A 56,033-nucleotide genomic window follows, 5' to 3' on the forward strand; every position below is an offset into this window, starting at 1 on the left:
GCGTGCACGCCACCAAGGACCGCGCCGTGGTGGAGAACGGCCAGATCGTGGTGCGCCCGATGAACTACCTGGCGATGAGCTATGACCACCGCATCATCGACGGCCGCGAAGCCGTGCTGGGCCTGGTGACGATGAAGGAAGCGCTGGAAGATCCGGCGCGCCTGCTGTTCGACATCTGAGCCTGAACGCCGCCACCGGCCCCTGTCGTTGAAAGGAAGCCGCCATGTCGATCGCCGATGACCTTGCCAAGCTCGAAGACCTGCGCGCCCGCGGCGTGCTGACGGACGACGAGTTCCAGCGGGCCAAGCAGCGGCTGATCGACGGTGGCCCGGGTGCCGCGGCTGCGGCGCCCGGCCTGGCGGCGGTGAACGCCTTTCGCCGTTCGCTCACCGACAAGTGGCTGGGCGGCGTGTGCGGTGGACTGGCCCGTGTCACGGGCCTGGAGAGCTGGGCCTGGCGCCTGATCTTCGCGGTGCTGTTCCTGTGGGGCGGCGCCGGTCTGCTCGTCTATCTCCTGCTGTGGATCTTCGTGCCGGCCGAGTGAGGCCGCTCATCCTCAGCGCAACCTACCTCCCATCATGTCCAAGCAATTCGATGTCGTCGTGATCGGTGCCGGTCCCGGCGGCTACATCGGCGCGATCCGCGCCGCGCAACTGGGCTTCAACGTCGCCTGCATCGACGATTCCCAGAACGACAAGGGCGGCCCCGCGCCCGGCGGCACCTGCACCAACGTCGGCTGCATCCCCAGCAAGGCGCTGCTGCAGAGCAGTGAGCACTACGAGCACGCGCTGCACCACTTCGGCGACCACGGCATCAGCGTGGGCGAGGTGAAGATGGACGTGGCCAAGATGGTGGCCCGCAAGGCCGCCGTCGTGAAGCAGAACAACGACGGCATCCTTTATCTCTTCAAGAAGAACAAGGTGTCGTTCTTCCATGGCCGCGGCAGCTTCGCCAAGGCGGTGGACGGCGGCTACGAGATCACCGTCACCGGCGCCGCCAACGAGACGCTGACCGCCAAGCACGTGATCATCGCCACCGGTTCCAGCGCCCGCGCGCTGCCCGGCGTGCCCTTCGACGAAGAGAAGATCCTCAGCAACGACGGCGCGCTGCGCATCCCCACCGCGCCCAAGAGCCTGGGCGTGATCGGCTCGGGCGTCATCGGCCTGGAGATGGGCTCGGTGTGGCGCCGCCTGGGCGCCGACGTGACCATCCTCGAAGCCATGCCCGGCTTCCTGGGCGCGGCGGATGAAGCCGTGGCCAAGGAGGCGCTGAAGGCCTTCACCAAGCAGGGCCTGAAGTTCCAGTTCGGCGTGAAGGTTGGCGAGATCAAGAGCGGCAAGAAGGGCGTGTCGATCGCCTACACCGACGCCAAGGGCGCCGAGCAGACGCTGGAGGTCGAGAAGCTCATCGTCTCGATCGGCCGCGTGCCGCACACCGCCGGCCTGAACCCCGAGGCCGTGGGCCTGAAGCTCGACGAGCGCGGCTGCATCGTGGTGGACGGCGACTGCAAGACCAACCTGCCCAATGTGTGGGCCGTGGGTGACGTGGTGCGCGGCCCGATGCTGGCGCACAAGGCCGAGGAAGAGGGCGTGGCGGTCGCTGAGCGCATCGCCGGCCAGCATGGCCATGTGGATTTCGGCCTGGTGCCGTGGGTGATCTACACCTCGCCCGAGATCGCCTGGGTGGGCCGCACCGAGCAGCAGCTCAAGGCCGACGGCGTGGCCTACAAGGCTGGCCAGTTCCCGTTCCTGGCCAACGGCCGGGCCCGTGCGCTGGGCGACACCACCGGCTTCGTCAAGTTCATCGCCGATGCCAAGACCGACGAGATCCTGGGCGTGCACATCGTGGGCCCCTACGCCAGCGAGCTGATCGCCGAGGCCTGTGTGGCCATGGCCTTCAAGGCCAGCGCCGAAGACATCGCGCGCATCTGCCACGCCCACCCGTCGTTGAGTGAGTCGACGAAGGAAGCCGCGCTGGCGGTCGACAAGCGCACGCTGAACTTCTGAGCCTGACACCGGAGCGACGCCTTCGTCGCCCGGTGCGCCAGACAATCCGCAGGGGCGGCCAGCAGGTCGCCCCTTCGTCCATCCGAGACAGGGCACACGCAAGCACCGGCATGAGCAACGTCACCGAGCTCTACCACCAGACCCTGGCCGAACGCGGCTACACGGCCGATCCGGCGCAACTGCGCGCGGTGGCCGCGCTGCAGCGCTGCCAGGACGAATGGGCCGCCTACAAGGCGCGGCGTGGCAACGCCATCACCAAGATGCTGGTCAAGCCGCCGATCCCGCGCGGCGTGTACATGTTCGGCGGGGTGGGGCGCGGCAAGAGCTTCCTGATGGATTGCTTCTTCCAGGCCGTGCCGCTGCAGCGCAAGACGCGGCTGCACTTCCACGAGTTCATGCGCGAGGTGCACCGCCAGCTGCAGGAGCTCAAGGGCACGGTCAACCCGCTGGACGAGCTGGGCCGGCGCATCGCGCGGCGCTTCCGGCTGATCTGCTTCGACGAGTTCCACGTCGCCGACGTCACCGATGCGATGATCCTGCATCGGCTGCTAGACGCGCTGTTCGCCAACCGCGTCAGCATCGTCACCACCAGCAACTTCCATCCCGACGGGCTGTACCCCAACGGACTGCACCGCGACCGCATCCTGCCGGCCATCGAGTTGCTGAAGGCGCAGCTGGAGGTCATCAATGTCGACAACGGCACCGACTACCGCCGTCGCACGCTGGAGCATGTCGAGCTCTACCACCAGCCGCTGGGCCCCGAGGCCGATGCCGCGCTGACCGAGGCCTTCAACGGGCTGGCCGAGGCGCAGGACGAGCCGCCCACGCTGCACATCGAGCACCGTGAGCTGCAGGCCGTGCGCCGCGCGGGTGGCGTGGTGTGGTTCGACTTCAAGACGCTGTGCGGCGGCCCACGCTCGCAGAACGACTACCTCGAGATCGCGCAGCAGTTCCACACCGTGGTGCTGTCCAACGTGCCCGCCATGCCGCCGCGCATGGCCAGCGAGGCGCGCCGCTTCACGCTGCTGGTGGATGTGCTGTACGACCGCCGCGTCAAGCTGATCATCAGCGCCGCCGTGCCGCCCGAACAGCTCTACACCGAAGGCCCGCTGTCGCACGAGTTCCCGCGCACCATCTCGCGGCTGCAGGAAATGCAGTCGGCCGAATACCTCGCGCTGGAGCGGCGCGCGGTGGACACGCGGCTGACATGACGCACGCCATGCCGTCCTGGCGCGCGGGGGTGGCGCTGCTGCTGGCGTGTCTGAGCGCCGCGGCGCAGGCGCAGCCGGTGGTGGCCGACGATGCGGCCGAGCGTGCGCGCATCGAGCGTGATCGCCAGGCGGTGGTGGCGCGCCATGCGCAGGCCGAACGGCAGTGCGCGCAGCGCTTCCAGGTCACCGACTGCCTGGACAGTGCGCGTGCCGAGCGCCGTCAGGCGCTGGACCAACTGCGCCGCGAGCAGGCCGTGCTGGACGACGCCCGGCGTCGCGCCCGGGCCGCCGAGCGGCTGCAGGGCCAGCAGCGCCGACAGCGCGAGCGCGAGGCCCAGGCGCTGCTGAGCTCGCCGCGCGAAGCGGCGCGTGCCGCCTCCGCAGCGCCGGCTGCGGGCAGCGAGCCGGCGGCTGGGGTGGCAGGCAGGCCCGGGCACCGGCCGGCTGCGGCTGCGGCCGCGTCAGCGGCATCGGCCAGCCATGCTGCCCAGGCCGCCGCGCATGCGCGCCGCGAACACCGGGCCGAGCAGCACGCCATCGCCGTGCGTCAGCGCAACGCTGCGCGCGATGCGAAGAAGCCGCCCGCGGCCGGCCTGCCGTTGCCCGGCGCCAGCGGTCCGGCCGCTCCGCGCTGAACGCCGCGCAGCCTCTCAGCCGAGCGCTTCCACGCGCACCAGGGCCAGCGACAGGTTGTCGCCCTGGCCATGGGCACGCTGGCGGGCGCGCGATACCAGCATCTCGGCCGCCTCGCGCGGCGGCAGCTGGCTGATCACGGCGCCCAGCTCACGCGGGTTGAAGTAGTGCCACAGGCCATCGCTGCAGGCCAGCAGCGCATCGCCCGGCTGCAGGCGGGGGATGTGGTGCAGCGTCACCGGCGGATCGGCCGGGCTGCCCAGGCAGCCGGTCAGCAGGTTGCCCTGCGGATGGTTCAGCGCCTGTTCCTCGGTGATCTTGCCCTCGTCGATCAGGCGCTGCACGTAGGAATGGTCCATCGTGCGGCTGACCATCTCGCCACCGCGGAAGTGGTAGATCCGCGAATCGCCGGCGTGCACCACATCGCACTCGAGCGAGGGGCCGAGCAGAAAGCCCACGGCGGTGCTGTGGGGCTCTTCCTCGGCGGTGATGGCGGTCAGCTTGATCATCAGATGCGCTTCCATCACCATCTGGCGCAGCAGTTCACCGCCATCGTCCTTGGCCGGCACATGGCGCTCGAACAGCTGCCGCGCGGTGAGGATGACCTGGTCGGCCGCCTTGCGCCCACCGCTCTTGCCGCCCATGCCGTCGGCCAGCACGGCCAGCAGGCAGCCGGGCACGCGCCCATGCCGCAGGATCTCGACCTGGTCCTGCTGGTAGGCGCGATCGCCGCGGTGCAGCGCGGTGGCGGCGGTCAGGCGGTAGGCCTGGGGCAGTACGGCACTCATGGTCTCGGACTATAAGCGCCGGACCCGGTCGTCGCGCGCGCGGCACCCGGGGCGCCGGGTGGCCTTGGCCTACACTGGCCGGGCGATGACCGACGACGCGCCGCTCGACCTGAACCTGCACTCGCCGCAGCGGCGCCTGATCGAATTGCGCATGGCCCACGCCGACCTGGATGCCTTGATCGACCGCACGCTGGCCGATACAGCCACCCCCACGCCGCTGGACGAGCTGACGCTGCGCCGGCTGAAGAAGCGCCGCCTGCTGCTGCGCGACCAGATCGCGCAGCTCGAGGCCGATCTCGATCCGCCGGAACCGGCGTGAGCGTGCCGTCCGACAACGCGCTGCCGCCGGCCGAGGTGCCCGCGGTGGCTGCCACCGCGGTCGAGGCGCCCGCCGGGCCGTACCGGATCGACCGCACCGAGCGTGTCGACCGCGATCCTGCCGCGTTGGTCGAGGCCACGCTGGCCGCGCTGTCCGACGGCGGCGCGCTGGCCCAGGTGGACGCCGGCTTCATGGAGCGCGAGCCGCAGCGCCAGCTGGCCACTGCCGTGGCCGAGGCCGTGGCGCGGCGCGAGACCCTGGTGGCCGAGGCCGGCACCGGCGTGGGCAAGACCTTCGCGTACCTGGTGCCGCTGCTGCTGTCGGGCGGGCGGGCGCTGGTGTCCACCGCCACCAAGAGCCTGCAGGACCAGCTCTACCTGCGCGACCTGCCGCGCCTGCGCGATGCGCTGGCCGTGCCGGTGCGCATCGCGCTGCTCAAAGGGCGCAGCAGCTACCTGTGCCTGCACCGGCTGCAGCAGGCACGCGAGACCGCCACGCTGCCCGACCGCTTCGCCGTGCGTGCGCTGGCGCGCGTGGAGACCTGGGCGCCGGCCACGCGCACCGGCGACCTGGCCGAGATCGAGGGCCTGGACGACCGTTCGCCGGTGATCCCGCTGGTCACCTCCACGCGCGACAACTGCCTGGGTAGCGACTGCCCGCAGTTCGTGCAGTGCCATGTGGTGCGCGCGCGCCGCGAGGCCATGGCCGCCGACCTGGTGGTGGTCAACCACCACCTGTTCTTCGCCGACCTGTCGCTGCGCGACAGCGGCGTGGCCGAACTGCTGCCCACGGTGGATGCCGCGGTGTTCGACGAGGCGCACCAACTGGTGGAGACCGGCCTGCAGTTCCTGGGCACCACGCTGTCGGCCTACCAGGCCATCGACTTCGCGCGCGACCTGCTGGCGGCCGGCCTGACCCATGCCCGCGGCCAGCAGGACTGGCAGCTGCTGGCCGGTGGCCTGGAGCGCGCTGCACGCGACCTGCGCCTGGCCTGCGCCGGCCCGCTGCGCGAGGTCAAGGGCATCCTGAAGCTGCGCTGGGACGAGCGCGCCACCGCATCAGCCTCGGCCGAGGCCTTTGCCGCCGCGCTGGCCGGCATCAGCGAGGCGGCGGACGCGGCCTGCGAGGCTGCGGTGGCCGCCGAGGCCACCTCGCCCGACTTCACGCGCCTGATCGAACGCGCGCGCCGCCTGGCCCAGCTGGCGCATGGCTTCGAGAAGCCGGCGGCGGTGGACCGGGTGCGCTGGATCGACCTGTCGCCACGCGATGCGCGGCTGGTGGAGTCGCCGCTGCACATCCGCGACCTGTTCACCGAGCAGCGCGCGGCGGCGCCGCGGGCCTGGATCTTCACCTCGGCCACGCTGGGCAGCGACGACGAGCTGCGCTGGTTCAGCGAATCGGCGGCGCTAGAGGATGCGCGCAAGCTCAAGGTCGACAGCCCGTTCGACTACGCGGCCCATGCCCGCACCTGGGTGCCGCGGCAGTTTCCGCTGCCCAACCAGGCCGATCACCCGGTGGCGGTGGGCGCGCTGGCGGCGCGCCTGGCCGGCCGTTTGGGTGGACGCACTTTCGTGCTCACCACCACGCTGCGCGTGCTGCCGGTGATCGCCGACGCGCTGGAGGCCACCGCGCGCGCGGCCGGCACGCCGCTCACCGTGCTGGTGCAGGGCAGCCATCCCAAGCGCTCGCTGCTGCGCAAGTTCCTCGACACGCCGCGCAGCGTGCTGGTGGGCTCGGCCAGCTTCTGGGAGGGCATCGACGTGCCCGGCGCCGCGCTGCAGTGCGTGATCATCGACAAGCTGCCGTTCCCGCCGCCGCACGATCCGCTGGTGCAGGCGCGCGCCAAGGCGCTGCAGGCGGACGGGCGCGATCCCTTCGACGACTACCACGTGCCCGAGGCGGCCATCTCGCTGAAGCAGGGCGCCGGCCGCCTGATCCGCAGCGAGACCGACCGCGGTCTGCTGGTCATCACCGACCCGCGCCTGCGCCGCATGGCCTATGGCCGCACGCTGCGCGCCGCGCTGCCGCCGATGGGCGCGCTGGACACCGAGGACGATGCGCTGGCTTGGCTGGATGAGCTGGCGGCGCACAACGCCGCAAGCGAATGAGCACCCGCCCGGCGGGTGGCGTCGCGTGCCCGCGACGCCGGGTGCATCAGTTCACCAGAACTGCCACCACGCCTGTTCCGGCAGGCGGATGCCGTCCTTGTAGTGGCGGCTGTTGGGGTAGTTCTTCTTCATCACGCGCTCGGCGTCGTCGCGCAGCGCGGTCAGCCCCAGCTTGTCGTAGCTGGCGACCAGGATGAACAGCGCCTCCTCGATGGCCGGCGCGCCCTGGTATTCCTTGACCGCCAGCTGCGCCCGGTTGGCCGCGGCCAGGAAGGCCGAGCGGCGGTAGTAGTAGCGCGCCACATGCACCTCGTACTCGGCCAGCGAGTTCACGATGTAGTCCATGCGCTGGCGCGCGTCGGGCGCGTACTTCGACTCGGGGAACTGCTCCACCAGCTGCGAGAAGGCCTGGTACGAGTCACGCGAGGCCTGCTGGTCGCGCTCGGACACGTTCTGCCGCGAGATGCTGCTCAGGAAGCCCATGTTGTCGTTGAAGTTCACCAAGCCCTTCAGGTACAGGCCGTAGTCGAACGCGGGGCTCGAGGGGTGCAGCTTGATGAACCGGTCCAGCGTGGCGATGGCCTGCACGCGCTCGCCGCTCTTCCACTGCGCATAGGCCATGTCCAGCAGCGCCTGCTGGGCCAGCAGCGTGCCGGCGGCGCGGCCTTCCACCTTCTCGAAGCCCTTGATCGCCGCGTCGTAGCTGCCGGCGCGCAGGTCGTCCTTGGCGTCTGCATACAATTTCTCGGCCGAGCCGCGGTCTTCCTTGGGCGTGCTGCTGCAGCCCACCAGACCGCCCGTCACCACCAGCGCCGATGCCAGCACCAGGGTTCCGGCGCGACGGCCCAGGCCCCGCGCCGCAGGGTGCAGCATCCCGATCAGGTTCAACAGGCTCATCGTCGTCTTCCAGTCCGCGCCAGCGCGGGGCTGCCTTCCATGCAACTCGAAAAATCGGCGCGATTCTAATGGCCGCCCCATCCCCAGACCGGCCTGCACCCGCCGCCGTGGCCGACCCGCTCGATGCGGTCGATGCACTCGACGCCGCCGACACGCCCGACGAGGCCCAGGCCGAGTGGCGCGAGAGCGTCGTCGCACGCGACCAGCACGGCCTGCGTCTGGACAAGGCCCTGGTGGCGCTGGCGCCCGAGTTCTCGCGCAGCCATCTGCAGGGTCTGGTCGAGCGCGGCCATGTGCTGCTGGACGGCCAGGTGCAGGCCACCGCCTCGCGCAAGCTGCGCGCCGGCCAGCACTTGCGCGTCGAATTGGTGCCCACGGCCGAGAGCCTGGCCTTCCGGCCCGAGGCCATGGTGCTGGACATCGTGCATGAGGACGCGCACCTGCTGGTGGTACACAAGCCGGCCGGGCTGGTGGTGCATCCGGCGGCGGGCAACTGGTCGGGCACGCTGCTCAACGGCCTGCTGGCCCACCACACGGCAGCCGCCGGCCTGCCGCGTGCGGGCATCGTGCACCGGCTCGACAAGGACACCAGCGGCCTGATGGTGGTGGCCAAGACGCTGCCGGCCATGACCGCCCTGGTGCGGCGCATCGCGGCGCGCGAGGTGCGCCGGGTGTACCTGGCACTGGCCCATGGCGCCGTGCCCTGGGCCGAGGCCCGCATCGATGCGCCGGTCGGTCGCGACCCGGCCTCGCGGCTGCGCATGGCGGTGGTGGCCTCGGGCAAGCCGGCGCGCACGGATGTGCAGCGCCTGGGCGTGGCGCGGGTCGACGGGGCCGCCGTCACCGCCGTGCGCTGCAGGCTGCACACCGGCCGCACGCACCAGATCCGCGTGCACCTGGCCTCGCGCGGCCACCCGCTGCTGGCCGATGCGCTGTACGGCGGCCGGCCGTTGCTGGGGCTGCAGCGCCAGGCGCTGCACGCGGCCGAACTGGCCTTCGCCCACCCGCACGACGAGCGGCCGATGGCCTTTCGCGCCGCACTGCCGGCCGACCTGGCCGCGGCCTGGGCGCAGGTGCTGCCCGATGGCGTGGCCGATGCCGGTCCCGAGGTGCCGCCCAATTCCACGCCCTGAGGTCCGGCGTGCACGCTATACTGCGGCCTCAAGCCGGCATGACGCAGGCGTGGGGATCGGATCCCTCCGCAGCTCTCCGCCGCCGGTGAAGCCCTCCGGCCCAGCCTCACGGCCGCCGGACGAGCCGCCCGGACGCCGATGGATCGTGCGACGGGCCCTGCGGGTTCTGCGGCAACGGGCCGCCCCCAAGTCGACAACCGAAGACGCGTGGCACCGCCCTCCGACGGCGCCGCCCCCGAGCCGGCTCGCCGGACTTTCGCCACGATGCGATTCGACATTGCCGCCGCCTCGGCGGTGGACCACGTGAACAAGGGTTCATGAACACTCTGGAGGCCAAGCGCATCCTCGAGACTGCGCTGATCTGCGCCCAGCAGCCGCTGCCGCTGCGCGACATGCGCCTGCTGTTCGACGAACAGGTGGGCGCCGACACCTTGCGCAGCCTGCTCGACGAGCTGGTGCGCGACTGGGACGGCCGTGGCGTCGAGCTGGTGGCGCTGTCCAGCGGCTGGCGGTTCCAGAGCCGGCCCGAGTTGCGCGAGTACCTCGACCGGCTGCATCCCGAGAAGCCGCCGCGCTACTCGCGCGCCACGATGGAGACGCTGGCCATCATTGCCTACCGGCAGCCGGTGACCCGCGGCGACATCGAGGACATCCGTGGCGTCACGGTGTCCAGCCAGATCATCAAGTCGCTCGAAGACCGTGGCTGGATCGAGAGCATCGGCTACCGCGAGGCGCCCGGTCGCCCGGCGCTGTATGCCACCACGCGGCAGTTCCTCGACGACCTGGGCCTGGCCAGCCTTGACCAGTTGCCGCCGCTGGAAGGCCCGCCCACCGCCGAGGTGTTCGACCCCGGCCGGGCCGAGCTGCCGCCGCCCGAGGGCGATCCCGGCCAGGGCGACTTGCCGCTGGACGGCGAGGCCGCGACGGTGGCACCCGAGGCTGCGACCCCGCCCCCCGAAGACGTACCGGCCGCTCCCGCGGCCACCGATTCCGCCCCGGCCCCGGCCGGTGGCGATGCACCCAACGACACCCCCCCTGCTGCGCACGCATGAACCCGCAAGACAACGATTCCAAGCCCTCCGACCTGTCGGGTGCGCCTGGCGCAGCCGAGGCCGAAGGCGCCGCACCCAAGCCGCGCCGCAAGCGCGCCGTGAAGGCGGCCGACACGGCCACCGAAACGGCGGTGGCTTCGGTCGCAGAGGCCGCCGAGGCCGCCGCGTCGACCGACGCGCCGGCGCCTGCCGCCAAGCGCACCCGTCGCAAGGCGGCTGCGCCAGCGGCCGAAGCGAGTTCGGCGGATGCCGCCGTGCCCGCCGACATGCCTGTGGCCACCCCGGCCACCGAGCCGTCAGCCGACGCTGACGTGGTGGCCGCACCGGCTGCGCGTCCGGCACGCAGCCGCAAGCGCGTCGCGCCCACCGTGGCGGACGCGGTGGCCGACGCATCGGTGCCCGACGCCGCGGTGTCGGCCGCTCCGTCGGCCGTGGCGGTGGCGCCTGAGGCGGCGCCCGACGTGTCGCCGGCAGCCGCCGCACAAGCCGGTCGCACCGCCGCGTCGGCCGACGAAGGCGTGACTGGCGAAGGTGGTGACGGTGGCGAAGATGGCGCCGGCCCGGACGCCGATGGCGAGGCCGGCGACCGCGAAGGCCGTCGCGGCCGTAACCGCAACCGCCGCCGCGGTCGCCGTGGTGAAGGCCGTGGCGAGGAGGGCGGCGACGCCTCCGCGGCCCCAGGTGGCCAGGGCGCGGCCTCGAACGAGGAATACACCGTCGTCACCGTGCAGCCCGGCGCCAGCGACGACGACGGCGATGACGACGACGCGCCGATGGTGGTGCCGCCCGAGGCCGCCGTGGTCGGCGACGAGGGCTCGCGCACCGTGGGCCTGGACGTGGGCGAGGCTTTTGCCGACGTGCTGTCGGGCGCCTACGACGAAGCCGCGGGCGAGGCCCCGCCGCCGCCCGACGCCGACAAGCGCGTGCTGGCCGCTGACCCTGATGCGCCCAAGCTGCACAAGGTGCTGGCCCAGGCCGGCATCGGCTCGCGCCGTGACATGGAGCAGCTGATCGCCGACGGCAAGGTGCAGGTCAATGGCCAGGTGGCGCACACCGGCCAGCGCATCTCGTTCGGCGACCGCATCAGCGTGGCCGGCCGGCAGATCAAGGTGCGCATCGCGCCGCTGCCCGCCCGCGTGCTGGCCTATCACAAGCCGGTGGGCGAGGTCGTCACGCACGACGACCCGCAACACCGCCCCACCGTGTTCCGCCGCCTGCCGCGCCTGCCGCAGGGCAAGTGGCAGTCGGTGGGCCGGCTGGACATCAACACCGAGGGTCTGCTGCTGTTCACCAACAGCGGCGAGCTGGCCAACCAGCTGATGCACCCGCGCTTCGGCGTGGAGCGTGAGTACGCCGTGCGCGTGCTGGGCTCGCTGGATGCCGAGGGGCGCCAGAAGCTGCTGGACGGCGTGGAGATCGACGGCCAGCGCGCGCAGTTCAAGTCCATCGAGGACGGCGGCGGCGAGGGTGTGAACCACTGGTACCGCGTGGTCATCAACGAGGGCCGCAACCGCGAGGTGCGCAAGCTCTTCGACAAGGTGGGCCTGGCGGTCAGCCGCCTGATCCGCATCCGCTACGGCTGCGTGGTGCTGCCGCGCGGCTTGAAGCGTGGCGTGCACGTGGCGCTGAACCCGGCCGAGGTGGCCGAACTGCGCCGCGCCGCCGGTGGCCGTGAGCAGCCGCGCGGTGAGCGTGGCGAGCGCGGTGAACGTGGCGAGCGTGCCGAGCGCGACGGCGGTGGCCAGCGCGGCAAGCAGCGTGGCAACGGGCGTGGCCAGAACCGGGCTGAGCGTGGCGAGCGCGGTGAGCGCGACGAGCGCAACGACCGTCCGCCGCAGGAGCGCGGGCCGAAGGAGGGCCGCGGTCCGAAGCAGGGCGGCTCGAACGAGCGCCGTGACCGTGGCGAGCGCGCCGAACGGGGCGACCGTGGTGAGCGTGCCGAGCGCCCGCCGCGCGACCGCGACGACGAGTTCGCGCGCATCCCGAACCCGCTGATCCAGACCTTCGACAAGCGCGCCATCCGCGAGGCCAACCGGCAGCCGCGCCGCGAGTACTCGGACGACGGCCCGATCCCGAACCCGCTGGAGCAGACCTACGACAAGCGTGGGGTGCAGAAGCAGAACCCGTTCGGCCGCAAGGGCAAGGGCGGTGGCAGCGGCGGCGGTGGCGGCGGCGGTGGCCAGCCCGATCCGATGAAGACCTCGGTGGGCTACATCGGTGCCGACGCCTTCGTGCGCAAGTTCCAGAACGACAACCGCGGTGGTGGCGGCGGCGGTGGTGGCAACCGCAAGCGCGGCCGCCGCTGACCCGGATTCATCACGCACTCGCGCTAGAATGCGCGGTTAACCCTTAAGTCCTTGATTCAGGAGCAATTTATGGCCATCGAACGCACCCTCTCGATCATCAAGCCCGACGCCGTGGCCAAGAACGTCATCGGCCAGATCTACGCCCGCTTCGAAGCCGCCGGCCTGAAGGTCGTGGCCGCCAAGATGGTGCACCTGTCGCGCGGCGAAGCCGAGCAGTTCTACGCCGTGCACAAGGCCCGTCCGTTCTTCAAGGACCTGGTCGACTTCATGGTCTCCGGCCCGGTGATGATCCAGGCCCTGGAAGGCGAGAACGCCATCGCCAAGAACCGTGAACTGATGGGCGCCACCGACCCGAAGAAGGCCGACAAGGGCACCATCCGCGCCGACTTCGCCGACTCGATCGACGCCAACGCCGTGCACGGCTCGGACGCCCCGGAAACCGCCGCCGTCGAAGTGGCGTTCTTCTTCCCCGGCATGAACGTGTACGCCGGCCGCTGATCTTTTTCTGCGGTCTATCCAGCTGAACGGCGGCCCGCCGTGGTGAACCTTCTCGACTTCGATCTCGACGCGCTGACGGCGTGGTGCGAGACGCTGGGCGAGAAGCGCTTCCGCGCGGTGCAACTGTTCCGCTGGATCCATCAGAAGGGCGCGCGCGATTTCGACCAGATGAGTGATCTGGCCAAGTCGCTGCGCGCCAAGCTGCAGGGCGTGGCCGAGATCCGGCCGTTGCCCATTGCCAGCGAGCAGGCGTCGGCCGACGGCACGATCAAGTGGCTGTTCGACGTCGGCGCCGGCAACGCCGTCGAGGCGGTGTTCATCCCCGAGGACGACCGCGGCACGCTGTGCATCAGCTCGCAGGCCGGTTGTGCCGTGGGCTGCCGCTTCTGCTCCACCGGCCACCAGGGCTTCAGTCGCAATCTCACCACCGGTGAGATCCTGGCCCAGCTGTGGCAGGCGGAACATCATTTGCGCCAGCGGCTGAGCGTGCCCGCCGGCGAGCGCGTCATCACCAATGTGGTGATGATGGGCATGGGCGAGCCGCTGCAGAACTACGCGGCGCTGGTGCCCGCGCTGAAGGTCATGCTCGACGACCACGGCTACGGCCTGTCGCGTCGCCGGGTCACCGTGTCCACCTCGGGCGTGGTGCCGATGATCGAGCGCCTGAAGGCCGATGTGCCGGTGGCGCTGGCCGTCTCGCTGCACGCGCCCGACGACGCGCTGCGCGACCAACTGGTGCCGCTGAACCGCAAGTACCCGCTGCGCGAGCTGTTCGAGGCCTGCGCCAGCTACCTCGAGGCCGCGCCGCGCGACTTCATCACCTTCGAGTACTGCATGCTCGACGGCGTGAACGATTCGCCCGAGCAGGCGCGCCAGCTGATCGCGCTGGTTCAAGGCAAGGCGGGCGCGCCGCGCGTGCCGTGCAAGCTCAACCTCATTCCGTTCAATCCCTTCCCGGCCTCGGGGCTGCACCGCTCGCCGCGTGAGCGCGTGCTGGCCTTCGCCCAGGTGCTGCAGGACGCCGGCATCGTGACCACCATCCGCAAGACCCGGGGCGACGACATTGCCGCCGCCTGTGGCCAGCTGGCCGGCGAGGTGCAGGACCGCACCCGTGCTGCCGAGCGCCTGACCCGGCCCGAGGTGAAGGTGGTGCGCGTGCATCCGGCCGGGCCCTCGGCCGCATGATGCGCCGCTTGATGCGTTGCCTGACGCGCCGCGGATCGCCGCTTGCCGTGCTGGCGGCCCTGCTGCTGGGCGGCTGCGCTGGCGGGCCGCAGAGCCTGCCGGCCGACGAGCCGCGCGCCATCGCCACCGCCTCCGACCAGACTGACCTGGATCGCCGCGCCCGCGTGCGCCTGGAACTGGCCGGCGCGTACTTCTCGCGCGGCCAGCTCGACACGGCGCTCGACGAGGTCAAGCAGGCGCTGGCGATCAACCCGCAGTCGGCCGACGCCTATGGCCTGCGCGCGCTGATCTACGCCGCGATGGCCGAGGACCGCCTGGCCGAGGACAGCTACCGCCGCGCGCTGCAGATCAGCCCGCGCGACGGCAACCTGCTGCACAACCAGGGCTGGTTCTACTGCGAGCGCAAGCGCTTCGGCGAGGCCCAGGTGCGCTTTGCCGAGGCGCTGGCCCAGCCGCAGTACCGCGATCCCGGCCGCACCCAGCTGGCACGTGGCATCTGCTACGGCCGCGAGGCCAAATGGCTGGAGGCCGAAGGCGCGCTGATGCGTGCCTACGAGCTCGACCCCGCCAACCCCGGCGTGGGCATCAACCTGGCCGAGGTGCTGTACCGCCGTGGCGACCTGGAGCGCGCGCGCTTCTACATCGGCCGGCTCAACGACAACCCGGCCACGGCCAATGCGCAGACGCTGTGGCTGGCCGCGCGCATCGAGCACAAGGCTGGCCGCGAGCAGCCGGCGCGCCGTCTGGGCGACCAGCTGCGCTCGCGTTACCCGCAATCGCCCGAGGCCGCGCTGTTCGAGCGCGGGCAGTTCGATGACTGATGTTTCCGCCACGCCGGCTGCGGCGTCTTCCGGTCCGGTGGATGCGGCTGCCGCCGGCGCGCTGCTGCGCCAGCTGCGCGAGGCCCAGGGCCTGCACATCGCGGCGCTGGCCGCGGCCATCAAGGTCACGCCGGCCAAGCTGGAGGCGCTGGAGAGCGGCCGCCTGGGCGAACTGCCCGACCTGACCTTTGCCCGTGCGCTGGCCCAGACCGTGTGCCGCGCGCTCAAGACCGATGCGGCCCCGGTGCTGGCACGCATGCCCGGCGCGGTGGCCAGTCGCCTGGAGCGTGTGGACGAGGGCCTGAACACCCCGATGCCCGAGCGTGGCCATGGCCTGGCCTGGGGCGGCTGGACCTCGGTGTCCGAGTGGGCGCCGTGGCGCCGGCCGGTGCCCTGGCTGGCCCTGCTGCTGCTGCTGGCGGCCGCCGCCTTCGTGCTGGTGCCGCGTCATGCGCGCGACGACACCGCCGCCGCGCCGGCCGAGGCGGGGGCCTCCGCGGTGCTGGCCGTGGCGACGGGCGCCGCGTCGGCCGTGCTCGCGGCCAGCGAAGCCCTGGCGCCTGTGCCGGCTGCATCGGCCATATCGGCGGCTGCGGCGGCATCGGCTCAGCCTGTGCCGGCGGCCATGCCCGCATCCGCAGCGCCGGCTGCCGTCGCACAGACCGCGACGCCGGCCACCGGCCTGCAACTGCGTGCGCTGCAGGACACCTGGGTGCAGGTGATTGACGCGCAGGGCCGCGTGCTGGCCGCGCGCACCTTCACCGCGGGCGAGACGGTGTCATTCGACGCCGCGCCGCCGCTGAAGCTGAAAATCGGCAACGTGGCCGGCACCGAGCTGCAGTTCCAGGGCCAGGCGGTCGACCTGTCGCGTTTCCGGCGCGACAACGTGGCCACGCTGTCGCTGCCCTGAGCCCGGCCCGCGCGCCGTTTTCATCCATCGCCGTCGCCACCGTGTGCGTCGCCTGACCCGATTCCTGCCATGAGCCTCGACGACGTCTTCAAGCAGCCCCTGGTGGCCCCTGCCAGCCCGGCGCCGCGCCGCAGCCGCCAGGCCCGCGTGGTGTGGGGCAGCCGCGTGGTCACCATCGGTGGCGATGCGCCGGTGCGTGTGCAGTCGATGACCAACACCGACACGGTGGACGTCATCGAGACCGCCATCCAGGTGAAAGAACTGGCCCAGGCCGGCAGCGAGCTGGTGCGCATCACGGTCAACACGCCCGAGGCGGCTCAGGCCGTGCCGCACATCCGCGAGCAGCTCGACCGCATGGGCATCGACGTGCCGCTGGTGGGCGACTTCCACTACAACGGCCACACGCTGCTGACCGACTACCCGGCCTGCGCCCAGGCGCTCAGCAAGTACCGCATCAACCCCGGCAACGTGGGCAAGGGCGACAAGCGCGACCGCCAGTTCGCCGCGATGATCGAGGCCGCCGTCAGGTACGACAAGGCGGTGCGCATCGGCGTCAACTGGGGCAGCCTCGACCAGGAACTGCTGGCCGCGATGTACGACGCCAACGCCCAGCGCGCCGAGCCCTGGGATGCGCAGCAGGTGATGTACCAGGCGCTGATCCAGTCGGCGCTGCAGTCGGCCGACTGGGCGGTGGAGCTGGGCCTGCGGCCCGAGCAGGCCATCATCAGCTGCAAAGTCAGCGGCGTGCAGGACCTGGTCAGCGTCTACCAGGCGCTGGCCCAGCGCTGCGACTATCCGCTGCACCTGGGTCTCACCGAGGCCGGCATGGCCACCAAGGGCACGGTGGCCTCCAGCGTGGCGCTGGGCCTGCTGCTGCAGCAGGGCATCGGCGACACCATCCGCGTCAGCCTCACGCCCCAGCCGGGCGAGAGCCGGACGCAGGAGGTGGTGGTGGCACTCGAGATCCTGCAGGCCCTGGGCCTGCGCCGCTTCGTGCCCAGCGTCACCGCCTGCCCGGGCTGCGGCCGCACCACCAGCACCACCTTCCAGGAACTGGCCAAGCAGATCGACGACTTCCTGCGCGCGCAGATGCCGGTGTGGAAGGCGCAGTACCCCGGCGTCGAGAACCTCAAGGTGGCGGTGATGGGCTGCATCGTCAACGGCCCCGGCGAGAGCAAGCATGCCGACATCGGCATCAGCCTGCCCGGCACCGGCGAGGCCCCGGCCGCGCCGGTGTTCATCGACGGCGCCAAGGCCATGACGCTGCGCGGCGAAGGCATCGCGCAGGAGTTCCATCGCATCGTCGAGCAGTACATCGAGCGCCGCTTCGGCGCCTCGGCCGGCGCCTGAGTCGGCTGGCTGCGCCCACCTTTCCCGATACCCTTTCGAGTTGTCATGTCCGACAAAGTGCTTGCCGTCAAAGGCATGAACGACATCCTGCCGGCCGGCGTGCCGCGCAAGGAAAAGCTGCCCGATTCCGCGCTGTGGCGCTGGTTCGAGACCACCGTGGCCCAGGTGCTGGCCCGCCACGGCTACCAGTACCTGATGACGCCCATCGTCGAGCCCACGCCGCTGTTCGTGCGCGGCATCGGTGAGGCCACCGACATCGTCGAGAAGGAGATGTACTCCTGGACCGACACGATGAACGGCGACAAGCTCACGCTGCGCCCCGAGATCACCGCCGGCATCGTGCGCGCGATGGTCGAACACAACGCGCTGTACAACGGCCCGCTGCGGGTGTGGGGCATCGGCCCGGTGTTCCGGCATGAGCGGCCGCAGAAGGGCCGCTACCGCCAGTTCCACCAGCTCGACGTCGAGGCCCTGGGCTTCGCCGGGCCGGACGTGGATGCCGAGCTGATCCTGATGGTGCGCCAGCTGTGGCAGGCGCTGGGCCTGAAGGTGGGCAACGAGCCAGGCGCCCATGTGCGCCTGGAGCTCAACAGCCTGGGCCAGCCGGCCGAGCGCGCCGCGCACCGCGCCGCGCTGATCGCCTACTTCGAGGCCCATGCCGAGCAGCTGGACGAGGACGCGAAGCGCCGCCTGCACACCAACCCGCTGCGCATCCTCGACACCAAGAACCCGGCCATGCAGGCCCTGGTGGAGGCCGCGCCCAAGCTGCAGGAGCACCTGGGCGACGAGAGCCGCGCCCACCTGGCGGCCGTGTGCGCCGTGCTGGACGCCGCAGGCCTGCCGTACCGCATCAACCCGCGCCTGGTGCGCGGGCTGGACTACTACAACCTCACCGTCTTCGAGTGGATCACCGACCACCTGGGCTCGCAGGGCACGGTGTGCGGCGGCGGCCGCTACGACGGCCTGTTCGAGCAGCTGGGCGGCAAGCCCACGCCGGCCATCGGCTTCGGGCTGGGCATCGAGCGCCTGCTGCTGCTGCTGCAGGAACTGGGCGTGCCGGTGCCAGGCAGCGGCCCCGACGCCTATGCCGTGATCCCCGATGCCGCGGCGCTGCCGCAGGCCCTGGTGGCGCTGGATGCGCTGCGCGCGGCCGGCGTGTCGGTGCAGATGCACGCCGGCGGTGGCTCGTTCAAGAGCCAGTTCAAGAAGGCCGATGCCAGCGGCGCGCGCTTCGCGCTGGTGTTCGGCGGGGACGAGCTGGCGCAGGGCATGGTCGCCGTCAAGCCGCTGCGCCAGGTGGCCGATGGGCCTGGCCAGGCCCAGGCCGCGGGGCAGGGCGGGCAAACGCTGCGGCCGCTGGCCGACGTGGCCGCCTGGGCCGCCGAACTGCGCATCGCATAATCCCGGGCTTCGGGCCCGCGTCGCGCGGGCCCGCCCTCATCCGCCCGCGCTGGCGGAACACCTCCGAGAACACCACGCCCCATGGCCACCGCACTCGACCTGCAGGAGCAGGAACAACTCGACGAACTCAAGGCCTTCTGGAAGAAGTACGGCAACCCGATCACCTGGCTGATCACGGTGGTGCTGATGGCCTTCGCTGCCTGGAACGGCTGGAACTGGTACCAGCGCGACCAGGGCGCCAAGGCCGCCGCGATGTTCGATGCCCTCGACCAGGCGGCCGTGGCCGGTGACGCCGACAAGGCCGGCCGCGTCTTCAACGACCTGAAGGAGCGCTACCCGCGCACCGTGATGGCGCAGCAGGGCGGCCTGCTGGCGGCCAAGCTGCAGGCCGAGAAGGGCCAGACCGACGCCGCCAAGGCCACGCTGGGCTGGGTGGCCGAGAACGGCAGCGAGGACGAGTACCGCGCCATCGCCGGGCTGGCCCTGGCCGGCGTGCTGCTGGACGCCAAGCAACCCGACGTCGCGCTGAAGGCACTGGACGCCGTGAAGGCGCCCACCTTCGCCGGCCTGGTGGCCGACCGCCGTGGTGATGCGCTGCTGGCGCTGAACAAGCCCGCCGAGGCCAAGGCCGCCTACCAGGCGGCCTGGAAGGCGATCGACGAGAAGATCGACTACCGCCGCCTGGTCGAGGCCAAGCTCACCGCGCTGGGCGCCGCCCCCGTGGCCCCGGCTGCCGACGCCGCTTCCGGAGCCGCCAAGTGATGCGCCGCCTCCACCTCCTCGCCGCCCCGCTGGCCTGCGTGGCCGCGCTGCTGGCCGGCTGTGCGGCCGACAAGCCCAAGCCCGCCGCGCTGGACGCCGTGGCGCCGCAGATCGCCGGCCGCCAGGTGTGGCAGGCGCGGCTGGATTCGGTGCAGTTCCCGCTGGGCGTGGTGGTGCGCAACGGCCAGTTCATCGTGGCCGGCACCGACGGCACCGTGCTGGCGCTCGACGCCGCCAGCGGCCGCGAGGCCTGGCGCGGCTCGGCCGGCAACAAGATTTCGGCCGGCGTGGGCAGCGATGGCCGCCACGCGGCGGTCGTCACGCGCGACAACGAGCTGGTGGTGCTCGACCAGGGCGCCAAGGGCTGGAGCAAGGCCCTGGCTTCGCGCGTCGTCACCGCGCCGCTGGTGGCCGGTGGCCGCGTGTTCGTGATGGGCGTCGACCGCGTGGTGCACGCCTTCGACCTGCAGGACGGCGCCCGGCTCTGGTCGGCCACGCGTCCGGGCGAGGCGCTGACGCTGGCCCAGCCCGGCCTGCTGACGGCCTACAAGGACACCCTGGTGGCCGGCATCGGCGCGGTGCTGGTCGGCATCGATCCCACCAAGGGCAGCGTGCGCTGGGAGCTGCCGCTCACCTCGCCGCGCGGTACCAACGAGGTCGAACGCCTGAACGACCTGCTGGGGCCGGTGGTGCGCGTCGGTGACGTGGTGTGCGCCCGTGCCTTCCAGACCGCCGTGGGCTGCGCCGACCTGGCCAAGCGCAGCGTGCGCTGGAGCCGCAATGCCGGCGGCCTGAATGCCGTGGGCGGCGACGCCGAGTTCGTGTTCGGTGCCGACGGCTCCGACCGCATCAGCGCCTGGCGCGCCGCCAACGGCGACCTGGCCTGGACCAACGAGCGGCTGCTCTACCGCAGCCTCAGCGCGCCGCTGTCCACCGGCAATGCGGTGATCTTCGGCGACCTGGAAGGCCAGGTGCACTTCCTGTCGCGCGCCGAAGGCAAGCTGGTGCTGCGCCTGCCCACCGACGGTTCGCCGGTGGTGGCAGCGCCGGCGCTGGCGGGCAACACCGTGCTGGTGGTCACCCGCAACGGCGGCCTCTTCGCCTTCCGTCCCGAGTAAAACAACAACAAGGTCCCGATGAAACCCGTCATCGCGCTCGTGGGCCGCCCCAATGTGGGCAAGTCCACGCTGTTCAACCGCATGACCAAGAGCCGCGATGCGATCGTGGCCGACTTCGCGGGTCTCACGCGCGACCGCCACTATGGCGACGGCAAGCACGCCGGCCGCAGCTTCATCGTCATCGACACCGGCGGCTTCGAGCCTGAGAAGCCCACCGGCATCGTGGCCAAGATGGCCGAGCAGACCCAGGCGGCGGTGGCCGAGGCCGACGTGGTGATCTTCGTCGTCGATGCCCGCGCCGGCCTGTCGGCGCAGGACCATGACATCGCCCGCTACCTGCGCACCGCCAACAAGCGTGCGCTGCTGGCCGTCAACAAGGCCGAGGGCATGGTCGAGTCGCCTGCGCTGGCCGAGTTCTTCGAGCTCGGCATGGGCGAGGCGCATCCGGTGTCGGCCGCGCACGGCCAGGGCATCCGCAGCCTGCTCGATGCCGCGCTGGACGACTTCCCCGAGGATGAGGAAGACGCGGAGGAGGGCGCCGACGCGCCGATCCGCCTGGCCGTGGCCGGCCGCCCCAACGTGGGCAAGAGCACGCTGATCAACACCTGGCTGGGCGAGGAGCGCCTGGTCGCGTTCGACATGCCGGGCACCACGCGCGACGCGATCAGCGTGCCCTTCGAGCGCAACGGCCGCCGCTTCGAGCTGATCGACACCGCCGGCCTGCGCCGCAAGGGCAAGGTGTTCGAGGCCATCGAGAAGTTCTCGGTGGTCAAGACGCTGCAGGCCATTGCCGACGCGCATGTGGTGGTGCTGCTGCTCGACGCCACGCAGGGCGTCAGCGACCAGGACGCCCACATCGCGGGCTACATCCTCGAGTCGGGCCGCGCCGTGGTGGTGGCGGTGAACAAGTGGGATGCGGTCGACAGCTACCAGCGCCAGATGTTCGAGCGATCGCTCGAGCAGCGCCTGGCCTTCCTGCGCTTTGCCGAGGTGCTGCAGATCTCGGCGCTCAAGCGCCAGGGCCTGACGCCGCTGTGGCGCGCCATCGGCGACGCGCACCGCTCGGCCACCACCAAGATGCCCACGCCGCAGCTCACCCGGCTGCTGCACGAGGCGGTGGAGCACCAGCAGCCCAAGCGTTCCGGCATGTTCCGGCCCAAGCTGCGCTACGCCCACCAGGGCGGCATGAACCCGCCCATCGTCGTGATTCACGGCAATGCGCTGGAGCATGTCACCGAGGCCTACAAGCGCTACCTCGAAGCGCGCTTTCGCGCCCACTTCAAGCTGGTGGGCACGCCGATGCGCATCGAGATGCGCTCGTCGAAGAACCCCTTCGACGCCGACAAGGACTGAGCTGTCGGTCATGGGGGCGGTGGCGGCAGGCCCCTCAGGGCTTTCCCCGATGTGTTAATGTGCCCCTTCCAGAACCCTCTCCAACACGGAGTCATATCGTGAGCAACAAAGGGCAACTCCTACAAGACCCGTTCCTGAACCTGCTGCGCAAGGAGCATGTGCCGGTCTCGATCTACCTCGTCAACGGCATCAAGCTGCAGGGGCACATCGAGTCTTTTGACCAGTACGTCGTCCTCCTGCGCAACACCGTCACGCAGATGGTCTACAAGCACGCCATCTCCACCGTGGTGCCGGGCCGTCCGGTGAACTTCCACGCGGGCGAGCCGGCCAATCCGGCCTGAGTGATCCCTCCCAGCCGCGGCCCAGCGCCCCGCCACACCCATTGAGTTCCGATCCACGGGCCGCCGCGCCCGATGACGACCGCCACGGGCCCGCGCGGGCCGTGCTGGTGGGCGTCGACCTGGGCGACGGCCACAGCTTCGACCCCACCCTCGACGAACTGGCGCTGCTGGCCGAATCGGCCGGTGACGTGACGGTGGCGCGCGTCATCGCGCGACGCCGGGCCCCTGATCCGGCCTATTTCGTCGGCAGCGGCAAGGCCGACGAGATCAAGACCCTGGTGCAGATGCATGGCGCCCATGGCGTCATCTTCGACCAGGCGCTGTCACCGGCCCAGCAGCGCAACCTCGAACGCCACATCGGCGTGGCCGTGTCCGACCGCACGGCGCTGATCCTCGAGATCTTCGCCGCCCGCGCGCAGAGCCACGAGGGCAAGCTGCAGGTGGAGCTGGCGCGGCTGCAGTACATCGCCACGCGCCTGGTGCGCCGCTGGAGCCACCTGGAGCGCCAGCAGGGCGGCATCGGCGGCCGCGGCGGGCCGGGCGAGGCGCAGATCGAGCTGGACCGCCGCATGATCGGCGAGCGCATCAAGCAGGTGAAGGCGCGGCTCGAGAAGGTCAAGCGCCAGCGCGGCACGCAGCGCGGCGCACGCCGCCGCAGCGGCACCTTCCGCGTCTCGCTGGTGGGCTACACCAACGCCGGCAAGAGCACGCTGTTCAATGCGCTGGTCAAGGCGCGCAGCTACGCGGCCGACCAGCTCTTCGCCACGCTGGACACCACCACGCGCAGCCTGTACCTGCAGCAGCTGGGTGCGGCGGTGGCGCTGTCGGACACCGTGGGCTTCATCCGCGACCTGCCGCACAAGCTGGTCGAGGCCTTCGAGGCCACGCTGCAGGAGGCGTCCGATGCCGACCTGCTCTTGCACGTGGTCGACGCGTCCAGCCCGGCGCTGCAGGAGCAGCGCGACGAGGTCGAGCGCGTGCTCGGCGAAATCGGCGCGGCCGACATCCCGCAGATCGTGGTCTTCAACAAGCTCGACCGGCTGGAGGCCGCGCCGCGCGAGTTGCGCGACTGGATCGAACGCCCGGGCGGCGTGCGTGTGCCGCGCATCTTCGTCAGCGCGCGAGAAGGCACGGGGCTCGACGTGCTGCGCGAGGCGATTGCACAAATGGCCGGCGCGGCCGACTTGAATCCAGCGGCTTCGGAACCAGATCCCAGGTTCCGCGTCGAAGCGGCGGAGCCCGGCGAAACCCCGCTGTTTCCCGCGTCGGGCTCCGATTCGCCCACGTTACCATCGGCGTCCTCATGAGCATGCATGCACAAACTTCCGCCTCGCCGCGCGCGGCTGGCGCCCCCGGTGTCCGTGGTCGTCTGAATGCGCTGGCCGGGGCGGCGCGGGCCCTGGCGCGCGGGCTGGCCCGGCGCCGGTCCGCAGCCACCGATCCGCTGCAGATGTCCAACGGCCGCAACGACGGTCCGCCGGACCTCGATGAACTGTGGCGCGACTTCAACCGCAAGCTGTCCGGCCTGTTCAACGGCAAGGGCGGCGGCGATGGCCAGCCGCCGCGGCGTGATCCGCAGGAGCCCGAGGGCGGCCCCTCGTTCCAGCCCGACATGAAGAGCGCCGGCATCGGCGTGGGCCTGATCGCCGCCGTGGTGGCCGTGGTGTGGGCCGGCAGCGGCTTTTTCATTGTGCAGGAAGGCCAGCAGGCCATCATCACCACCTTCGGGCGCTACGCGCAGACGGTGGATGCCGGCTTCCACTGGCGCTTCCCGTTCCCGTTCCAGGCGCATGAGACCGTGGGCGTGACGCAGCTGCGCTCGGTGGAGGTGGGACGCAACAGCGTGGCCCAGACCACCGGCCTGCGCGATTCGTCGATGTTGACGATGGACGAGAACATCGTCGACATCCGCTTCACCGTGCAATACCGGCTGAAGGACGCCAAGGGCTACCTGTTCAACAACCGCGATCCCGACCTGGCGGTCGAGCAGGCCAGCGAATCGGCCGTGCGCGAGATCGTCGGCAAGAGCAAGGTCGACTCGGTGCTGTACGAGCAGCGTGACGCCATCGCCACCGACCTGGCCAAGTCGATCCAGAGCCAGGTCGACCGCCTGGGCGCCGGCATCCTGATCGTCGCCGTCAACGTGCAGAACGTGCAGGTGCCCGAGCAGGTGCAGGCGGCGTTCAACGACGCGGTGAAGGCCGGCGCCGACCGCGACCGCTTCAAGAACGAAGGCCAGGCCTATGCCAGCGACGTGGTGCCCAAGGCCCGCGGCACGGCGGCGCGCCTGAAGGAAGAATCCGAAGGTTATGCCCAGCGCGTGGTGGCCCAGGCCGAGGGCGATGCGCAACGCTTCCGCTCGGTGCTGACCGAGTACCAGAAGGCGCCCGCCGTCACCCGCGACCGCCTCTACATCGACACCATGCAGCAGGTCTACAGCAACGTCACCAAGGTGATGGTGGACAGCCGCAGCGGCTCGAACCTGCTGTACCTGCCGCTGGACAAGCTGTTGCAGCAGCAGGGCACGGCGCCGACCGGCACGGTGCAGGTGGTGCCGCAGCCCGCACCCTCGGCCGCGCAGAACAACGAAACCAGTTCCAGCTCCGGTGCCGCCGCCGATCCGCGTTCGCGCGATGGCAGCCGCAGCCGCGACCGTGATGGCCGCTGAACCGGACCGAGGACGACACTCACCATGAACCGTATCGGACTCTACGTGGCCTCGGCCCTGCTGGTGGTCATGCTGCTGGCCTCCACGCTCTTCGTCGTCGACCAGCGCCAGCTGGCGGTGGTGTATGCGCTGGGCGAGATCAAGGAAGTCATCACCGAGCCGGGCCTGAAGGTCAAGCTGCCGCCACCGTTCCAGAACGTCGTGTTTCTGGACAAGCGCATCCAGACGCTCGACAGCCCCGAGACCCGCCCGATCTTCACCGCCGAGAAGAAGAGCCTGGTGATCGACTGGCTGGTGAAGTGGCGCATCGCCGAGCCGCGCCAGTTCATCCGCAACAACGGCACCGACATCCGCAACCTCGAAGGGCGCCTGAGCCCGGTGGTGCAGGCCTCGTTCAACGAGGAGATCACCCGCCGCACCGTGCGTGGCGTGCTGGCCGCCGAGCGCGACAAGGTGATGCAGGACGTTCGCAAGCGCCTGGAAGACGAGGCCAAGGCCTTCGGCATCGAGATCGTCGACGTGCGCATCAAGCGTGTGGACTTCGTCGCCGACATCACCGACGCCGTCTACAAGCGCATGGAGTCCGAGCGCAAGCAGGTGGCCAATGAGCTGCGCTCGCAAGGCGCCGCCGAGGCCGAGAAGATCCGCGCCGATGCCGACAAGCAGCGCGAGGTGATCATCGCCGAGGCCTACCGCGATGCGCAGAAGATCAAGGGCGATGGCGACGCCAAGGCCAGCGCGCTGTACGCCGACGCGTTCGGCCGCGACCCGTCGTTCGCCAAGTTCTACCGCAGCCTCGAGGCCTACCGCGCCAGCTTCCGCGCCAAGTCGGATGTGATGGTGGTCGATCCGTCGACCGACTTCTTCAAGGCCATGCAGGGCGGTGGCGGCGGCGCTGCGGCGGCGCCGGCACCGGCCCCCGCGCGCGGCAAGCACTGAGCCCCAGGGCCGGTCCGCCACCGTCGCCATGGGCGATCTGCTGCTGGGCGCGCTGGCGCTGATGCTGGTGTTCGAGGGGCTGCTGCCCTTTCTCAGCCCCAACACCTGGCGCGAGGTGTTCGCGCGGGCGCTGTCGCTCAGCGACGGGCAGCTGCGTTTCATGGGGCTGCTCAGCATGCTGGGCGGCCTGCTGTTGCTGAGCTTCTGGCACTGACGCAGCGCTGACGCCACGGCCGGGTGGGCACAAGCTGCCCGACCGGCATGTGCCGCCGGTACAATGCCGTTTTCAACCCCCCCGGGTTTTTTCACATGTCTTCTGCTTGGCTGCTGCCCGAGCACATTGCCGACGTGCTGCCTGCGCAGGCGCGGCGCCTCGAAGAACTGCGTCGCGGCCTGCTGGACATGGCGCGCGGCTACGGTTTCGAACTGGTGATGCCCCCGCTGCTCGAGCACCTCGATTCGCTGCTCAGCGGTACCGGCCACGAGCTCGATCTGCGCACCTTCAAGCTGGTCGACCAGCTCAGCGGCCGCACGCTGGGCGTGCGCGCCGACAGCACGCCCCAGGTGGCCCGCATCGACGCGCACCTGCTCAACCGCGCCGGCGTCACGCGCCTGGCCTATTGCGGCCCGGTGCTGCACACGCGGCCGCAAGGCCCGCTGGCCACGCGTGAGCCACTGCAGTTCGGCGCCGAGATCTACGGCCATGCCGGCCTGGAGGCAGATCTCGAGGTGATGGACTTGGCGCTGGACGGCCTGCGTGCCGCCGGCCTGGGCGATCTGGTCATCGACCTGGCCGACGCGCGCATCGTGCGTGGCGTGCTGGCCGGAGTGGCGCTGGACGCCGCGGTGCTGGGCGAGGTGATCGCCGCGCTGGCGGCCAAGAACAGTGCGGCGCTGCAGGCGCTGGCGGCGCGCTTCCCGGCCGACAGCCGCGCCGGCCTGCTGGCGCTGCCGTCGCTGTACGGTGATGCCGCCACGCTGGCCCGGGCGCGTGAATGCCTGCCGCCGCGGCCCGAGATCCACGCCGCGCTGGATGACCTGGCCTGGCTGGCCAGCCACCTGGCGCGCGTGCACCCCGATGTGCGCGTGGGCTTCGACCTGTCGGACATGGGTGGCTACGGCTACTACTCCGGCGCGCGCTTCGCGGTCTATGCGCCGGGCGTGCCCGACGCCTTGCTGCGCGGTGGCCGCTACGACGAGGTGGGCGCGGTGTTCGGCCGCAACCGCCCGGCGGTGGGGTTTTCCACCGACCTGAAGGTGCTGGTGGCCTGCGCCCCCACGCCGCCGCAGCGCCGCGCCATTCGTGCGCCGTGGAGCGAAGACGCCGGCCTGCGCCAGGCCGTGCGCGAACTGCGCGCCGCCGGCGAAACCGTGGTCTGCATCCTGCCCGGCCATGAGCACGAGGGCCAGGAATTCGACTGCGACCGTGAACTCGTGGCCGAGCGCGGCAGCGCCGGCTCCACCTGGGTGCTGCGCACGCTGTGAGCGTGCGGGGCCGCCCCGAAGATCCAACCTTGATTTCCGAGACAGCAATGCAACAGAACACCGCATCCACGCCCGGCCGCAATGTCGTGGTCGTCGGCACCCAGTGGGGCGACGAAGGCAAGGGCAAGGTCGTCGACTGGCTGACCGACCACGCCCAGGGCGTGGTGCGCTTCCAGGGCGGCCACAACGCCGGCCACACGCTGGTCATCAAGGGCGTGAAGACGGCGCTGCAGCTGATCCCCAGCGGCATCATGCGCGACGGCGTGCCGTGCTACATCGGCAACGGCGTGGTGGTCGACCCGGTGCACCTGCTCGGCGAGATCGAGCGCCTCGAGAAGATCGGCCTGGAGGTGCGCTCGCGCCTGTTCATCAGCGAGAACTGCCCGCTGATCCTGCCCTTCCACGTGGCCGTGGACAAGGCGCGCGAGGCACTGCGCGAGGCCACGCCGGCCGGCAAGATCGGCACCACCGGCAAGGGCATCGGCCCGGCCTATGAAGACAAGGTGGCCCGCCGCGCGCTGCGCCTGCAGGATCTGAAGCATCCCGAGCGCTTCGCCGCCAAGCTGCGCGAACTGCTGGCCCTGCACAACGAGGCGCTGGGCGGCTACCTGAAGAGCGAGACGCTGGAGTTCCAGCCGATCTACGACCAGGCCATGCAGGTGGCCGAGCAGCTCAAGCCCATGCTGGCTGACGTGGGCTACGCGCTGTACAAGGCGCACAAGGCGGGTGCCAACATCCTGTTCGAAGGTGCGCAGGGCACGCTGCTGGACATCGACCACGGCACCTATCCCTTCGTCACCAGCAGCAACTGCGTGGCCGGCAACGCCGCCGCTGGCGCTGGCGTGGGCCCCGACCTGCTGCAGTACATCCTGGGCATCACCAAGGCCTACACCACGCGGGTGGGCGGTGGCCCGTTCCCGACCGAGCTCGACATCGACGCCGTGGGTGGCGTGGGCCACCACCTGTCCACTGTCGGCCAGGAGCGCGGCACGGTCACCGGTCGCGCCCGCCGCTGCGGCTGGCTGGATGCGGCGGCGCTCAAGCGCGCCATCATCATCAACGGCGTCTCGGGCCTGTGCATCACCAAGCTCGACGTGCTGGACAAGCTGCCCGAGATCAAGGTGTGCGTGGGCTACACGCTGCGCGGCCAGGCCATCGACATCCTGCCGCTCGATGCCGACGACATCGCCGCCTGCGAGCCGGTGTGGGAAACCTTCCCCGGCTGGACCGACAGCACCTTCGGCGTGACCGAGTGGGACAAGCTGCCGGCCAACGCCCGCGCCTACCTGCAGCGCGTGGAGCAACTGATCGGCGCGCCGATCGACATGGTGTCCACCGGCCCCGACCGTGATCACACCATCCTGCTGCGCCACCCGTACAAGGGTTGAGCCGCCCGACCGCACGACGCCAAGCCACACCGCAAGCAACACGAGGAGACCGCATGCTCACCGATGACGGCAAGCACCTGTATGTCAGCTGGGACGAGTACCACCTGCTGATCGAGCGCCTGGCGCTGAAGGTGGCGCACTCGGGCTGGGAGTTCGACCAGATCCTGTGCCTGGCCCGTGGCGGCATGCGCCCGGGCGACGTGCTGTCGCGCGTGTTCGACAAGCCGCTGGCCATCATGAGCACCAGCAGCTACCGCGCCGAGGCCGGCACCATCCAGGGCCGGCTGGACATGGCCAAGTACATCACCATGCCCAAGGGCGAGCTGGCCGGCCGCGTGCTGCTGGTCGACGACCTGTCGGACTCGGGCGTGACGCTGAAGGCCGTGGTCGAGCGCCTGCGCGGCGTGCCGGCGATCAGCGAGCTGCGCAGCGCGGTGATCTGGGTGAAGGGCGTCTCGAGCTACATGCCCGATTACCATGTCGAGATGCTGCCCACCAGCCCCTGGATCCACCAGCCGTTCGAAGAGTACGACGACCTGCGTCCCGACGGCCTGGCCAAGAAGCTGGCCATTTGAACGCCCGCGCACCACACCTGCCCAGTACCGATGCCGCCCGCGGCATCGCGGGGCCGGTGTCGGGTGCGGGCGCTGATCGTTCGACGAATCCGAAGCCGCCTTGCGCGGCCACTTTTTTGACGTTTCGAAAGCCCAAAGCAAAACAGCCAGCACTTGCGTGCTGGCTGTCTGCTGGTGTTGGTGCCCAGGAGAGGACTCGAACCTCCACGGAGTTACCCGCTAGTACCTGAAACTAGTGCGTCTACCAATTCCGCCACCTGGGCTTTCAGGTCATCAACTACTGAAGCTAGCAGTATAGCCACCAAAGAATGCAGAACGCAAATAACCATAATTTAAGTACGGCTTTGATGAGTGAAGTGGAGGGCACGGTGCTCGGTCACCGTGATGGCCATGGCTTCCTGCGCCGCGATGACGGCGCACCCGACATCTACCTGGCGCCGCAGGAAATGCGCGCGGTGCTGCACCGCGACCGCATCCGCGTGCGCGTGGTGCGCTACGACCGCAAGGGCCGGCCCGAGGGCCGCATCCTCGAGATCGTCGAGCGGCGCAAGACGCCGATCATCGGCCGCCTGCTGCACGAGAGCGGCGCCTGGCTGGTGGCGCCCGAAGACCGCCGCTACGGCCAGGACATCCTGATCCCCAAGAACGCCACGGCCAATGCCACGGTGGGCCAGGTGGTGGCGGTGGAGTTGACCGAGCCGCCGTCGATGTACTCGCAGCCGGTGGGCCGCGTCACCGAGGTGCTGGGCGAGATCGACGACCCGGGCATGGAGATCGAGATCGCCGTGCGCAAGTACGAGGTGCCGCACCGCTTCGCCGCCGAGACGCTGGCGCAGGCGGCGCAGCTGCCCGACCGCATCCGCCCGGCCGACCGCAAGCAGCGCATCGACCTGAGCGACGTGCCGCTGGTCACCATCGACGGCGAGGACGCCCGCGACTTCGACGACGCCGTGTATTGCGAGCCGCTCAAGCGCGGCCGCGGCAAGACGGCCTTCAACGGCTGGCGCCTGATCGTGGCCATCGCCGACGTCAGCCACTACGTCAAGCCCGGCGAGCCGCTGGACGACGACGCCTACGAGCGCGCCACCTCGGTGTACTTCCCGCGGCGCGTGATCCCGATGCTGCCGGAGAAGCTGTCCAACGGTCTGTGCTCGCTGAACCCCGAGGTCGAGCGCCTGTCGATGGTGTGCGACATGCTGGTCAGCGAGACCGGCGAGATCGAGGCCTACCAGTTCTTCCCGGCGGTGATCTGCTCGCATGCGCGGCTCACCTACACCGAGGTGGCCGCGGTGCTGGCCAACACCAAGGGCGTGGAGGCGCAGCGCCGCAAGGACCTGGTGCCGCACCTGCTGCACCTGCACGAGGTGTACCGCGCGCTGCTGAAGCAGCGCGGCACGCGCGGCGCCATCGACTTCGAGACCACCGAGACGCAGATCGTCTGTGACGACAACGGCCGCATCGAGAAGATCGTGCCGCGCACCCGCAACGATGCGCACCGCCTGATCGAGGAGGCCATGCTGGCCGCCAACGTCTGCGCGGCCGACTTCATCGAACGCCATGCGCACCCGGCGCTGTACCGCGTGCACGAAGGCCCCACACCCGAGAAGCGCGTGTCGCTGCAGGCCTACCTGCGCGGCCTGGGCATCGGCGTGGCGCTGAGCGACGAACCCACGCCGGCCGAGCTGCAAGGCATCGCCCAGGCCACCAAGGACCGGGTGGATGCGGCGCAGATCCACGCCATGCTGCTGCGCGCCATGCAGCAGGCCATCTACACGGCCAGCAATTCGGGCCACTTCGGCCTGGCCTACGAGGCCTACACCCACTTCACCAGCCCGATCCGCCGCTACCCCGACCTGCTGGTGCACCGCGTGATCAAGGCCCTGCTGCTGGGCAAGAAGTACCACCTGGTGACCGGCGAGGTGAAGAACCCGGCGCAGCAGCGCCGCGCACCGCCCAAGGCGGCGGCCAAGCCCCTGGCCAAGACGTCGACCAAGGCCAAGACCCAGGCCAGCGCGCAGGAGATGGAGGTGTGGGAGGCCGCCGGTGCGCATTGCAGCGCCAACGAGCGCCGCGCCGACGAAGCCTCGCGCGATGTGGAAGCCTGGCTCAAGTGCCGCTTCATGCGCGAGCACCTGGGCGAGGAGTACAGCGGCACGGTCAGCGCCGCCACCACCTTCGGCCTGTTCGTCACGCTCGACGAACTGTATGTCGAGGGCCTGGTGCACATCACCGAACTGGGCGGCGAGTACTACCGCTTCGACGAGGTGCGGCAAGAGCTGCGTGGCGAGCGCACCGGCGTGCGCTATGCCGTGGGCACGCGCGTGCGGGTGCAGGTGATCCGCGTGGACCTGGATGCACGCAAGATCGACTTCCGCCTGGTGCGTGAGGGCGAGGAGGGCGGCGAACGCCTGCTGGCCCGCGGCCGCAAGTCCGCACCGGGCAGCGCGGTGGACGAGCTGGAATCGGTGCGCAGCCGCGACCGCGAGGCCAAGGCGGCGCGCGGCAAGGCCGTGAGCGCGCGTCAGGGTGCTGGTGCCAAGGGCACGCCGGGCAAGAAGACCCGCACGGCCAGCGCCAAGACCGCCAAGGCGCCCAAGGCAGCGAAGGGCCGCGCGCGGCGCTGAGGCCGCGCGGGTCGCTCGGCCGCTCGGTCGTCTCGCCGCTCAGCCGGGCATCGGCTGGGCCGCAGCCATTGCGTCGATCAGGTCGGCGGCGCGCAGCGGCAGGTCGGGGTGGCCGCTGGCCAGCTCAGCCGCCCGGCCGTGCAGCCACACGCTGGCCACGGCGGCGGACTTGGCGCCGGCGGTGCCATCGTCGACCGCCTGCGACCAGCCCCCGCCCAGCCAGCCGGCTAGCACATCGCCCGAACCGGCCGTGCCCAGGCGGGCATTGCCGGTGGGGTTGATGGCGGGCGGGCCATCGGCGGTGGCGATCACGCTGCCCGATCCCTTGAGCACCACGGTGCAGCGCAGGCGGGCTGCCAGGCGCTGCGCGCTGGCCACGCGGTCGGCCTGCAACTCGGCGGTGCCGCAGCCCAGCAGCCGGGCGGCTTCCAGCGGATGGGGCGTCAGCACCGTGGGGGCGCTGCGTGCCGCCAGCGCGCGGGCCAGCGCAGCATCGGCGGCGATGGCGTTCAGCGCATCGGCGTCCAGCACCAGGCGCCAGGCATGGGCCAGCACCGTGGGCAGCACCTCGGCCACTGCAGTGCCGCCGCCGCATCCGCACACCACGGTGGCGCGGGCCAGCAGCGCGGGCGCCAGCACATCGGCTGGATGGCGTGGCATCAGTTCGGGCCGGGCGGCGTCCACCGCCAACCCATCGCCGCCAAGCCGTGCCAGGAACACGCGACCGGCGCCGGCCGTGAGCGCGGCGCGTGCGGCCAGCAGCGCAGCGCCGCCCATGCCGGCCGCCCCGCCCAGCACGATCACGTCGCCGAAGCTGCCCTTGTGCTGGGCATGGCGGCGCGGCGTGGCGGCGGGCGGCCCACTCAGCCAGGCGCTGGCCGCCTGGCCGGCGGGGTCGACGCCCAGCGTGTCCAGCCACACCCGGCCGGCCAGATCGCGCCCGGCGCCGGTGAACAGGCCCGGCTTCAGCGACAGCAGCGACAGCGTGTGCGTGGCGCGCACGACGGCGCCGCCGGCCGCGTCCAGAGGCCAGCCAGTGTCGGCGTGCAGGCCGGAGGGCAGGTCGACCGCCAGCACCGGCGCACCCTGGGCGTTCAGCCGCGCGATGGCCTCGGCGATGACGCCCGCCGGCGCGCGCGAGGCCCCCAGGCCCAGCAGCGCGTCAAGGCAGAGGTCGGCGTCCACCTGCGTCGGCAGCGAGGGTTGCATCGGCACGCCCGCGGCCAGGGCCTGGCGGTAGGCATCGGCCGCGTCGTCGAGCAGCCGGGCCGGGTCAGCCAGCAGGCTGACCTGCACCGCATGGCCCCAGTGCTGCAGGTGCAGCGCGGCCACGAGGCCGTCGCCGCCGTTGTTGCCGGGGCCCGCTGCCACCCAGATGCGGCGCGCATGCGGTGCGATGGCCGCCGCCAGCCGCGCCAGCGCCAGGCCGGCGCGCTGCATCAGCGCATGCGGTGGCGTGGCGGCCAGGGCCGCCTGCTCCAGCCGGCGCGAGGCGGCCACATCGTGCAGCGGCCAGGTGCGGGTGCTGGGCAGGATGGGTGTGATCGGCGAGGGCAGGGGGCGCATGGCAGCCGGGCTTGCATCCACAAAAGAGGCGGCTCGATTGTGCGACGCCCCGTTCGCCGCCGGGATGCGCCCGATCAGGCCCGCCCCGGCGCTGCCTCAGCGTCGCAGTCGCCCCACATCCAGGCCTTCGACGTCGATGTCCGGCGTGCGGCCGCCGATCTGGTCGGCCAGCACGCGGGCCGAGCCGCAGCTCAAGGCCCAGCCGCTGGAGCCGTGGCCCAGGTTCAGCCACACGCCCGGCGCGCCGCTGGCGCCCAGCACCGGCGGGCCGTCGGGCAGCATGGGTCGCGCGCCCTTCCACTGCTGCACCTGGGCCAGCTGCGCGCAGCCGGGATACCAGTCGTCCAGCACCTTGTACAGCGTGGCGATGGCGCGCGCGTCATGGCGGTCGAGCCGGCCGCCCAGCTCGGCGCTGCCGGCCACGCGCACGCGCGCGCCCAGTCGGCTGATCGCGACCTTAAAGCGCTCGTCCATCACCGCCGCCTGCGGGCCGAACTCGGGGTGGCCCTCGACGATGCGCAGCGGCGCGGTGATCGAGTAGCCGTGCACCGGCGCCAGCGGCAGCCTCAGGCCCAGCGGGCGCAGCAGCCCGGGCGAGCCGAGCGCGGCGCAGACCACGATGGCGTCGAACGCCTCGGCCTGCACGTCCTGGCTGGCTGCATCACCATGGCGCAGCAGCGGCTGCGTGCCGGGCTCGATGGCCAGCACACTGCGCTGGAAGCGGAACTGCGCGCCCAGGCGCAGGGCCTCGCCGCGCAGCAGGTGGGCGAACTGCCGGCAGTTGCCGACGCCGTCGTCGGGCAGGTGCACGGCGGCGTGCAGCGGGGTGTCGGGGTTCAGGCCGGGCTCGATGGCGCGGGCGCGGGCGGCATCGACCAGATGGAACTTCACGCCCAACTCGGCCAGCAGCTTCAGGCTGCCGCGGTTGCCGGCCAGGTCCTTGGGCGTGCGCAGCAGCACCATGTAGCCCTGGGCCTGTTCGTGCTCGATGTGCAGCTGTTGGCTCAGCGCGCCAAGCCGTGCCTGGCTGTAGCGCGCCAGGCGGTGCATGCGTGCGCGGTTGGACTGCCACACTGGCTGGCTGCAGGCGCGCCACCAGCGCCACATCCAGCGCAGCTGACCCTGGGCCCAGGGCCGGCCCAGGCGCACCGGTGCGTGCGTGCCCATCAGGTGGCGCAGCACCTTGGCGGGCATACCGGGGGCGGCCCACGGCGTGACGTAACCGGGGGCCACGACGCCGGCATTGGCGAAGCTGGTTTCCTCGGCCACGCTGCCGCGGCGCTCGAACACGGTGACGGCATGGCCGTCGGCGGCCAGCTCGAATGCGGTGGTGACGCCGACGATGCCGGCGCCGATGACTGCAACGCGCATCGTGTTCAGAGGTGTCCGTGGAAGGCGGCGGCCAGTGTCGTCTCGATGACCTGGGCCACGCCGAGCACCGTGTCGTCGGCCAGTGCCGGCGCCCACACCATCAGGCCCACCGGCATCTGGCCCGGCGCCTGGCAGGGCAGTGACAGCGCGCAGCCGTCGAGCATGTTCACCACCGACGGGTTGCGCAGCAGCAGCGCATTGATGGCGAAGAAGCGCGGATCGCTGCCGATCAGCGGCGCCAGCGGCGGCGCCACCATCGGCACCGTGGGCGACAGCACGGCGTCGAAGCTGGCCAGTTGCGATTCGACTGTGGCGATCCAGCGCCGGCGCGCGGCGACCAGGTCGAGGTAGTCGGCCGCACTGATGGCCTCACCACGGCGGATGCGCACGGCCACGCGCGGGTCGTACAGGTGCTCGCGCTCGGCCAGGCGGTGGCGGTGCCAGGCCCAGCTCTCGGCCGCCGCGAAGCCGCCCTGGGCCTGCAGGTTGGCCAGTTCGTTCAGCGGGGCCAGCGGCAACTCCTCGATCTGCGCGCCGGCCGCGCGCAACAGGGTCAGCGCCTGCTCGAAGCTGCGTGCCACATCGGCGTCCAGGCCGTCGAGCATCACCGTCTGCACCACGGCCAGGCGCAGCGCGCCCAGCGGCCGGGCCAGCGGGCGCGGCGTGCGCGCGGCCAGGATGCCGTGCACCAGCACCGCGTCGCGCACGCTGCGGGTGATGGCGCAGGCCGTGTCCAGCGTGGTCGACAGCGGCACGGCGCCGTCCAGCGGCACCAGGCGCTGGGTGCTCTTGAAGCCGACCAGGCCCTGCAGCGCGGCCGGGATGCGGATCGAGCCACCGGTGTCGGAGCCCAGCGCCGCCCAGGCCGCGCCGGCGGACACGCTGACGCCACCACCCGAGGTGCTGCCGCCCGGCACGCGCGGCGTGGCGTTCATCACCTGCGTGACCGGATTCACCGGCGTGCCGTGGTGCGGGTTGATGCCCACGCCGGAGAACGCGAACTCGCTGAGGTTGGTGTGACCGACCAGCGCGGCGCCGGCCGCACGCAGCCTTGCCACGGCGGGGCAATCGGCGGCCGCGGGCTCGGTATCGGCCATCACCGCCGAGGCGGCGGTGGTGGGCTGCCCCGCCACATCGAACAGATCCTTGATCGACACCGCCAGGCCGGCCAGCGGGGGCACCGGCGCGCCGGCATCGTGGGCGTGGTCGACCGCCATCGCGGCGGCGCGGGCCTGGGCATCGAAGCGGCGCACGAAGGCGTGCTGGCAGGCCGGTGCATCGGCCGCGGCCAGCGACTGCACCAGCAGCGCCGTGGCCGTGGTTTCGCCGCGCTGGATCAGGCCGGCTGCGGCACTGAGATCCGGACCGCGTCCGGATGCTATAATCTGCGGGTTTATCTGGAAGTCCATCGGTGCCGAGGCGAAAACTTTGGCATCACAGCCGGGCCCCAGATGAACAGTGTGCCGATTCACTGAACTGGATTGGCGCGCAATTCGCGAACCGGCCGTCGAACAGGTGTCGCTCCAGTGGTGTGTTGGCAAGGTGCCACCGCACTGGGCGATTCGGGCCGGATTCTAGACTCAACCTTCGGAGTGTCCCCATGTCCGTCACCATGCGTGAAATGCTGGAAGCCGGTGTCCATTTCGGCCACCAAACCCGCTTCTGGAACCCCAAGATGGCCCCGTTCATTTACGGCCATCGCAACAAGATCCACATCATCAACCTGGAGAAGACGCTTCCGAAGTTCCAGGAAGCGATGGCCTTCGTGCGCCAGCTCTCCGCCCGCCGCGGCACCATCCTGATCATCGGCACCAAGCGCCAGGCGCGTGAAGTGGTGGCGATGGAGGCCGCCCGCTGCGGCATGCCCTTCGTCGACCAGCGCTGGCTCGGCGGCATGCTGACCAACTTCAAGACGGTCAAGGGTTCGCTGAAGAAGCTCAAGGACATGCAGGCCCAGCGCGAAGGCGGTCTGGAAAGCATGACCAAGAAGGAAGGCCTGATGTTCGAGCGCGAGATCGCCAAGCTCGAGAAGGACATCGGCGGCATCCAGGACCTGAGCGCGCTGCCCGACGCCATTTTCTGCATCGACGTGGGCTACCACAAGATCGCCGTGGCCGAGGCCAAGAAGCTGGGCATCCCGGTGATCGGCGTGGTCGACACCAACCACTCGCCCGAAGGCATCGACTACGTGATCCCTGGCAACGACGACTCGGCCAAGGCCGTGGCGCTGTACGCCAAGGCCGTGGCTGACGCCGTGCTGGAAGGCAAGGCCAACGCCGTGAACGACGTCGTGGCCGCTGTGGCCGCCGGCGGCGACGAATTCGTCGAAGTCAGCGAAGAAGCCTGATGCCGCGCCGGCTCCGGCGGTGCCTGGTGCACCGCGGGCCGGCGGCACATGACGAGGGGCTGGTTCAGCCCCTTTTTCACAAGAGATTCCCATTCGGCGCGCACGATGCGGCGCGTCGACACAGCAAACCCGGAGATTCAAGATGCCTGCAATCACCGCCAGCATGGTTGCCGAACTGCGCGCCAAGACCGACGCCCCGATGATGGAGTGCAAGAAGGCGCTCACCGAGGCCGACGGCGACATGGCCCGCGCCGAAGAGATCCTGCGCGTCAAGCTCGGCAACAAGGCCGGCAAGGCCGCCTCGCGCATCACCGCCGAAGGCGTGGTGGCTGCCTCGGTGGCCGGCAACGTCGGCGCGCTGATCGAGATCAACTGCGAGACCGACTTCGTCTCGAAGAACGACTCGTTCCTGGCCTTCGCCAACGCCGCCGCCAAGCTGGTGGCCGAGGCCAATCCGGCCAGCGTCGAGGCGCTGTCGGCCCTGGCCTATGCGCAAGACGGCTTCGGCCCCACGCTGGAAGACGTGCGCAAGGGCCTGATCGGCAAGATCGGCGAGAACATGTCGATCCGCCGCTTCAAGCGCTTCGACGCCGGCAACGCGCTGGCCTACTACCTGCACGGCACCCGCATCGGCGTGGTGGTGGAGTTCGACGGCAGCGACGTCGCCGCCAAGGACGTGGCCATGCACGTGGCCGCCATGAAGCCCGCCGCCCTGTCGTCGGCCGAAGTCTCGGCCGACCTGGTCGAGAAGGAGCGCAAGATCGCCACCGAGAAGGCGGCCGAGAGCGGCAAGCCCGCCGACATCATCGCCAAGATGGTCGAAGGCTCGGTGCAGAAGTTCCTGAAGGAAGTCTCGCTGCTGGACCAGGTCTTCGTGAAGGCCGCCGACGGCAAGCAGACCGTGGCCGCCTACCTGAAGAGCGCCAACACCACCGTCAAGGGCTTCACCCTGTACGTGGTGGGCGAGGGCATCGAGAAGAAGGTGGACGACTTCGCCGCCGAAGTGGCCGCCCAGGTGGCTGCCGCCAAGGGCCAGTAAGCGCCCCCACGGGCCACGCGGTGGCCCGACCCCCGAGGGGCGCCGGCTGCAAGGTCTGCGCCCCTTAAACTTAGCCGCTGTTTCCCACACCCCCAGCCATCACGGAGCCCGCTGCATGCCGGCCTACAAGCGCATTCTTCTCAAGCTCTCTGGCGAGGCCCTGATGGGCGACGACGCCTATGGCATCAACCGTGCCGTGATCATGCGCATGGTGCAGGAGGTGCGCGAGATCACCGACCTTGGCGTCGAGGTGGCGGTGGTGATCGGCGGCGGCAACATCTTCCGCGGCGTGGCCGGCGGTGCCGTGGGCATGGACCGTGCCACGGCCGACTACATGGGCATGCTTGCCACGGTGATGAACTCGCTGGCCCTGGCCGACGCGATGCGCGTCGAGGGCGTCACCGCCCGCGTGATGTCGGCCATCGCCATCGAGCAGGTGGTCGAGAGCTATGTGCGGCCCAAGGCGCTGCAGTACCTCGAGGAGGGCAAGGTGGTGATCTTCGCCGCCGGCACCGGCAACCCCTTCTTCACCACCGACACCGCCGCCGCGCTGCGCGGCGCCGAGATCGGCGCCCAGGTGGTGCTCAAGGCCACCAAGGTCGACGGCGTCTACACCGCCGACCCCAAGAAGGACCCGTCGGCCACGCGCTACGCCAGCGTGAGCTTCGACGAGGCCATCGCCAAGAACCTGCAGGTGCTGGACGCCACCGCCTTTGCGCTGTGCCGCGACCAGAAGCTGCCGATCAAGGTGTTCTCGATCTTCAAGCCCGGCGCGCTCAAGCGCGTGGTGCTGGGCGAGGACGAAGGCACCCTGGTTCACGTCTGACAGGAGTTCGCACACCATGACGATCGCCGACATCAAGAAGAACGCCGAAGCCAAGATGGCCAAGACCATCGAGGCCTTCAAGTCCGAGCTGCAGAAGATCCGCACCGGCCGTGCCCACCCGGGCATCCTGGACCAGGTCAGCGTCGACTACTACGGCTCGCCGGTGCCCATCAGCCAGGTGGCCAACGTCAGCCTGCTCGATGCCCGCACGATCAGCGTGCAGCCCTGGGAAAAGGGCATGGGCGCCAAGATCGAGAAGGCCATCCGCGAGAGCGACCTGGGCCTGAACCCCAGCAGCCAGGGCGACCTGATCCGCGTGCCGATGCCGCCGCTGACCGAAGAGCGCCGCAAGGACCTGACCAAGGTGGTGCGCCATGCCGGCGAGGACGCCAAGGTGGCCGCGCGCAACCTGCGCCGCGACGCCAACGAGCACCTGAAGAAGCTGCTCAAGGACAAGGCCGTGACCGAGGACGACGAGCGCCGCGCGCAGGACGACGTGCAGAAGCTCACCGACAAGACCGTGGCCGAGATCGACAAGCTCGTGCATTCCAAGGAAGCCGAGATCCTCGCGGTCTGACGATCCGGTGTCGATGAGCCGGAACCCCGCCGTGCCGCGCCACGTGGCCATCGTGATGGATGGCAACGGGCGCTGGGCCAAGAAACGCTTCCTGCCCCGCTTCTTCGGCCACAAGGCCGGGGTCGACACGTTGGTCAAGGTGATCGATGCCTGCGCCGAGCGCGGCGTCGAGTACCTCACCGTGTTCGCGTTCTCGTCCGAGAACTGGAAGCGCCCCGAGGACGAGGTGTCGGGCCTGATGGGCCTGGTGCTGGTGGCCGTCACCAAGTACCTGGCCAAGCTGGCCAAGGACGGCGTCAAGATCGTCATCGTTGGCGACCGCGAGGCGGTGAGCGACCGCCTGCGCGCCGCCTGGGCCGAGGCCGAAGAGGCGACCAAGCACAACACCCGCATCACGCTCAGCGTGGCCTTCAACTACGGCGGCCGCTGGGACGTGGTGCAGGCCGCGCGCCAGGCCGTGCGCGACGGGCTGCCGCCCGAGGCCGTCACCGAGCAGGCGCTCAGTGACCGCATGGCCATGCGCCACGCGCCCGATCCCGACCTGTTCATCCGCACCGGCGGCGAGGTGCGCATCAGCAACTTCCTGCTGTGGCAGGTGGCCTACAGCGAGCTGGTGTTCACCGACTGCCTGTGGCCCGACTTCGACGCCGCGCAGCTCGACGCCGCGCTGGCCGATTACGCCGGTCGCGAGCGCCGCTTCGGCGCCGTCTCGCCCGGCGCCACCTGAACCCGGAGCCGCGATGCTGCGCCAGCGCGTGATCACTGCCGTCGTGCTGCTGGCCGTGTTGCTGCCGGCCCTGTTCGCGCCGATGGCCTGGCCGTTTGCGGCGCTCACCTTGCTGATGATCGGCGCGGCGGGCTGGGAATGGTCGCGCCTGAACGGGCGCGCCGGTGCCGTGGCCTTGGCCACCGGCGCCGCGGTGGTGGCCGTGTCGCTGATCCTCGGCCTCAACCCCAGCCTGCCCGAGCAGCGTGGCTTGTGGTGGCCGGCCACGCTGGCCTGGGTGCTGGCGGGCGGCTTCGCGCTGCGCACCGGCCCGGCCGGCTGGCCGCGGCTGCCGGTGGCGCTGCGCTGGGTGATCGGCGTGGCGCTGCTGGCGGTGGGCTGGAACGCCATCGCCGCCGCGCGCGTGATCGGCGTGAACTTCCTGCTGTCGGCCATGGCCCTGGTGTGGGTGGCCGACATCGCGGCCTACTTCGGCGGCCGCGCCTTCGGCAAGCGCAAGCTGGCCCCCAGCATCAGCCCCGGCAAGAGCTGGGAGGGCGTGTTCAGTGGCTGGGCCGGCGTGCTGCTGCTGGCCGCCGCGTGGACCTGGATCGACCGCCACCATGCGCTGGGCTCGGCCAGCCTGTACACCCAGCTGCTGGGCACCTTCGGCCTGCCCGGCCTGGTGCTCGGTTGCCTGGCGCTGGCGGGCCTGAGCGTGGTGGGCGACCTCTTCGAATCGCTGGTCAAGCGCGCCGCCGGCGCCAAGGATTCCAGCGGCCTGCTGCCCGGCCACGGCGGCGTGCTCGACCGCATCGATGCGCTGCTGCCGGTGCTGCCGGCGGCCATGGCGCTGATCAGCCTTTGACCCCGACGCTTCGGCGCCCGAACGGTATCTCTCGCATGCTCGAACGTGTCTGCATCCTCGGCGCCACCGGTTCGGTCGGCACCAGCACGCTGGATGTGATGGCCCTGCATCCGGGCCGCTACGAAGCCTTCGCGCTCACGGCTCAGCACCGTGTGGACGAACTGGCCCAGCTGTGCCGGCGCTGGAAGCCGCGCTTTGCCGTGGTGGGGACTGCGGCGCAGGCCACGCACCTGCGCCAGCTGCTGGCCGCCGACGGCCTGGCCACCGAGGTGCTGCATGGCCCGCAGGCGCTGGCCGATGTGGCCGCGCACCCCGAGGTCGACCGTGTGATGGCCGCCATCGTCGGTGCCGCCGGCCTGCCGGCCTGCATTGCCGCGGCGCGCGCCGGCAAGAAGCTGATGCTGGCCAACAAGGAGGCCCTGGTGGTCGGCGGGCGCCTGTTCATGCAGGCGGTGGCCGAGGGCGGCGCCGAACTGCTGCCCATCGACAGCGAGCACTCGGCCATCTTCCAGTGCCTGCCCGAAGACCGCCGCCAGTGGGCCCAGCGCATCGACCACATCGTGCTCACCGCCTCGGGCGGGCCGTTCCGCACGCGCGATCCGGCCACGCTGCACGCGGTGACGCCCGAGCAGGCCGTGGCGCACCCGAACTGGGTGATGGGCCGCAAGATCTCGGTCGACTCGGCCACCATGATGAACAAGGCGCTCGAGGTCATCGAGGCGCGCTGGCTGTTCGACTTGGGCCCCGACGACATCCGCGTGGTGCTGCACCCGCAGAGCATCATCCACTCGATGGTGGTGTGCCGCGACAACTCGGTGCTGGCCCAGCTGGGCACGCCCGACATGAAGGTGCCGATCGCCGTGGGCCTGGCCTGGCCCGAGCGCATCGTCTCGGGCGCCGACGCACTGGATTTCCTGAAACTGGCTGCGCTGAGTTTCGAGCCGGCCGACGCGGTGCGCTTCCCGGGCCTGCAACTGGCCTATGACGCGCTGCGTGGGCCCGAGGGCAGCACCACGGTGCTGAACGCCGCCAACGAGGTGGCGGTGGCCGCCTTCCTGGACCGCCAGATCCGCTTCACCGACATCCACCGCGTCAACGCCGACACCGTGGCGGCGTTGATTCCGGGCGCGGCCGATGCGGCCTCGCTCGACGACCTGCTGGCGCTGGACCTGCGCGCCCGCAGCCAGGCCCAGGCCCGTGTGCAGTCCCTGTCGGAGGCGCTCACCCGATGATCAGCACCGTGTTCGGATTCCTGCTCACGCTGGGTGTCCTGATCCTGGTGCACGAGTGGGGTCACTACCAGGTGGCGCGCTGGTGCGGCGTGAAGGTGCTGCGCTTCTCGATGGGCTTCGGCCGCGTGATCTGGCGGCGCCAGAAGAGCGCGGACGACACCGAGTTCGTGCTCTCGGCGCTGCCGCTGGGCGGCTATGTGCGCATGCTCGACGAGCGCGAAGGCCCGGTGGCGCCGTCGCTGCTGGGCCAGGCCTTCAACCGCAAGCTGCTGTGGCAGCGCGCGGCCATCGTCGCGGCCGGGCCGCTGACCAACCTGCTGCTGGCCGTGCTGCTGTATGCCGCGGCGCAGTGGATCGGCGTCAAGGAGACCAGGCCGCTGCTGTCGGCCCCGGTGGCGGGCAGCGTGGCCGAGCGCGCCGGCATGCGCGCAGGCGACTGGGTGCAGGCCTGGCAGGACGACGACGGCCAGTGGGTGCCGGTGCAGTCGCTCAACGAACTGCGCTGGCAGGTCACGCAGCACGCGCTGCGCGGCGAGCCACTGGCGCTGGAGGTCAGCGATGCCCATGGGCGTGGCAGGCGCCAGATGCGCCTGGCGCTCGACGAGCTGGGCGTGCGCGACATCGATGCCGCGGTGATGCGGCGCATCGGCCTGGGCCAGGCCTTCAGCGAGCCCATCCTTGGCGAGGTGAAGGCCGGTGGACCGGCGGCGCAGGCCGGCCTGCGCAAGGGCGACCGCGTGCTGATGGTCGACGACCGCCTGCTGACCGATGCGGCCGAACTGTTCGAGCGCATCCGCGCCGCCGGGCAGGGCGCGGGCGACACGGCCCGCAGCATGGTCTGGCGCGTGCAGCGCGATGGCCGCGAACTCACCCTCACCGTCACGCCGCGGCTGGTGCGCGATGGCGAGCGCCGCATCGGCCGCATCGACGCCTACGTGGGCGGCCCGCTGCAGACCGTGCTGGTGCGGCTGGGCCCGCTCGACGGCCTGCACCAGGGCCTGGTGCGCACCGGCGAGGTGGCCTTGCTGTCGCTGCGCATGATCGGCCGCATGCTGATCGGTGAAGCCTCGGTGAAGAACCTCAGCGGACCGCTGACCATCGCCGATGTGGCCGGGCAGTCCATCGAGCGCGGCCTGGCCTACTACCTCGGTTTCCTGGCCATGGTGAGCGTCAGCCTGGGCGTGCTGAACCTGCTGCCGCTGCCCATGCTGGACGGTGGCCACCTGCTATATTTCCTGTTCGAGGGCATGACCGGCCGCCCGGTCTCCGATCAGTGGCTCGCCCGCCTGCAACGCGGCGGCATCGCGATCCTGCTGCTGATGATGTCGGTGGCCCTCTACAACGATGTGGCCCGCCTGGTGGGCCTGCACTGAAAGCGCTGATGCTTCCGTTCGCACCTGATCGCTTCTCCGATCGACTGTTCCGTCCCGCCGCCGTGGCGGTCGCCGCCGTGGCGGCGCTGGCCGCCGCGCCCGCCGCGCAGGCCATCGAGCCCTTCGCGCTGGCCGACATCCGTGTCGAAGGCCTGCAGCGCACCGACCCCGGCACCGTGTTCGCCGCGCTGCCCTTCCGCATCGGCGACACCTACACCGACGAGAAGGCCGCGGCCGCGCTGCGCGCGCTGTTCGCCACCGGCCTGTTCAAGGACGTGCGCATCGAGATCGAAGGCCGCGTGGCCGTGGTCATCGTCGAGGAGCGTCCGGTCATCGAGGCGGTCAGCTTCGTCGGCCTGAAGGAGTTCGACAAGGACACGCTGGTCAAGTCGCTGAAGGACGCCGGCATCGGCGAGGGCCTGCCCTTCGACAAGGCCCTGGTCGACCGCGCCGAGCAGGAGATCAAGCGCCAGTACCTGTCGCGCAGCCTGTACGGTGCCGAGGTGGTGACCACCATCACGCCCACCGAGCGCAACCGCGTCAACGTGACCTTCACGATGACCGAGGGCGACGCCGCCAAGATCAAGGAGATCCGCATCGTCGGCGCCAAGGTCTTCAGCGAGAGCTCGCTGCTGGGCCTGATGGACCTGACCACCAGCGGCTGGCTGACCTGGTACACCAAGAACGACCGCTACTCGCGCGCCAAGCTCAACGCCGACCTCGAGACCCTGCGTTCGCACTACCTGAACCGCGGCTACCTCGAGTTCGCGATCGACAGTGCTCAGGTCACGATCTCGCCCGACAAGCAGGACATCGCCATCACCATCACGGTGCGCGAAGGCCAGCCCTACACCGTGACCGGGGTGCGTCTGGTGGGCGACTACCTGGGCCGCGAAGAGGACTTCAAGCGCCTGGTCAGCATCAAGCCCGGCGAACCCTACCGCGCCGCCGTGGTGACCGACACCACCAAGGCCTTCACCGACCTGTTCGGCACCTACGGCTACGCCTTTGCCCGCGTGGACGCGCGGCCCGAGATTGACCGCGCCACCGGCCAGGTGGCCGTGGTGCTGGTGGCCGAGCCGCAGCGCCGCGTGTACGTGCGCCGCATCGACGTGGCGGGCAACACGCGCACGCGCGACGAGGTCATCCGCCGCGAGTTCCGCCAGCTCGAATCCAGCTGGTACGACGGCGAGCGCATCAAGCTCTCGCGCGAACGCGCCGAGCGCCTGGGCTACTTCAAGGACGTGACCGTCGACACCAACGAGGTGGCCGGCACCGCCGACCAGGTCGACCTGGCCTTCAACGTCACCGAGAAGCCCACCGGCAGCCTGATGCTGGGCCTGACCTTCTCCAGCGCCGACCGCCTGGCGCTGACCGCGTCGATCCGCCAGGACAACGTGTTCGGATCGGGCAACTACCTGGGCCTGGAGGTCAACACCAGCCGCACGGCCAAGAGCCTGGTGTTCTCGACGGTGGACCCGTACTTCACCGTGGACGGCATCTCGCGCGCCATCGACCTGTACTACCGCACCTCGCGGCCGTACAACAGCCTGGGCGACCAGTACCAGATCGCCACGCCGGGCGGCGCGGTGCGCTTCGGCGTGCCGTTCTCCGAGTACGACACCGTGTTCTTCGGCATCGGCGCCGAGCAGACGCGCATCGGGGCCAACACCGGCATCCCGAACTCGTACTTCGACTACCGCTACCGCTACGGCGCCAACTCCACCGCCTTCCCGCTCACCATCGGCTGGGCGCGCGACCAGCGTGACAGCGTGCTGTCGCCCAGCGCCGGCAAGTACCAGCGCGTGAACTTCGAGTGGAGCTTCGCCGGCGACGTGCGCTACACCCGCACCAACGCGCAGTACCAGCAGTTCTTCCAGCTGTGGCCCAAGTTCAGCCTGATGGTCAATGCCGAAGTGGGCTGGGGCGCCGGGCAGGGTGGCCGTCCGTACCCGGTGTTCAAGAACTTCTACGGCGGCGGCCTGGGCTCGGTGCGCGTGTTCGAGCAGAACTCGCTGGGCGTGATCGATCCCACCGGCGCCTACGTGGGCGGTGCGCGCAAGATCAACCTGAACACCGAGCTGTACCTGCCGGTGCCCGGCACGGGCAACGACAAATCGCTGCGCCTGTTCGCCTTTGCCGATGCCGGCAACGTGTGGCGCGAGGGCGAGCGCATCACCACCGACAGCCTGCGCTCGTCGGCCGGCCTGGGCTTGTCGTGGGTGTCGCCGGTGGGTCCGCTGAAGATGAGCTGGGGCGTGCCGTTGAAGAAGCAGCCCACGGATAGAATCCAACGTTTCCAATTCCAGATCGGGACCGCGTTCTGATGATCACTCGAGCCTTCAAGTCGCTGACGAATTCTCTGCTGGTCGCGGGCGCGCTGGGCGCGGCGCTGGCCGTGTCGGCACCGGTCCAGGCGCAGGAGCTGAAGATCGGCTACGTGAACAGCGAGCGCGTGCTGCGCGACGCTGCACCGGCCAAGGCCGCGCTGGCCCGCATGGAGCAGGACTTCGTCAAGCGCGACAAGGACCTGAACGACCAGGCCGCCAAGCTCAAGGGCGCCGCCGACAAGCTCGAGAAGGACGCGCCCACGCTGGCCGAGGCCGAGAAGAACCGCCGCCAGCGCGAACTGGTCGAGCAGGATCGCGACCTGCAGCGCAAGCGCCGCGAGTTCCAGGAAGACCTGAACCAGCGCCGCAACGAAGAGACCGCCGCCATCGTCGAGCGCGCCAACAAGGTCATCAAGCAGATCTTCGAGACCGAGAAGTACGACCTGATCCTGCAGGATGTGGTCTTTGCCGGCCCGCGCGTGGACATCACCGACAAGGTGATCAAGGCCCTCAACGCCGCTGCGGGCGGCAAGTAAGCCTTGGCCGCCGTGCCGGGCCCGGCTCGGCTGGGCGACATCGTGGCGGCCCTGGCGCCGGCCTTCGGCGGTGAACTGGTCGGCGACGCCGATCTGCCGATCACCCGCCTGGCGCCGCTGGACGAGGCCGACGCCACCAGCATCGCCTTCCTGGCCAATCCCAGGTACGCCAGCCAGCTGGCCAGCACGCAGGCCGCCTGCGTGATCGTGGCGCCAGCCCAGCGCGACGCTGCAGTGGCGCGCGGTGCGGCCATCGTGGCCGACAACCCCTACCTGTGGTTCGCCCGCCTCACCCAGTGGTGGGCGGCGCGCACCCGTGCAGTGGCCGCTGTGGGTGTGCATGCCAGCGCGGTGGTGGAAGCCGGTGCGCGCATCCACGCCACGGCCTCGGTGGGCCCGTGGGTGTATGTGGGCGCAGGCGCCGAGATCGGCCCCGGCGCGGTGATCGGCCCGCACGGCCACATCGGCGCGGGCGCCGCAGTGGGCGAGGGCACGCGCCTGGCCCCGCGCGTCACGCTGATGGATGCCTGCCGCATCGGTGCGCGCGGCATCGTGCATTCGGGCGTGGTGATCGGCGCCGACGGCTTCGGCTTCGCGCCCGAGGTGCGGGGCGACGATCAGCACTGGGTCAAGATCGAGCAGCTGGGCGCGGTGCTGATCGGCGACGATGTCGAGATCGGCGCCAACACCTGCATCGACCGCGGTGCGCTGGCCGACACGGTGCTGGAAGACGGCGTCAAGCTCGACAACCTGATCCAGGTGGGCCACAACGTGCGCATCGGCGCGCACAGCGCCATGGCCGGCTGCGTCGGCATTGCGGGCTCCGCGAAGATCGGCCGCCACTGCACGGCCGGCGGCGGCGCCATCATCCTGGGCCACCTGGAGCTGGTGGACCATGTGCACATCACGGCGCACACCGTGGTCACGCGCTCCATCCTCAAGCCGGGCCAGTACAGCGGCCTGTTTCCCATCGACGACAATGCGTCCTGGGAGAAGAACGCCGCCACGCTGCGACAGCTGCACACGCTGCGCGAGCGTCTGCGCGCCCTCGAGAAACGATCCCCCGCACCATGACCGAGACAAGCACCGCCCCCGCCATCGCCGTGATGGACATCCACAAGATCCTGAAGAAGCTGCCACACCGCTACCCGATCCTGCTGGTCGACCGCGTGCTCGAGCTGGAAAAGGACAAGCGCATCAAGGCGCTGAAGAACGTCTCGATCAACGAGCCCTTCTTCCTGGGCCACTTTCCCAACCGCCCGGTGATGCCCGGCGTGCTGATGCTCGAAGCCCTGGCCCAGGCGGCGGCGCTGCTGAGCTTCGAGTCGATGGGCGCCGAGCTCGACGACGACACGGTGGTCTACTTCGTCGGCATCGACGGCGCACGCTTCAAGCGCGTGGTCGAACCGGGTGACCAGCTGATCCTCGAGGCCAGCATCGACCGTGCCCGCGCCGGCATCTACAAGTACAAGGCCCGCGCCAGCGTGGCCGGCGAGACCGCGGTCGAGGCCGAGCTGATGTGCACGATGCGCAAGGTGTCCTGAGCCCTCACGACCGGACGCCCCGCATGACGCGCATCCACGCCACCGCGATCGTCGACCCGAAGGCCGAACTGGCCGAGGATGTCGAGGTCGGCCCCTACGCCATCATCGGCCCGCAGGTGCGCATCGGCGCGCGCACGGTGGTGGGCGCGCATGTGGTGATCGAGGGCCGCACCACCATCGGCTGCGACAACCGCTTCTACCCGTCCAGCTCCATCGGCGCGATGCCGCAGGACATGAGCCACGGCGGTGAGATCACCGCGCTGGAGATCGGCGACCGCAACACCGTCCGCGAGTTCTGCACCTTCAACACCGGCACCTTCAAGGAAGAAGGCGTCACACGGGTGGGCAGTGACAACTGGATCATGGCCTACGTGCACATCGCGCACGACTGCCAGGTGGGCAACCACACGATCCTGGTCAACCAGGCCACGCTGGCCGGCCATGTGCGCGTGGGCGACTGGGCCGTGGTGGGCGGCCTGTCGGGCGTGCACCAGTTCGTGCGCATCGGCGCCCACGCGATGATCGGCTTCCAGGGCCATGTCTCGCAGGACGTGGCGCCGTACATGACGGTGGACGGCAATCCGCTGGCCACGCGGGCGGTCAACCTCACCGGGCTGAAGCGCCGCGCGTTCAGCGACGAACGCATCGCGGTGATCCGCAAGATGCACAAGCTGATCTTCCGCAACGGCCTGCCGCTGGCCCAGGCGCAGACCGAGATCGAGGCCTTGCGCGGGCAGGGCAGCGGCGAGGGCGATCAGGACATCGCGCTGATGCTCGGCTTCCTGTCCGACGTCGGCAAGCGCGGACTGGTGCGCTGAAGACCTGCCCATGAATGCGCCTGCGGCTCCCCGCCTCGCGCTGGTGGCCGGCGAGGCCTCTGGCGACCTGCTCGGTGGCCTTCTGCTGGCCGGCCTGAAAGCGCGCTGGCCGCAGCTGCAGACCGGTGGCATCGCCGGCCCGCGCATGCAGGCCCAGGGCTGCGAGGCCTGGTGGCCGCACGAGCGGCTCAGCGTCTTCGGCTATGTGGATGCACTGAAGCGCCTGCCCGAGCTGCTGCGCATCCGCCGCCATCTGGGCGACCGCCTGCTGGCCGAGCGGCCCTCGGCCTTCATCGGCATCGATGCGCCGGATTTCAACTTCGGCCTGGAGACACGGTTGCGCGAAGGCGGTCTGAAGACCATCCACTTCGTCTGCCCGTCGATCTGGGCCTGGCGCGGCGAGCGCGTGGCCAAGCTGCGCGCGGCGGCCGACCATGTGCTGTGCCTGTTCCCGTTCGAGCCCGAACTGCTGCAGCGCCATGGCGTGGCCGCCAGCTACGTGGGCCATCCGCTGGCCGATGCCATCCCGCTGGAGGTGCCGCGCGCGGCGGCGCGTGCCAAGCTGGGCCTGGCCGAAACCGACACGGTCGTGGCCCTGCTGCCGGGCAGCCGCCGCAGCGAGATCACGCACATCGCGCCACGCCTGCTGGCCGCGGCCGCGCTGATGCAGCGGCAGCAGCCCGGCCTGCGCTTCGTGATGCCGGTGGTGCCGGGGCTGGGTGGCCTGGTCGAGCCCCTGATCGCCCAGCACGCAAAAGACGTGGCCATCGAGCGACTGGATGGCCAGTCGCATGAAGCGCTGGCTGCCTGCGACGTCACGCTGCTGGCCAGCGGCACGGCCTCGCTGGAGGCGGCGCTGTTCAAGCGGCCGATGGTCATCACCTACCACCTGGCCTGGCTGAACTGGCAGCGCATGAAGCGCATGCGCTACCAGCCCTGGGTGGGCCTGCCCAACATCCTGGCGGGCAAGTTCCTGGTGCCCGAGCTGATCCAGGACGAGGCCACGCCCGAGGCCCTGGCCCGCGAAGGCCTGGCGCTGCTGGACGATGCGCCGCGCCGCGCGGCGCTGGAGCGCCGCTTCACCGAGATCCACCACCAGCTGCGTTGCAACACCGCGCAGCGTGCCGCCGATGCCATCGCGCAAGTCATCGAAACCCGTTGAGCCGGTGCAGCTGGGCCTGACCTGGGACGGCCCCGGCCTGATCGCCGGCGTCGACGAGGCCGGGCGCGGCCCGCTGGCCGGCCCGGTGGTGGCGGCCGCGGTGATCCTGGACGATCTGCACCCGATCGCCGGCCTGGCCGACAGCAAGGCGCTGACGGCCAGACGGCGCGAGAAGCTGTTCGACGAGATCCGTGCCAAGGCGCTGGCCTGCTGCATCGCCGAAGCCAGCGTCGAGGAGATTGACCGGCTGAACATCCTGCACGCCACCATGCTGGCGATGAAGCGCGCGGTGGAAGGCCTGCGCCTGGTGCCGCACAAGGTGCTGGTGGATGGCAACCGCCTGCCGGTGCTGAAAATGCCGGGCGAGGCCATCGTCAAGGGCGATGCCAAGGTCAAGGCGATCTCGGCCGCGTCCATCCTGGCCAAGGTGCACCGCGACCGGCTGTGCGACACGCTGCATGCCGAGCACCCGCAGTACGGCTTCGCCACGCACAAGGGCTATCCCACGGCCGAGCACCTGGCCGCGCTGCGCCAGCATGGCGCCTGCCCGCAGCACCGCCGCAGCTATGCGCCGGTGCGCGCGGTGATCGAGGGTTGAGCGCGATGGACGTCCAGACCCTCACCTCCCGCGACAACCCGCTGCTGGTGGCGCTGCGCAAGCTGGCGCGCGATCCGGGTGGCTACCGCAAGGCCGGCCTGGTGTGGCTGGAGGGCGATCATCTGTGCCGTGCCCTGCTGGAGCGCGGGGGCCAGCCGCAGCAGGCGCTGATCACGGACAAAGCCTGGCATGAGCGGCCGGCACTGCGCGCGCTGGCCGAGGCCGCACCCAAGGTGCGGGTGCTGCCCGAGCACCTGTTCGATGGCCTGAGCGGCCTGGAGTCGCCGGCCGCACTCGGCTATGTGCTGGCCGCACCGGAGGCGCCGGCCATCGACGCCCACGCCGCCAGCGTGGTGCTCGATCGCGTGCAGGACGCCGGCAACGTCGGCAGCATCCTGCGCAGCGCGGCGGCTTTTGGCGTCACTCAGGTGCTGGCCCTGCGTGGCACGGCCGCGCTGTGGTCGCCCAAGGTGCTGCGCGCCGGCATGGGCGCGCATTTCGGCCTGAGGCTGATCGAGGGCCTGGGGCTCGACGACCTGGCCACGCTGCAGGTGCCGCTGGTGGGCACCTGCCTGGCCACCGCGCACCTGCTGCCGGCGGCCGCTCTGCCCGTCCCCTGCGCCTGGGTGCTGGGCCATGAAGGGCAGGGCGTGGCGGCCGAGCTGCTGGCGCGCTGCGCGCTCACCGTGCGCATCCCGCAGCCGGGCGGCGAGGAGAGCCTGAACGTGGCCGCCGCGGCGGCCGTGTGCCTGTACGAGTCGGCGCGGCGCGCCTAGCCAGCGCCTAGCCAGCGCCTGGGCACCGCCGCGGGCCATGCGGCTAGGCGGCTGTCGCCGTTCAGCCGGGTTCGTTCAGCAGGGCGATCAATGCCTCGCACACCCGCTGGTGAGCTGCAGGTGTGAGTTCTCCGGCAATCGACTGAATCAAACCAGCATTTGCCGTGAACAGCTTGGCCGGCCGGGCAAAGCTCATCAAGTGCAGGCCGCCGCTCGCAAAGTCGTGCTCGGACAGCGGCACCGCCTGGGGATCGGCGTAGGGCCTGCTGGTGATCTGGCACAACAGCCAATCTTCACGTCCGGCATCGGCCAGCACCAAGGCGGGCCGCAGCTTCTGCGCCGACAGATCCGAAAACGGGAAGGGCAGCAGAACCACCCGCCGGCGAGCAATCGCCAGCACGCTCAAGCCGTCGACGCCGGTGGTTCTCCTGCCGGCCCCTTGGGCTGAAGATGTGCCCAGGCCGCGTCCTCTTCGTCGCGCAGCCAGTCGACAGCCAGGCTGTGCTGGCTGAGGGCCGCGCCGCTCGCCGCCTCGTCCACCGGCTGGGTGAAGGTGACCAGCACCCGCTGGCTGCCGGTGAGGTGCACTGGCTCCAGAAAGCGCAATGCGCCATCGGCTTGCAGAACGGCTTCAACGGTGGTGAGCATGGGCAGTCCTGGTGGACGCATCGCTGCGGGATGCGCGGATTATCCGCGCATCGGTCGACCTCGACTCGCCCCGTCTCTTGGTGCGGCGTGACTTGGTGAATCAGCCCTGAGCCGCGTTCTTGCGCAGCGTCGGCAGGCCCACGCCGGCGGCGTCGAAACCGCCATCCACCGCCAGCACCTGACCGTTCACGTAGCTGGCGGCCGGGCTGCACAGGAAGCCGACCGCGTTGGCGATTTCCTCGGTGGTGCCGTAGCGGTTCAGCGGGATCACGTCGTGGTAGTCGGAGCGGATCGCCACGCTGTGCACCAGCTTGGCCATCTCGGTTTCCACCGGCCCCGGGGCGATGGCGTTGACGCGGATGCCCACGGTGCCCAGTTCGGTGGCCTGCTGCTTGGTCAGGTGGATCAGCGCGCCCTTGCTGGTGCCGTAGGCCACGCGCAGCGTGCTGGCGCGCAGGCCCGAGATGCTGGCGATGTTGACCACCGCGCCGCCGCCGTTCTTCTTCATCACCGGCGCCACGGCCTGGGTGCACAGGAAGGGGCCGTTCAGGTTGGTGCCCAGCACGGTCTGCCAGTCGGTCCAGGTGGTCTCGCCGATGGGCTTGAACACGGCCACGCCGGCGTTGTTCACCAACGCGTCGATGCGGCCGAAGGCGGCCACGGTCTGCTCGGTGGCGGCCTGCACCTGCTCGGGCTGCGACACGTCCATGTGCACGGCCAGCACGCGGGCGGGGTCGTTCAGCTCGGCGGCGGTGCGGCCCAGGGTCTCGGCGTCGATGTCCCACAGCGCCACGCGGTGGCCGTGGGCCAGGAACCAGTGCGCCACGGCCAGGCCGATGCCGCGGGCGCCGCCGGTGACCACGGCCACGGGGGCTGCACTGGCGGACGAGGGGTTGGAAGAGTTCATGGGTGTCTCCGTTCTTCGGGTGTTGGGTGGGCTGCGGCAGTCTAGGCAGGGTGGGGGCGGTCCAGCGTGGGCATCGCTGCAGGCCCGCTGTGCATGCCGTCGGATGGGTCGCGGGCCTCGGCGGCCTGCAGGCTCACCAGTTCCTGGCTGGCCTGCATCAGGCGGTTGGCCAGCGCGCTGCGGCGCGCGGGCTGCAGCCGCGGCTCGATGGCGGCCAGGCTGATCGAGGCCACCGGGCGCTGCTGCGCATCCAGCACCGGCACGCCGATGGCCCAGCTGTTCTCCAGCACCAGGCCGGGGTTCAGGCAGTAGCCCTGGGCGCGGGTCTCGTGCACCAGGCGCCAGATGGCCTCGTCGGTGCAGCCGGGGTACAGGGTGGCGCGCGCTGCGGCATTGCGCGCCAGGATCTGTGCCACCGCTTCATCCGACAGTGCGGCCAGCATCGCGCAGCTGCCAGCGCCCACGCCCAGCGGCCAGCGGTCGCCCGGCTTGACCAGCTGGTTGCGGATCGGGAAGTCGCCTTCCACGCGGCTCAGGCAGATGCTTTCGATGCCGTGCAGCACGGTGAAGAACACCGTGTCGCCCGACTCCAGCGCCAGCGCGCGCAGGGCCGGCGCGGCCAGGCGCTGCAGCGCATAGCTGGGTTCGGCGGCCAGGCCCACCGCATAGGCCTCGGGCCCCAGTCGGTAGACGCCCGAGGCCGGGTCGTGCAGCACGAAGCCCTCGTCCACCAGCGTGCGGGTCAGGCGGATGGCGGTGCTCTTGTTCAGGCCCAGGCGGCGGCCGATCTCGCCCATGCGCAGGCCGCCCGGGCCCACACGCGTGAGCAGGCGCAGCACCGACAGGCCGCGGCGCAGGGTTTGCGCGCCGGCGGTCTCCTGGCCGGGCAGTTCGCTGCCGGCTGCGGCGGAATCTGGCGTTAACCCGGAGTCGGGTGTCCACATATTGAACCTGTTTCTGCGCCACCTAGGGCAAAGGCGGGTGGTGGCTGCGCGATTGCTGCCTAGAATTTTTCCGGAATCGTGTGATGAATGGCCCAGGGCTTACCCGATCGCCAGGTGCACATATTGAACCAATTTGGTCTGCCACGGCGGGCCGCAGGAGTCTCGCCATGACCAAGGCCGCCCACATCGTCGGCTGGGGCCACACGCCCTTCGGCAAGCACGACGCGCTGGATCTGGAGCAACTGTTCCGCGACGCCGCGCTGCCCGCCATCGCCAGCGCCGGCCTGGCCCCGGCCGACATCGACGGCGTGTTCGTCGGCCACTTCAATGGCGGCTTCGTGCGGCAGGACTTCAGCGGCGCCTTGGCCGCGCTGGCTGTTCCCCAGTTGCGCCATGTGCCGGCCGTGCGGCTGGAGAACGCCTGCGCCACCGGCTCGGCCGCCATCTGGGCCGCGCTGGATGCGGTGCAGAGCGGGCGCCTGAAGCGCGCGCTGGTGGTGGGCCTGGAGAAGATGAACACGCTGCCCAGCGCGCAGATCGGCGAGGTGCTGCTGCGCTGCTCGTACGTGAAGGAAGAGGGCGACACGCCCGGCGGCTTTGCCGGCGTGTTCGGCCAGATCGCGGGCGCCTACTTCGAGCGTTTCGGCGACCAGAGCGATGCGCTGGCGGCCATCTCGGCCAAGAACCACGCCAACGGCGTGCGCAACCCGCTGGCCCACATGCGCCGTGATCTGGGCTTCGACTTCTGCCGCAACGCATCGGACAAGAACCCCTTCGTCGCCGGGCCGCTGAAGCGCTCGGACTGCTCGCTGGTGAGTGATGGCGCCGCCGCGCTGGTGATCAGCGCCGAGCCGCTGGCCGGCGCGCAGGTGCCCGCCGTGCGCTGGCGCTCGCGAACCCAGGTCAACGAGTACCTGCCGCTGTCGCGCCGCGATCCCACGCGGCTGGAGGGCGCGGCGCTGGCCTGGCAGCGCGGCCTGGCCGATGCGGGCGTGGGCCTGGACGACCTGCGCTTCGTCGAGACGCACGACTGCTTCACGATCGCCGAACTGCTGGAGTACGAGGCCATGGGCCTGGCGCCGCAGGGGCAGGGCGCCCGCGTGATCCTGGATGGTGTGAGCCGCTTCGACGGCAAGCTGCCGGTCAACCCGTCGGGCGGCCTGAAGTCGCGCGGCCACCCGATCGGCGCCACCGGTGTGTCGCAGCATGTGATGGCGGCCATGCAGCTGTCGGGCACTGCGGGCGACATGCAGCTGGGCGATGCGCGTCTGGGCGCGGTGTTCAACATGGGTGGTGCGGCGGTGGCCAACTACCTGAGCATTCTGGAGGCGACGGCGTGAGCGGGCCGAGCGCTGGGCCGCTCCCGAGCCGGCCCGCCATCCCCTCGGGGGATCGGCCGGCGTACTCGCCGGGCGAGGGGCAGACATGAATCCGGCACAGACCACGAACCTGGCGCGGCTGCTGACGCACACCGCGCGGCTGTTTCCTGATCGACCCGCGCTGATCCACGGCGACCGCACCTGGACCTGGCAGGAGATCGACGCACGCGTCGATGCGCTGGTGGCCGCGCTCACCGCGCTGGGTGTGCGCCAGGGCGACCGCATCCTGCTGCAGTCGCGCAACAACGTGCAGGTGTTCGAGAGCTGCTGGGCCGCGTTCCGCATGGGCTGCGTGTGGGTGCCGACGAACTTCCGGCTCACGCCGGCCGAGGTGGCCTATCTGGGCAGCAGCAGTGGCGCCGCGGCGATGATCGTCGAGGACCTGTTCGAAGGCCATGCCGCCGCGGTGCGCGCCGAGTCACCCGCGCTGCGCCATGTGCTGTGGATCGGCCAGCCGCCGGCTGCTGCGCTGTCCAGCGGCAATGACCACTGTTATGAATCGCTGCTGGCCCGCCATGCCGGCGCCGCGCCGGCCGAGGCCACGGTGGCGCACGACGACCCGCTGTGGTTCTTCTACACCTCGGGCACCACCGGCCGGCCCAAGGCCGGCATCCT

The 56,033-nt window shown here is 70.7% G+C and carries 55 protein-coding genes and 1 tRNA gene (2 of these 56 only partly in view); 46 read left to right on the forward strand and 10 right to left on the reverse strand.

Annotation, left to right across the window (positions count from 1 at the left end):
* The 5 genes from odhB to AACH10_RS09830 form a co-directional block, all read left to right on the forward strand.
* Positions 1-179, forward strand: partial view of a 2-oxoglutarate dehydrogenase complex dihydrolipoyllysine-residue succinyltransferase gene (odhB, locus tag AACH10_RS09810; protein WP_341410207.1) — the 3' end only. It extends 1,084 nt beyond the left edge of the window; the window shows 179 of its 1,263 coding nt (coding positions 1,085-1,263); the start codon falls outside the window, past its left edge; the stop codon is at positions 177-179.
* Positions 180-223: 44 nt separating this feature from the next.
* Positions 224-544, forward strand: a complete 321-nt coding sequence (locus tag AACH10_RS09815; protein ID WP_341410208.1) for a PspC domain-containing protein — start codon at positions 224-226, stop codon at positions 542-544.
* A gap of 34 nt (positions 545-578) precedes the next feature.
* Complete coding sequence (gene lpdA, locus AACH10_RS09820; protein ID WP_341410209.1) at positions 579-2,006, forward strand: dihydrolipoyl dehydrogenase; 1,428 nt, start codon at positions 579-581, stop codon at positions 2,004-2,006.
* A gap of 110 nt (positions 2,007-2,116) precedes the next feature.
* Entirely contained in the window at positions 2,117-3,217 is a 1,101-nt protein-coding gene (gene zapE / locus AACH10_RS09825) for a cell division protein ZapE (RefSeq protein WP_341410210.1), read from the forward strand.
* Positions 3,218-3,225: 8 nt separating this feature from the next.
* Positions 3,226-3,852, forward strand: a complete 627-nt coding sequence (locus AACH10_RS09830; protein WP_341410211.1) for a hypothetical protein — start codon at positions 3,226-3,228, stop codon at positions 3,850-3,852.
* A 15-nt stretch (positions 3,853-3,867) separates the two neighbouring features.
* On the opposite strand, the gene AACH10_RS09835 is transcribed toward AACH10_RS09830, so the two are convergent.
* Positions 3,868-4,638 carry a PP2C family protein-serine/threonine phosphatase gene (locus AACH10_RS09835; RefSeq protein WP_341410212.1) on the reverse strand — a complete coding sequence of 257 codons (771 nt, stop codon included), beginning with the start codon at positions 4,636-4,638 and terminating at the stop codon, positions 3,868-3,870.
* 85 nt (positions 4,639-4,723) lie between these two features.
* On the opposite strand from AACH10_RS09835, the gene AACH10_RS09840 reads away from it, so the two are divergent.
* Together AACH10_RS09840 and yoaA are read left to right on the forward strand one after the other, a co-directional pair.
* Complete coding sequence (locus AACH10_RS09840) at positions 4,724-4,957, forward strand: DUF465 domain-containing protein (protein WP_341410213.1); 234 nt, start codon at positions 4,724-4,726, stop codon at positions 4,955-4,957.
* A 125-nt stretch (positions 4,958-5,082) separates the two neighbouring features.
* Positions 5,083-7,065, forward strand: a complete 1,983-nt coding sequence (gene yoaA, locus AACH10_RS09845; protein WP_479725275.1) for a DNA repair helicase YoaA — start codon at positions 5,083-5,085, stop codon at positions 7,063-7,065.
* A 51-nt stretch (positions 7,066-7,116) separates the two neighbouring features.
* On the opposite strand, the gene AACH10_RS09850 is transcribed toward yoaA, so the two are convergent.
* Entirely contained in the window at positions 7,117-7,938 is an 822-nt protein-coding gene (locus AACH10_RS09850; protein WP_341410448.1) for an outer membrane protein assembly factor BamD, read from the reverse strand.
* Positions 7,939-8,030: 92 nt separating this feature from the next.
* On the opposite strand from AACH10_RS09850, the gene AACH10_RS09855 reads away from it, so the two are divergent.
* From AACH10_RS09855 to AACH10_RS09950, 20 genes are all read left to right on the forward strand, one after another.
* Positions 8,031-9,095 carry an RluA family pseudouridine synthase gene (locus AACH10_RS09855; RefSeq protein WP_341410214.1) on the forward strand — a complete coding sequence of 355 codons (1,065 nt, stop codon included), beginning with the start codon at positions 8,031-8,033 and terminating at the stop codon, positions 9,093-9,095.
* Between the two features lie 317 nt (positions 9,096-9,412).
* Complete coding sequence (gene scpB, locus AACH10_RS09860) at positions 9,413-10,147, forward strand: SMC-Scp complex subunit ScpB (RefSeq protein WP_341410215.1); 735 nt, start codon at positions 9,413-9,415, stop codon at positions 10,145-10,147.
* Positions 10,144-12,453 (forward strand): pseudouridine synthase, encoded by a 2,310-nt coding sequence (locus AACH10_RS09865; protein ID WP_341410216.1) that lies wholly within the window; start codon positions 10,144-10,146, stop codon positions 12,451-12,453. The genes scpB and AACH10_RS09865 overlap by 4 nt, the downstream gene beginning before the upstream one ends.
* A 69-nt stretch (positions 12,454-12,522) precedes the next feature.
* Complete coding sequence (gene ndk / locus AACH10_RS09870) at positions 12,523-12,951, forward strand: nucleoside-diphosphate kinase (RefSeq protein WP_341410217.1); 429 nt, start codon at positions 12,523-12,525, stop codon at positions 12,949-12,951.
* 39 nt (positions 12,952-12,990) lie between these two features.
* On the forward strand, positions 12,991-14,136 hold the full coding sequence (rlmN, locus tag AACH10_RS09875; protein WP_423228586.1) for a dual-specificity RNA methyltransferase RlmN: 1,146 nt from the start codon (positions 12,991-12,993) through the stop codon (positions 14,134-14,136).
* Positions 14,137-14,147: 11 nt separating this feature from the next.
* The gene (gene pilW / locus AACH10_RS09880) at positions 14,148-14,957 is read left to right on the forward strand and encodes a type IV pilus biogenesis/stability protein PilW (RefSeq protein ID WP_341410220.1); all 810 of its coding nucleotides are present in this window, start codon (positions 14,148-14,150) and stop codon (positions 14,955-14,957) included.
* On the forward strand, positions 14,950-15,867 hold the full coding sequence (locus AACH10_RS09885; RefSeq protein ID WP_341410221.1) for a helix-turn-helix domain-containing protein: 918 nt from the start codon (positions 14,950-14,952) through the stop codon (positions 15,865-15,867). The genes pilW and AACH10_RS09885 overlap by 8 nt, the downstream gene beginning before the upstream one ends.
* Before the next feature lie 69 nt (positions 15,868-15,936).
* The gene (gene ispG, locus AACH10_RS09890) at positions 15,937-17,217 is read left to right on the forward strand and encodes a flavodoxin-dependent (E)-4-hydroxy-3-methylbut-2-enyl-diphosphate synthase (RefSeq protein ID WP_341410222.1); all 1,281 of its coding nucleotides are present in this window, start codon (positions 15,937-15,939) and stop codon (positions 17,215-17,217) included.
* A 45-nt stretch (positions 17,218-17,262) separates the two neighbouring features.
* On the forward strand, positions 17,263-18,618 hold the full coding sequence (gene hisS / locus AACH10_RS09895) for a histidine--tRNA ligase (RefSeq protein ID WP_341410223.1): 1,356 nt from the start codon (positions 17,263-17,265) through the stop codon (positions 18,616-18,618).
* A gap of 81 nt (positions 18,619-18,699) precedes the next feature.
* Positions 18,700-19,380, forward strand: coding sequence for a YfgM family protein (locus tag AACH10_RS09900; protein WP_341410224.1), 681 nt, complete (start codon positions 18,700-18,702; stop codon positions 19,378-19,380).
* Positions 19,380-20,498, forward strand: a complete 1,119-nt coding sequence (gene bamB, locus AACH10_RS09905) for an outer membrane protein assembly factor BamB (RefSeq protein ID WP_341410225.1) — start codon at positions 19,380-19,382, stop codon at positions 20,496-20,498. Before AACH10_RS09900 ends, bamB begins: the two co-directional genes overlap by 1 nt.
* An 18-nt stretch (positions 20,499-20,516) precedes the next feature.
* Positions 20,517-21,851 carry a ribosome biogenesis GTPase Der gene (gene der / locus AACH10_RS09910; protein WP_341410226.1) on the forward strand — a complete coding sequence of 445 codons (1,335 nt, stop codon included), beginning with the start codon at positions 20,517-20,519 and terminating at the stop codon, positions 21,849-21,851.
* Between the two features lie 98 nt (positions 21,852-21,949).
* Entirely contained in the window at positions 21,950-22,192 is a 243-nt protein-coding gene (gene hfq, locus AACH10_RS09915; RefSeq protein WP_341410227.1) for an RNA chaperone Hfq, read from the forward strand.
* 41 nt (positions 22,193-22,233) lie between these two features.
* Positions 22,234-23,499, forward strand: coding sequence for a GTPase HflX (hflX, locus tag AACH10_RS09920; protein WP_341410228.1), 1,266 nt, complete (start codon positions 22,234-22,236; stop codon positions 23,497-23,499).
* A gap of 143 nt (positions 23,500-23,642) precedes the next feature.
* Positions 23,643-24,860, forward strand: coding sequence for an FtsH protease activity modulator HflK (gene hflK / locus AACH10_RS09925; RefSeq protein ID WP_341410229.1), 1,218 nt, complete (start codon positions 23,643-23,645; stop codon positions 24,858-24,860).
* A 24-nt stretch (positions 24,861-24,884) separates the two neighbouring features.
* Positions 24,885-25,799 (forward strand): protease modulator HflC, encoded by a 915-nt coding sequence (gene hflC / locus AACH10_RS09930; RefSeq protein ID WP_341410230.1) that lies wholly within the window; start codon positions 24,885-24,887, stop codon positions 25,797-25,799.
* Between the two features lie 28 nt (positions 25,800-25,827).
* Complete coding sequence (locus AACH10_RS09935) at positions 25,828-26,013, forward strand: DUF2065 domain-containing protein (protein ID WP_341410231.1); 186 nt, start codon at positions 25,828-25,830, stop codon at positions 26,011-26,013.
* 95 nt (positions 26,014-26,108) lie between these two features.
* Positions 26,109-27,284: an ATP phosphoribosyltransferase regulatory subunit gene (locus AACH10_RS09940; protein WP_341410232.1), complete on the forward strand. Its 1,176-nt coding sequence runs from the start codon at positions 26,109-26,111 to the stop codon at positions 27,282-27,284.
* Positions 27,285-27,331: 47 nt separating this feature from the next.
* A complete protein-coding gene (locus AACH10_RS09945; RefSeq protein WP_341410233.1) occupies positions 27,332-28,672 on the forward strand; it encodes an adenylosuccinate synthase in 1,341 nt (446 codons plus the stop codon).
* Between the two features lie 53 nt (positions 28,673-28,725).
* Positions 28,726-29,247 carry a phosphoribosyltransferase gene (locus AACH10_RS09950; RefSeq protein ID WP_341410234.1) on the forward strand — a complete coding sequence of 174 codons (522 nt, stop codon included), beginning with the start codon at positions 28,726-28,728 and terminating at the stop codon, positions 29,245-29,247.
* A gap of 178 nt (positions 29,248-29,425) precedes the next feature.
* On the opposite strand, the gene AACH10_RS09955 is transcribed toward AACH10_RS09950, so the two are convergent.
* A tRNA-Leu gene (locus tag AACH10_RS09955) sits at positions 29,426-29,510 on the reverse strand.
* Positions 29,511-29,594: 84 nt separating this feature from the next.
* On the opposite strand from AACH10_RS09955, the gene rnr reads away from it, so the two are divergent.
* Positions 29,595-31,871 carry a ribonuclease R gene (rnr, locus tag AACH10_RS09960; RefSeq protein WP_423228587.1) on the forward strand — a complete coding sequence of 759 codons (2,277 nt, stop codon included), beginning with the start codon at positions 29,595-29,597 and terminating at the stop codon, positions 31,869-31,871.
* A 39-nt stretch (positions 31,872-31,910) separates the two neighbouring features.
* Here the strand turns inward: rnr and AACH10_RS09965 are convergent, their stop codons facing one another.
* The 3 genes from AACH10_RS09965 to AACH10_RS09975 form a co-directional block, all read right to left on the reverse strand.
* Complete coding sequence (locus tag AACH10_RS09965) at positions 31,911-33,437, reverse strand: NAD(P)H-hydrate dehydratase (protein WP_341410236.1); 1,527 nt, start codon at positions 33,435-33,437, stop codon at positions 31,911-31,913.
* A gap of 96 nt (positions 33,438-33,533) precedes the next feature.
* On the reverse strand, positions 33,534-34,808 hold the full coding sequence (locus AACH10_RS09970) for a D-amino acid dehydrogenase (protein ID WP_341410237.1): 1,275 nt from the start codon (positions 34,806-34,808) through the stop codon (positions 33,534-33,536).
* 5 nt (positions 34,809-34,813) lie between these two features.
* Entirely contained in the window at positions 34,814-36,217 is a 1,404-nt protein-coding gene (locus AACH10_RS09975; protein ID WP_341410238.1) for an amidase, read from the reverse strand.
* A 191-nt stretch (positions 36,218-36,408) separates the two neighbouring features.
* Between AACH10_RS09975 and rpsB the strand changes: the two genes are divergently transcribed.
* From rpsB to AACH10_RS10055, 16 genes are all read left to right on the forward strand, one after another.
* Positions 36,409-37,155: a 30S ribosomal protein S2 gene (gene rpsB / locus AACH10_RS09980; RefSeq protein ID WP_341410239.1), complete on the forward strand. Its 747-nt coding sequence runs from the start codon at positions 36,409-36,411 to the stop codon at positions 37,153-37,155.
* 142 nt (positions 37,156-37,297) lie between these two features.
* A complete protein-coding gene (gene tsf / locus AACH10_RS09985) occupies positions 37,298-38,194 on the forward strand; it encodes a translation elongation factor Ts (protein WP_341410240.1) in 897 nt (298 codons plus the stop codon).
* A gap of 115 nt (positions 38,195-38,309) precedes the next feature.
* Positions 38,310-39,020 (forward strand): UMP kinase, encoded by a 711-nt coding sequence (pyrH, locus tag AACH10_RS09990; RefSeq protein ID WP_341410241.1) that lies wholly within the window; start codon positions 38,310-38,312, stop codon positions 39,018-39,020.
* A 16-nt stretch (positions 39,021-39,036) separates the two neighbouring features.
* A complete protein-coding gene (gene frr, locus AACH10_RS09995) occupies positions 39,037-39,597 on the forward strand; it encodes a ribosome recycling factor (RefSeq protein WP_341410242.1) in 561 nt (186 codons plus the stop codon).
* Between the two features lie 13 nt (positions 39,598-39,610).
* The gene (gene uppS, locus AACH10_RS10000; protein WP_341410243.1) at positions 39,611-40,324 is read left to right on the forward strand and encodes a polyprenyl diphosphate synthase; all 714 of its coding nucleotides are present in this window, start codon (positions 39,611-39,613) and stop codon (positions 40,322-40,324) included.
* Between the two features lie 13 nt (positions 40,325-40,337).
* A complete protein-coding gene (locus AACH10_RS10005; RefSeq protein ID WP_341410244.1) occupies positions 40,338-41,171 on the forward strand; it encodes a phosphatidate cytidylyltransferase in 834 nt (277 codons plus the stop codon).
* A 35-nt stretch (positions 41,172-41,206) separates the two neighbouring features.
* Positions 41,207-42,403, forward strand: a complete 1,197-nt coding sequence (gene ispC / locus AACH10_RS10010; protein ID WP_341410245.1) for a 1-deoxy-D-xylulose-5-phosphate reductoisomerase — start codon at positions 41,207-41,209, stop codon at positions 42,401-42,403.
* Positions 42,400-43,776, forward strand: coding sequence for an RIP metalloprotease RseP (rseP, locus tag AACH10_RS10015; RefSeq protein ID WP_341410246.1), 1,377 nt, complete (start codon positions 42,400-42,402; stop codon positions 43,774-43,776). The genes ispC and rseP overlap by 4 nt, the downstream gene beginning before the upstream one ends.
* Before the next feature lie 8 nt (positions 43,777-43,784).
* Positions 43,785-46,103, forward strand: coding sequence for an outer membrane protein assembly factor BamA (gene bamA / locus AACH10_RS10020; RefSeq protein ID WP_341410247.1), 2,319 nt, complete (start codon positions 43,785-43,787; stop codon positions 46,101-46,103).
* On the forward strand, positions 46,103-46,642 hold the full coding sequence (locus AACH10_RS10025; protein WP_341410248.1) for an OmpH/Skp family outer membrane protein: 540 nt from the start codon (positions 46,103-46,105) through the stop codon (positions 46,640-46,642). The genes bamA and AACH10_RS10025 overlap by 1 nt, the downstream gene beginning before the upstream one ends.
* A 12-nt stretch (positions 46,643-46,654) precedes the next feature.
* The gene (gene lpxD / locus AACH10_RS10030; RefSeq protein ID WP_341410249.1) at positions 46,655-47,716 is read left to right on the forward strand and encodes a UDP-3-O-(3-hydroxymyristoyl)glucosamine N-acyltransferase; all 1,062 of its coding nucleotides are present in this window, start codon (positions 46,655-46,657) and stop codon (positions 47,714-47,716) included.
* Positions 47,713-48,186 (forward strand): 3-hydroxyacyl-ACP dehydratase FabZ, encoded by a 474-nt coding sequence (gene fabZ, locus AACH10_RS10035; protein WP_341410250.1) that lies wholly within the window; start codon positions 47,713-47,715, stop codon positions 48,184-48,186. Before lpxD ends, fabZ begins: the two co-directional genes overlap by 4 nt.
* A gap of 23 nt (positions 48,187-48,209) precedes the next feature.
* Positions 48,210-49,004, forward strand: coding sequence for an acyl-ACP--UDP-N-acetylglucosamine O-acyltransferase (gene lpxA / locus AACH10_RS10040; protein WP_341410251.1), 795 nt, complete (start codon positions 48,210-48,212; stop codon positions 49,002-49,004).
* Positions 49,005-49,014: 10 nt separating this feature from the next.
* The gene (gene lpxB / locus AACH10_RS10045) at positions 49,015-50,166 is read left to right on the forward strand and encodes a lipid-A-disaccharide synthase (protein ID WP_341410252.1); all 1,152 of its coding nucleotides are present in this window, start codon (positions 49,015-49,017) and stop codon (positions 50,164-50,166) included.
* Positions 50,135-50,764: a ribonuclease HII gene (rnhB, locus tag AACH10_RS10050; protein ID WP_341410253.1), complete on the forward strand. Its 630-nt coding sequence runs from the start codon at positions 50,135-50,137 to the stop codon at positions 50,762-50,764. The genes lpxB and rnhB overlap by 32 nt, the downstream gene beginning before the upstream one ends.
* A 5-nt stretch (positions 50,765-50,769) precedes the next feature.
* Positions 50,770-51,540, forward strand: a complete 771-nt coding sequence (locus AACH10_RS10055; protein WP_341410254.1) for a TrmH family RNA methyltransferase — start codon at positions 50,770-50,772, stop codon at positions 51,538-51,540.
* Positions 51,541-51,601: 61 nt separating this feature from the next.
* Here AACH10_RS10055 and AACH10_RS10060 read toward each other — a convergent pair whose 3' ends face one another.
* The 4 genes from AACH10_RS10060 to AACH10_RS10075 all read right to left on the reverse strand — a co-directional run bounded on the left by AACH10_RS10060 (position 51,602) and on the right by AACH10_RS10075 (position 54,039).
* On the reverse strand, positions 51,602-51,940 hold the full coding sequence (locus tag AACH10_RS10060) for a type II toxin-antitoxin system PemK/MazF family toxin (protein ID WP_341410449.1): 339 nt from the start codon (positions 51,938-51,940) through the stop codon (positions 51,602-51,604).
* Between the two features lie 2 nt (positions 51,941-51,942).
* Positions 51,943-52,188: a hypothetical protein gene (locus AACH10_RS10065; protein WP_341410255.1), complete on the reverse strand. Its 246-nt coding sequence runs from the start codon at positions 52,186-52,188 to the stop codon at positions 51,943-51,945.
* Between the two features lie 100 nt (positions 52,189-52,288).
* Complete coding sequence (locus AACH10_RS10070; protein WP_341410256.1) at positions 52,289-53,095, reverse strand: SDR family NAD(P)-dependent oxidoreductase; 807 nt, start codon at positions 53,093-53,095, stop codon at positions 52,289-52,291.
* A gap of 41 nt (positions 53,096-53,136) precedes the next feature.
* Positions 53,137-54,039, reverse strand: coding sequence for an IclR family transcriptional regulator (locus tag AACH10_RS10075; RefSeq protein WP_341410257.1), 903 nt, complete (start codon positions 54,037-54,039; stop codon positions 53,137-53,139).
* A gap of 167 nt (positions 54,040-54,206) precedes the next feature.
* On the opposite strand from AACH10_RS10075, the gene AACH10_RS10080 reads away from it, so the two are divergent.
* Positions 54,207-55,379 (forward strand): acetyl-CoA acetyltransferase, encoded by a 1,173-nt coding sequence (locus tag AACH10_RS10080; RefSeq protein WP_341410258.1) that lies wholly within the window; start codon positions 54,207-54,209, stop codon positions 55,377-55,379.
* A gap of 85 nt (positions 55,380-55,464) precedes the next feature.
* Positions 55,465-56,033 carry the 5' end (the start) of an acyl-CoA synthetase gene (locus AACH10_RS10085; RefSeq protein ID WP_341410259.1) on the forward strand. The gene runs 1,045 nt beyond the window's last position, so the window shows 569 of its 1,614 coding nt (coding positions 1-569); the start codon lies at positions 55,465-55,467; its stop codon lies off the right edge, out of view.

Source organism: Pseudaquabacterium inlustre, assembly GCF_038066595.1.
GTDB lineage: Bacteria > Pseudomonadota > Gammaproteobacteria > Burkholderiales > Burkholderiaceae_C > Pseudaquabacterium > Pseudaquabacterium inlustre.

Bases quoted from the DNA above. Each gene is read 5' to 3' on its own strand.
- AACH10_RS09815 (WP_341410208.1), top strand. From the start codon at position 224: ATGTCGATCGCCGATGACCTTGCCAAGCTCGAAGACCTGCGCGCCCGC.
- lpdA (WP_341410209.1), top strand. From the start codon at position 579: ATGTCCAAGCAATTCGATGTCGTCGTGATCGGTGCCGGTCCCGGCGGC.
- zapE (WP_341410210.1), top strand. From the start codon at position 2,117: ATGAGCAACGTCACCGAGCTCTACCACCAGACCCTGGCCGAACGCGGC.
- AACH10_RS09830 (WP_341410211.1), top strand. From the start codon at position 3,226: ATGCCGTCCTGGCGCGCGGGGGTGGCGCTGCTGCTGGCGTGTCTGAGC.
- AACH10_RS09835 (WP_341410212.1), bottom strand. From the start codon at position 4,638: ATGAGTGCCGTACTGCCCCAGGCCTACCGCCTGACCGCCGCCACCGCG.
- AACH10_RS09840 (WP_341410213.1), top strand. From the start codon at position 4,724: ATGACCGACGACGCGCCGCTCGACCTGAACCTGCACTCGCCGCAGCGG.
- AACH10_RS09850 (WP_341410448.1), bottom strand. From the start codon at position 7,938: ATGCTGCACCCTGCGGCGCGGGGCCTGGGCCGTCGCGCCGGAACCCTG.
- AACH10_RS09855 (WP_341410214.1), top strand. From the start codon at position 8,031: ATGGCCGCCCCATCCCCAGACCGGCCTGCACCCGCCGCCGTGGCCGAC.
- scpB (WP_341410215.1), top strand. From the start codon at position 9,413: ATGAACACTCTGGAGGCCAAGCGCATCCTCGAGACTGCGCTGATCTGC.
- AACH10_RS09865 (WP_341410216.1), top strand. From the start codon at position 10,144: ATGAACCCGCAAGACAACGATTCCAAGCCCTCCGACCTGTCGGGTGCG.
- ndk (WP_341410217.1), top strand. From the start codon at position 12,523: ATGGCCATCGAACGCACCCTCTCGATCATCAAGCCCGACGCCGTGGCC.
- pilW (WP_341410220.1), top strand. From the start codon at position 14,148: ATGCGTTGCCTGACGCGCCGCGGATCGCCGCTTGCCGTGCTGGCGGCC.
- AACH10_RS09885 (WP_341410221.1), top strand. From the start codon at position 14,950: ATGACTGATGTTTCCGCCACGCCGGCTGCGGCGTCTTCCGGTCCGGTG.
- ispG (WP_341410222.1), top strand. From the start codon at position 15,937: ATGAGCCTCGACGACGTCTTCAAGCAGCCCCTGGTGGCCCCTGCCAGC.
- hisS (WP_341410223.1), top strand. From the start codon at position 17,263: ATGTCCGACAAAGTGCTTGCCGTCAAAGGCATGAACGACATCCTGCCG.
- AACH10_RS09900 (WP_341410224.1), top strand. From the start codon at position 18,700: ATGGCCACCGCACTCGACCTGCAGGAGCAGGAACAACTCGACGAACTC.
- bamB (WP_341410225.1), top strand. From the start codon at position 19,380: ATGCGCCGCCTCCACCTCCTCGCCGCCCCGCTGGCCTGCGTGGCCGCG.
- der (WP_341410226.1), top strand. From the start codon at position 20,517: ATGAAACCCGTCATCGCGCTCGTGGGCCGCCCCAATGTGGGCAAGTCC.
- hflK (WP_341410229.1), top strand. From the start codon at position 23,643: ATGTCCAACGGCCGCAACGACGGTCCGCCGGACCTCGATGAACTGTGG.
- hflC (WP_341410230.1), top strand. From the start codon at position 24,885: ATGAACCGTATCGGACTCTACGTGGCCTCGGCCCTGCTGGTGGTCATG.
- AACH10_RS09935 (WP_341410231.1), top strand. From the start codon at position 25,828: ATGGGCGATCTGCTGCTGGGCGCGCTGGCGCTGATGCTGGTGTTCGAG.
- AACH10_RS09940 (WP_341410232.1), top strand. From the start codon at position 26,109: ATGTCTTCTGCTTGGCTGCTGCCCGAGCACATTGCCGACGTGCTGCCT.
- AACH10_RS09945 (WP_341410233.1), top strand. From the start codon at position 27,332: ATGCAACAGAACACCGCATCCACGCCCGGCCGCAATGTCGTGGTCGTC.
- AACH10_RS09950 (WP_341410234.1), top strand. From the start codon at position 28,726: ATGCTCACCGATGACGGCAAGCACCTGTATGTCAGCTGGGACGAGTAC.
- rnr (WP_423228587.1), top strand. From the start codon at position 29,595: ATGAGTGAAGTGGAGGGCACGGTGCTCGGTCACCGTGATGGCCATGGC.
- AACH10_RS09965 (WP_341410236.1), bottom strand. From the start codon at position 33,437: ATGCGCCCCCTGCCCTCGCCGATCACACCCATCCTGCCCAGCACCCGC.
- AACH10_RS09970 (WP_341410237.1), bottom strand. From the start codon at position 34,808: ATGCGCGTTGCAGTCATCGGCGCCGGCATCGTCGGCGTCACCACCGCA.
- AACH10_RS09975 (WP_341410238.1), bottom strand. From the start codon at position 36,217: ATGGACTTCCAGATAAACCCGCAGATTATAGCATCCGGACGCGGTCCG.
- rpsB (WP_341410239.1), top strand. From the start codon at position 36,409: ATGTCCGTCACCATGCGTGAAATGCTGGAAGCCGGTGTCCATTTCGGC.
- tsf (WP_341410240.1), top strand. From the start codon at position 37,298: ATGCCTGCAATCACCGCCAGCATGGTTGCCGAACTGCGCGCCAAGACC.
- pyrH (WP_341410241.1), top strand. From the start codon at position 38,310: ATGCCGGCCTACAAGCGCATTCTTCTCAAGCTCTCTGGCGAGGCCCTG.
- frr (WP_341410242.1), top strand. From the start codon at position 39,037: ATGACGATCGCCGACATCAAGAAGAACGCCGAAGCCAAGATGGCCAAG.
- uppS (WP_341410243.1), top strand. From the start codon at position 39,611: ATGAGCCGGAACCCCGCCGTGCCGCGCCACGTGGCCATCGTGATGGAT.
- AACH10_RS10005 (WP_341410244.1), top strand. From the start codon at position 40,338: ATGCTGCGCCAGCGCGTGATCACTGCCGTCGTGCTGCTGGCCGTGTTG.
- ispC (WP_341410245.1), top strand. From the start codon at position 41,207: ATGCTCGAACGTGTCTGCATCCTCGGCGCCACCGGTTCGGTCGGCACC.
- rseP (WP_341410246.1), top strand. From the start codon at position 42,400: ATGATCAGCACCGTGTTCGGATTCCTGCTCACGCTGGGTGTCCTGATC.
- bamA (WP_341410247.1), top strand. From the start codon at position 43,785: ATGCTTCCGTTCGCACCTGATCGCTTCTCCGATCGACTGTTCCGTCCC.
- AACH10_RS10025 (WP_341410248.1), top strand. From the start codon at position 46,103: ATGATCACTCGAGCCTTCAAGTCGCTGACGAATTCTCTGCTGGTCGCG.
- fabZ (WP_341410250.1), top strand. From the start codon at position 47,713: ATGACCGAGACAAGCACCGCCCCCGCCATCGCCGTGATGGACATCCAC.
- lpxA (WP_341410251.1), top strand. From the start codon at position 48,210: ATGACGCGCATCCACGCCACCGCGATCGTCGACCCGAAGGCCGAACTG.
- lpxB (WP_341410252.1), top strand. From the start codon at position 49,015: ATGAATGCGCCTGCGGCTCCCCGCCTCGCGCTGGTGGCCGGCGAGGCC.
- rnhB (WP_341410253.1), top strand. From the start codon at position 50,135: ATGCCATCGCGCAAGTCATCGAAACCCGTTGAGCCGGTGCAGCTGGGC.
- AACH10_RS10055 (WP_341410254.1), top strand. From the start codon at position 50,770: ATGGACGTCCAGACCCTCACCTCCCGCGACAACCCGCTGCTGGTGGCG.
- AACH10_RS10065 (WP_341410255.1), bottom strand. From the start codon at position 52,188: ATGCTCACCACCGTTGAAGCCGTTCTGCAAGCCGATGGCGCATTGCGC.
- AACH10_RS10070 (WP_341410256.1), bottom strand. From the start codon at position 53,095: ATGAACTCTTCCAACCCCTCGTCCGCCAGTGCAGCCCCCGTGGCCGTG.
- AACH10_RS10075 (WP_341410257.1), bottom strand. From the start codon at position 54,039: ATGTGGACACCCGACTCCGGGTTAACGCCAGATTCCGCCGCAGCCGGC.
- AACH10_RS10080 (WP_341410258.1), top strand. From the start codon at position 54,207: ATGACCAAGGCCGCCCACATCGTCGGCTGGGGCCACACGCCCTTCGGC.